The 57,671-nt window shown below is 49.8% G+C and carries 56 protein-coding genes and 1 other RNA gene (2 of these 57 cut by a window edge); 37 read left to right on the top strand and 20 right to left on the bottom strand.

What is annotated here, in order from left to right; translation table 11 throughout:
* The 9 genes from Q0852_RS14795 to tldD all read left to right on the top strand — a co-directional run.
* Nucleotides 1-3,196 carry the 3' portion of a DUF6701 domain-containing protein gene (locus Q0852_RS14795; RefSeq protein ID WP_299019228.1) on the top strand. 302 nt of this gene lie to the left of the window's left edge, so the window shows 3,196 of its 3,498 coding nt (coding positions 303-3,498); the start codon falls outside the window, past its left edge; the stop codon is at nt 3,194-3,196.
* A gap of 125 nt (nt 3,197-3,321) precedes the next feature.
* A complete protein-coding gene (gene mreB / locus Q0852_RS14790) occupies nt 3,322-4,365 on the top strand; it encodes a rod shape-determining protein MreB (protein WP_299019226.1) in 1,044 nt (347 codons plus the stop codon).
* 40 nt (nt 4,366-4,405) lie between these two features.
* Nucleotides 4,406-5,266 carry a rod shape-determining protein MreC gene (gene mreC, locus Q0852_RS14785; protein WP_299019224.1) on the top strand — a complete coding sequence of 287 codons (861 nt, stop codon included), beginning with the start codon at nt 4,406-4,408 and terminating at the stop codon, nt 5,264-5,266.
* A complete protein-coding gene (gene mreD, locus Q0852_RS14780) occupies nt 5,256-5,744 on the top strand; it encodes a rod shape-determining protein MreD (RefSeq protein WP_299019222.1) in 489 nt (162 codons plus the stop codon). The genes mreC and mreD overlap by 11 nt, the downstream gene beginning before the upstream one ends.
* A 98-nt stretch (nt 5,745-5,842) precedes the next feature.
* A complete protein-coding gene (locus Q0852_RS14775) occupies nt 5,843-6,415 on the top strand; it encodes a nucleoside triphosphate pyrophosphatase (protein ID WP_299019220.1) in 573 nt (190 codons plus the stop codon).
* A 14-nt stretch (nt 6,416-6,429) separates the two neighbouring features.
* Nucleotides 6,430-7,899, top strand: coding sequence for a ribonuclease G (gene rng, locus Q0852_RS14770; protein ID WP_299019218.1), 1,470 nt, complete (start codon nt 6,430-6,432; stop codon nt 7,897-7,899).
* Nucleotides 7,900-7,920: 21 nt separating this feature from the next.
* The gene (locus Q0852_RS14765; protein WP_299019216.1) at nt 7,921-11,811 is read left to right on the top strand and encodes a YhdP family protein; all 3,891 of its coding nucleotides are present in this window, start codon (nt 7,921-7,923) and stop codon (nt 11,809-11,811) included.
* A gap of 63 nt (nt 11,812-11,874) precedes the next feature.
* A complete protein-coding gene (locus Q0852_RS14760; protein ID WP_299019215.1) occupies nt 11,875-12,693 on the top strand; it encodes a carbon-nitrogen hydrolase family protein in 819 nt (272 codons plus the stop codon).
* A gap of 22 nt (nt 12,694-12,715) precedes the next feature.
* Nucleotides 12,716-14,161, top strand: a complete 1,446-nt coding sequence (tldD, locus tag Q0852_RS14755; protein WP_299019213.1) for a metalloprotease TldD — start codon at nt 12,716-12,718, stop codon at nt 14,159-14,161.
* A gap of 118 nt (nt 14,162-14,279) precedes the next feature.
* Here the strand turns inward: tldD and yjgA are convergent, their stop codons facing one another.
* Nucleotides 14,280-14,804 carry a ribosome biogenesis factor YjgA gene (gene yjgA, locus Q0852_RS14750; RefSeq protein WP_299019211.1) on the bottom strand — a complete coding sequence of 175 codons (525 nt, stop codon included), beginning with the start codon at nt 14,802-14,804 and terminating at the stop codon, nt 14,280-14,282.
* 230 nt (nt 14,805-15,034) lie between these two features.
* Here yjgA and pmbA point away from each other — a divergent pair, with 230 nt between their 5' ends.
* A complete protein-coding gene (gene pmbA, locus Q0852_RS14745) occupies nt 15,035-16,378 on the top strand; it encodes a metalloprotease PmbA (protein WP_299019209.1) in 1,344 nt (447 codons plus the stop codon).
* Nucleotides 16,379-16,458: 80 nt separating this feature from the next.
* Here pmbA and mgtE read toward each other — a convergent pair whose 3' ends face one another.
* The 12 genes from mgtE to Q0852_RS14685 all read right to left on the bottom strand — a co-directional run bounded on the left by mgtE (nt 16,459) and on the right by Q0852_RS14685 (nt 25,945).
* On the bottom strand, nt 16,459-17,817 hold the full coding sequence (gene mgtE / locus Q0852_RS14740) for a magnesium transporter (RefSeq protein ID WP_299019207.1): 1,359 nt from the start codon (nt 17,815-17,817) through the stop codon (nt 16,459-16,461).
* A gap of 321 nt (nt 17,818-18,138) precedes the next feature.
* Complete coding sequence (locus tag Q0852_RS14735; protein ID WP_299019205.1) at nt 18,139-18,414, bottom strand: HPr family phosphocarrier protein; 276 nt, start codon at nt 18,412-18,414, stop codon at nt 18,139-18,141.
* Nucleotides 18,411-19,262, bottom strand: a complete 852-nt coding sequence (rapZ, locus tag Q0852_RS14730; protein ID WP_299019203.1) for an RNase adapter RapZ — start codon at nt 19,260-19,262, stop codon at nt 18,411-18,413. The genes Q0852_RS14735 and rapZ overlap by 4 nt, the downstream gene beginning before the upstream one ends.
* Nucleotides 19,263-19,302: 40 nt before the next feature.
* Nucleotides 19,303-19,752, bottom strand: coding sequence for a PTS IIA-like nitrogen regulatory protein PtsN (gene ptsN / locus Q0852_RS14725; RefSeq protein ID WP_299019200.1), 450 nt, complete (start codon nt 19,750-19,752; stop codon nt 19,303-19,305).
* A gap of 2 nt (nt 19,753-19,754) precedes the next feature.
* Nucleotides 19,755-20,042: a ribosome hibernation promoting factor gene (gene hpf / locus Q0852_RS14720; RefSeq protein WP_299019198.1), complete on the bottom strand. Its 288-nt coding sequence runs from the start codon at nt 20,040-20,042 to the stop codon at nt 19,755-19,757.
* A gap of 27 nt (nt 20,043-20,069) precedes the next feature.
* Nucleotides 20,070-21,557, bottom strand: coding sequence for an RNA polymerase factor sigma-54 (locus tag Q0852_RS14715; protein WP_299019196.1), 1,488 nt, complete (start codon nt 21,555-21,557; stop codon nt 20,070-20,072).
* A 106-nt stretch (nt 21,558-21,663) separates the two neighbouring features.
* A complete protein-coding gene (lptB, locus tag Q0852_RS14710) occupies nt 21,664-22,389 on the bottom strand; it encodes an LPS export ABC transporter ATP-binding protein (RefSeq protein WP_299019194.1) in 726 nt (241 codons plus the stop codon).
* Nucleotides 22,390-22,398: 9 nt separating this feature from the next.
* Entirely contained in the window at nt 22,399-22,902 is a 504-nt protein-coding gene (gene lptA / locus Q0852_RS14705) for a lipopolysaccharide transport periplasmic protein LptA (protein WP_299019192.1), read from the bottom strand.
* Nucleotides 22,883-23,446, bottom strand: coding sequence for an LPS export ABC transporter periplasmic protein LptC (gene lptC / locus Q0852_RS14700; protein ID WP_299019190.1), 564 nt, complete (start codon nt 23,444-23,446; stop codon nt 22,883-22,885). Before lptC ends, lptA begins: the two co-directional genes overlap by 20 nt.
* Nucleotides 23,443-23,994 carry a 3-deoxy-manno-octulosonate-8-phosphatase KdsC gene (kdsC, locus tag Q0852_RS14695; protein ID WP_299019188.1) on the bottom strand — a complete coding sequence of 184 codons (552 nt, stop codon included), beginning with the start codon at nt 23,992-23,994 and terminating at the stop codon, nt 23,443-23,445. Before kdsC ends, lptC begins: the two co-directional genes overlap by 4 nt.
* A complete protein-coding gene (kdsD, locus tag Q0852_RS14690) occupies nt 23,994-24,965 on the bottom strand; it encodes an arabinose-5-phosphate isomerase KdsD (protein WP_299019186.1) in 972 nt (323 codons plus the stop codon). The genes kdsC and kdsD overlap by 1 nt, the downstream gene beginning before the upstream one ends.
* Nucleotides 24,966-24,979: 14 nt before the next feature.
* Nucleotides 24,980-25,945 carry a calcium/sodium antiporter gene (locus Q0852_RS14685; protein ID WP_299019184.1) on the bottom strand — a complete coding sequence of 322 codons (966 nt, stop codon included), beginning with the start codon at nt 25,943-25,945 and terminating at the stop codon, nt 24,980-24,982.
* Nucleotides 25,946-26,362: 417 nt separating this feature from the next.
* Between Q0852_RS14685 and mlaF the strand changes: the two genes are divergently transcribed.
* The 7 genes from mlaF (at nt 26,363) to murA (ending at nt 31,070) form a co-directional block, all read left to right on the top strand.
* Entirely contained in the window at nt 26,363-27,178 is an 816-nt protein-coding gene (gene mlaF / locus Q0852_RS14680) for a phospholipid ABC transporter ATP-binding protein MlaF (protein WP_299019182.1), read from the top strand.
* 86 nt (nt 27,179-27,264) lie between these two features.
* Nucleotides 27,265-28,047: a lipid asymmetry maintenance ABC transporter permease subunit MlaE gene (mlaE, locus tag Q0852_RS14675; RefSeq protein WP_299019180.1), complete on the top strand. Its 783-nt coding sequence runs from the start codon at nt 27,265-27,267 to the stop codon at nt 28,045-28,047.
* Nucleotides 28,048-28,087: 40 nt separating this feature from the next.
* Nucleotides 28,088-28,567, top strand: coding sequence for an outer membrane lipid asymmetry maintenance protein MlaD (gene mlaD, locus Q0852_RS14670; protein WP_299019178.1), 480 nt, complete (start codon nt 28,088-28,090; stop codon nt 28,565-28,567).
* 9 nt (nt 28,568-28,576) lie between these two features.
* Nucleotides 28,577-29,221, top strand: a complete 645-nt coding sequence (mlaC, locus tag Q0852_RS14665) for a phospholipid-binding protein MlaC (RefSeq protein WP_299019275.1) — start codon at nt 28,577-28,579, stop codon at nt 29,219-29,221.
* On the top strand, nt 29,214-29,525 hold the full coding sequence (locus Q0852_RS14660; protein ID WP_299019176.1) for an STAS domain-containing protein: 312 nt from the start codon (nt 29,214-29,216) through the stop codon (nt 29,523-29,525). The genes mlaC and Q0852_RS14660 overlap by 8 nt, the downstream gene beginning before the upstream one ends.
* A 20-nt stretch (nt 29,526-29,545) precedes the next feature.
* Nucleotides 29,546-29,803: a BolA family iron metabolism protein IbaG gene (ibaG, locus tag Q0852_RS14655; protein ID WP_299019174.1), complete on the top strand. Its 258-nt coding sequence runs from the start codon at nt 29,546-29,548 to the stop codon at nt 29,801-29,803.
* 10 nt (nt 29,804-29,813) lie between these two features.
* Entirely contained in the window at nt 29,814-31,070 is a 1,257-nt protein-coding gene (murA, locus tag Q0852_RS14650) for a UDP-N-acetylglucosamine 1-carboxyvinyltransferase (RefSeq protein WP_299019273.1), read from the top strand.
* A gap of 64 nt (nt 31,071-31,134) precedes the next feature.
* Here the strand turns inward: murA and degS are convergent, their stop codons facing one another.
* The 3 genes from degS to zapG all read right to left on the bottom strand — a co-directional run bounded on the left by degS (nt 31,135) and on the right by zapG (nt 34,419).
* Nucleotides 31,135-32,202 (bottom strand): outer membrane-stress sensor serine endopeptidase DegS, encoded by a 1,068-nt coding sequence (gene degS, locus Q0852_RS14645; protein WP_299019172.1) that lies wholly within the window; start codon nt 32,200-32,202, stop codon nt 31,135-31,137.
* A 289-nt stretch (nt 32,203-32,491) separates the two neighbouring features.
* The gene (locus Q0852_RS14640; RefSeq protein ID WP_299019170.1) at nt 32,492-33,859 is read right to left on the bottom strand and encodes a Do family serine endopeptidase; all 1,368 of its coding nucleotides are present in this window, start codon (nt 33,857-33,859) and stop codon (nt 32,492-32,494) included.
* A gap of 137 nt (nt 33,860-33,996) precedes the next feature.
* Nucleotides 33,997-34,419: a Z-ring associated protein ZapG gene (zapG, locus tag Q0852_RS14635; protein WP_299019168.1), complete on the bottom strand. Its 423-nt coding sequence runs from the start codon at nt 34,417-34,419 to the stop codon at nt 33,997-33,999.
* 217 nt (nt 34,420-34,636) lie between these two features.
* On the opposite strand from zapG, the gene zapE reads away from it, so the two are divergent.
* From zapE to sspB, 8 genes are all read left to right on the top strand, one after another.
* Nucleotides 34,637-35,743: a cell division protein ZapE gene (zapE, locus tag Q0852_RS14630; protein ID WP_299019166.1), complete on the top strand. Its 1,107-nt coding sequence runs from the start codon at nt 34,637-34,639 to the stop codon at nt 35,741-35,743.
* Between the two features lie 291 nt (nt 35,744-36,034).
* Nucleotides 36,035-36,463, top strand: coding sequence for a 50S ribosomal protein L13 (rplM, locus tag Q0852_RS14625; protein ID WP_075762377.1), 429 nt, complete (start codon nt 36,035-36,037; stop codon nt 36,461-36,463).
* Nucleotides 36,464-36,478: 15 nt separating this feature from the next.
* Nucleotides 36,479-36,871, top strand: a complete 393-nt coding sequence (rpsI, locus tag Q0852_RS14620) for a 30S ribosomal protein S9 (RefSeq protein WP_299019161.1) — start codon at nt 36,479-36,481, stop codon at nt 36,869-36,871.
* Between the two features lie 355 nt (nt 36,872-37,226).
* Nucleotides 37,227-37,817, top strand: a complete 591-nt coding sequence (gene petA, locus Q0852_RS14615) for a ubiquinol-cytochrome c reductase iron-sulfur subunit (RefSeq protein ID WP_299019159.1) — start codon at nt 37,227-37,229, stop codon at nt 37,815-37,817.
* Nucleotides 37,817-39,082 (top strand): cytochrome bc complex cytochrome b subunit, encoded by a 1,266-nt coding sequence (locus tag Q0852_RS14610; protein ID WP_299019158.1) that lies wholly within the window; start codon nt 37,817-37,819, stop codon nt 39,080-39,082. Before petA ends, Q0852_RS14610 begins: the two co-directional genes overlap by 1 nt.
* Complete coding sequence (locus tag Q0852_RS14605) at nt 39,079-39,816, top strand: cytochrome c1 (RefSeq protein WP_299019156.1); 738 nt, start codon at nt 39,079-39,081, stop codon at nt 39,814-39,816. The genes Q0852_RS14610 and Q0852_RS14605 overlap by 4 nt, the downstream gene beginning before the upstream one ends.
* Before the next feature lie 85 nt (nt 39,817-39,901).
* On the top strand, nt 39,902-40,540 hold the full coding sequence (gene sspA / locus Q0852_RS14600) for a stringent starvation protein SspA (RefSeq protein WP_299019155.1): 639 nt from the start codon (nt 39,902-39,904) through the stop codon (nt 40,538-40,540).
* A gap of 2 nt (nt 40,541-40,542) precedes the next feature.
* The gene (gene sspB, locus Q0852_RS14595; protein ID WP_299019154.1) at nt 40,543-41,052 is read left to right on the top strand and encodes a ClpXP protease specificity-enhancing factor; all 510 of its coding nucleotides are present in this window, start codon (nt 40,543-40,545) and stop codon (nt 41,050-41,052) included.
* A gap of 79 nt (nt 41,053-41,131) precedes the next feature.
* Here the strand turns inward: sspB and Q0852_RS14590 are convergent, their stop codons facing one another.
* The 4 genes from Q0852_RS14590 to Q0852_RS14575 are packed head-to-tail and all read right to left on the bottom strand — an operon-like array spanning nt 41,132 to nt 44,443.
* Complete coding sequence (locus Q0852_RS14590; RefSeq protein ID WP_299019152.1) at nt 41,132-41,668, bottom strand: BON domain-containing protein; 537 nt, start codon at nt 41,666-41,668, stop codon at nt 41,132-41,134.
* A 2-nt stretch (nt 41,669-41,670) separates the two neighbouring features.
* Nucleotides 41,671-42,261 carry a phosphoheptose isomerase gene (locus Q0852_RS14585; RefSeq protein ID WP_299019150.1) on the bottom strand — a complete coding sequence of 197 codons (591 nt, stop codon included), beginning with the start codon at nt 42,259-42,261 and terminating at the stop codon, nt 41,671-41,673.
* A gap of 3 nt (nt 42,262-42,264) precedes the next feature.
* Nucleotides 42,265-42,639, bottom strand: a complete 375-nt coding sequence (locus Q0852_RS14580) for a YraN family protein (protein WP_299019148.1) — start codon at nt 42,637-42,639, stop codon at nt 42,265-42,267.
* A complete protein-coding gene (locus Q0852_RS14575) occupies nt 42,617-44,443 on the bottom strand; it encodes a penicillin-binding protein activator (RefSeq protein WP_299019147.1) in 1,827 nt (608 codons plus the stop codon). Before Q0852_RS14575 ends, Q0852_RS14580 begins: the two co-directional genes overlap by 23 nt.
* Before the next feature lie 61 nt (nt 44,444-44,504).
* Between Q0852_RS14575 and rsmI the strand changes: the two genes are divergently transcribed.
* From rsmI to murC, 12 genes are all read left to right on the top strand, one after another.
* A complete protein-coding gene (gene rsmI, locus Q0852_RS14570; protein ID WP_299019145.1) occupies nt 44,505-45,365 on the top strand; it encodes a 16S rRNA (cytidine(1402)-2'-O)-methyltransferase in 861 nt (286 codons plus the stop codon).
* Nucleotides 45,366-45,453: 88 nt separating this feature from the next.
* An RNA gene (gene rnpB, locus Q0852_RS14565) (RNase P RNA component class A) lies at nt 45,454-45,831 on the top strand.
* 366 nt (nt 45,832-46,197) lie between these two features.
* Nucleotides 46,198-47,145 carry a 16S rRNA (cytosine(1402)-N(4))-methyltransferase RsmH gene (gene rsmH, locus Q0852_RS14560; RefSeq protein ID WP_299019143.1) on the top strand — a complete coding sequence of 316 codons (948 nt, stop codon included), beginning with the start codon at nt 46,198-46,200 and terminating at the stop codon, nt 47,143-47,145.
* Nucleotides 47,142-47,462, top strand: a complete 321-nt coding sequence (gene ftsL / locus Q0852_RS14555; protein WP_299019141.1) for a cell division protein FtsL — start codon at nt 47,142-47,144, stop codon at nt 47,460-47,462. The genes rsmH and ftsL overlap by 4 nt, the downstream gene beginning before the upstream one ends.
* 8 nt (nt 47,463-47,470) lie before the next feature.
* The gene (locus Q0852_RS14550) at nt 47,471-49,240 is read left to right on the top strand and encodes a penicillin-binding transpeptidase domain-containing protein (RefSeq protein ID WP_299019140.1); all 1,770 of its coding nucleotides are present in this window, start codon (nt 47,471-47,473) and stop codon (nt 49,238-49,240) included.
* Nucleotides 49,227-50,744 carry a UDP-N-acetylmuramoyl-L-alanyl-D-glutamate--2,6-diaminopimelate ligase gene (gene murE / locus Q0852_RS14545; protein ID WP_299019138.1) on the top strand — a complete coding sequence of 506 codons (1,518 nt, stop codon included), beginning with the start codon at nt 49,227-49,229 and terminating at the stop codon, nt 50,742-50,744. The genes Q0852_RS14550 and murE overlap by 14 nt, the downstream gene beginning before the upstream one ends.
* Entirely contained in the window at nt 50,741-52,132 is a 1,392-nt protein-coding gene (gene murF, locus Q0852_RS14540) for a UDP-N-acetylmuramoyl-tripeptide--D-alanyl-D-alanine ligase (protein WP_299019136.1), read from the top strand. Before murE ends, murF begins: the two co-directional genes overlap by 4 nt.
* Nucleotides 52,129-53,211, top strand: coding sequence for a phospho-N-acetylmuramoyl-pentapeptide-transferase (gene mraY, locus Q0852_RS14535; protein ID WP_299019135.1), 1,083 nt, complete (start codon nt 52,129-52,131; stop codon nt 53,209-53,211). Before murF ends, mraY begins: the two co-directional genes overlap by 4 nt.
* Nucleotides 53,212-54,549 (top strand): UDP-N-acetylmuramoyl-L-alanine--D-glutamate ligase, encoded by a 1,338-nt coding sequence (gene murD / locus Q0852_RS14530; protein ID WP_299019133.1) that lies wholly within the window; start codon nt 53,212-53,214, stop codon nt 54,547-54,549.
* A complete protein-coding gene (ftsW, locus tag Q0852_RS14525; RefSeq protein ID WP_299019131.1) occupies nt 54,549-55,730 on the top strand; it encodes a cell division protein FtsW in 1,182 nt (393 codons plus the stop codon). The genes murD and ftsW overlap by 1 nt, the downstream gene beginning before the upstream one ends.
* Nucleotides 55,731-55,743: 13 nt before the next feature.
* Nucleotides 55,744-56,808, top strand: a complete 1,065-nt coding sequence (gene murG / locus Q0852_RS14520) for an undecaprenyldiphospho-muramoylpentapeptide beta-N-acetylglucosaminyltransferase (protein ID WP_299019129.1) — start codon at nt 55,744-55,746, stop codon at nt 56,806-56,808.
* Nucleotides 56,809-56,822: 14 nt separating this feature from the next.
* Nucleotides 56,823-57,671: the 5' portion of a UDP-N-acetylmuramate--L-alanine ligase gene (murC, locus tag Q0852_RS14515; protein WP_299019127.1), read on the top strand. Its footprint extends 618 nt past the window's final position; only the first 849 of its 1,467 coding nucleotides appear in the window; it begins with the start codon at nt 56,823-56,825; its stop codon lies off the right edge, out of view.

Raw genomic sequence — 57,671 nt, 5'->3', positions numbered from 1 at the left:
TTTGGAATATTACTTTTATCGCTGGGATTTAACTCCCCAAAGGTGGGGGCGCGCGATGGTAAAAAATCCGGCATATATTTTCGGTTTGAGTAACAATGTTTATGTGTCCGGACAGAATACTGAAATCTTAAACTGTAATGGTACGATTGAACCATTACCTGAACCCAAACATTGTGATTTGTTTCCTGGCCCAGTTCAGACTTGGAAAGGGAACGCTAATAACCTGATTACGATGGATAAAGGGACTCAAATTAATAACACCGATGAATATAAGATTGGTTTCTCAAATCAGATTGTAAACCGATATACCTCTGGTGAGTATAAACCGCCCGAACAGCTTCAAGGGGCGTTGTGTGATGGCAAGCCTTGTGAACTCAATGGTAAGGAAGCCCTAAAGAAAATATTGAACTGGAATAGTTCCGGGGCATCGCAGTCTTTGGATAATATTGTGATTAAGGATGAACGACAGGCGATTCCTGGTACGTATTTTTATGCCGCTCGCGGTTGGACATTTGGTTTAACTGTTGAACCTGGCGGCAATTTAATACTGCCCTCCGGTGAGTACTGGGTCGATGCCGCTGATATTCGAGGGAAGCTGACTATCAAGGGGCAAGTTACCCTTCATATTCTTGATACTTTGAGTATTGGAGGGGCTGTCAATACTTCAAGCCCTGCTGATAACCTGACTGTTTTTGCCTATAATTCCGGCAATGCGTGCCCGCTTCCTGCCAATTATCCTGCTGGGCCTCCGCAGGTTGCGACGAATTATTCCGTTGATCTTAATGTCTCTGGGCAGTTCAATGGCCGGATTTACTCACAAGGTCCAGTCACTTTATCTAATTCTACCACTTTAGTCGGGGCGGTAACCGCTTGTCAGCTCCAGCTAAGCAATACGGCTAAAATTATCGGCGACAGTGAGTGTTTTACTCCTCAGCCTAAAGATGTTCTGGATATTATGCCTCAGCAAGCTTTTGGCTTAACCTGCGAGCGGATGCCCGTATCTTTTTCGGTTCGAAAGAAAGACGGAACTTTAAATAGTGATTACTCAGGTACATTGAATGCTTCTGTTACCTCGGATAACCCAGCCAAAAGTTGCTGGGCGTTATCAAAAGATGCGACGCGTTGTACTTCTGAAGCAATAGCTTCTCCTCTTTCAGGAGGGCAGCGGACGTTATGGCTGGAAAGCAAGAAGGTCGGCGATATCATGATTGAGGGCTCTATTAACGATCTGTCTGATTCTGCCGGGCCTTATCGATTCTCGCCTTATGGCTTTAGGATAAATAGAGGAAATCCTGTTTCACTGGTGGCGGGTAAACCAGACCGAGTACTGGTCGAGGTTGTCGCGGATACTGGCAAGGGGTGTGAAACTATTAAAGATTATAGTGAGGAAGCACCAGGTGCATTGAAAAAGCTGAGCTTTCAATCACTCAGTTATGTACGGCCGACCACCAGAAACCATGGTGTTGAAATTGATAATATGACGTTATCGGCTGGCGAAAAACAAGAGCATGACCTTACTTTTATAAATGGCTGGGCATGGTTACCAGTGAAATATCACGATGCCGGTGAGATTTCATTTGAGTTGGTTGATAAAGCTTGGCAGCCAAAAGAGTGTGATAACAGTATTGTCGACTGCGAAGATTTCGAAAGGGACTGGCAAGGGCTGGCTGGGAAGGCTGTTATCCATTCGAGGCCCTATACTTTTGCCATGTGTAATATCCAATCCAAAAGTGGTAATGCGGACTTCTTCGGTACTGCAACCGCTGGTAATGCTTTTACCAAGGCGGGGGAAGCGTTTAGTGTGACGTTTAAGCCAGTGATTTGGTCATCGGTACTGGCGAGGCGTTCGGCTGATTTCAGCGGAGACAATAATGCCGATATCATCACAACAGACTCCGTATGGTGCAGGGAGGAGCAGTCAACCCCAAATTATTATTCAGTGGCTGATGAAATTACCGCCCCAATGGTGTTGAGCCATAAGCTGGCGACGCCAGTTGGTGGTGAGCAAGGCCTGTTACAAGGGAGTGGTACGTATCATTTTGCGAATACTCAGGAGGCTCGTGACGGCCTGACACTCAATAATTTGAACTGGAGTGAAGTAGGCAGCTTGTGGTTGCAGGCTGATGCCACCTACTTAGGGATGGATGTGGAGCAAGGTGTTGGGGGAGTAGGTCGATTTTATCCTCATCATTTTGCTTTATTGAGTAGTCAGCTCAAGAATGCTGTTGCAGATAAGTTTACTTATATGGATCAGGCTTTTTCAGCCAGTTTTAAAGTTGAGGCCCGAAATAAGGACGAAATCGCGACCTTAAACTATAGTGGGTTTGCATCTGGGTTTCTGGAGGCGTTGGATTTAGTGGCAGCCGATGCCAATGTTACCGGTACGGCAAAGAATGAATTAACACCTAGGCTGGATAAGACTGGGCTATTTTCTGGCTGGGATAAGGCGACGTTGGAAGTCAGTAATCGTGCAGTAGGTTTTAAGCGCGATGTGACCAAGGCAACCCCGAAAACGACAATACCGGATGGCCCTTATGATGTGGCGCTCGGATTAATCGTCAGCAGGGGGCCATCAGGTAATTGTCGTGACCTGGGGTGTACTGATTTTGCTGTAAAAGATCTTGATGTTCGCACTAGCGCAGGAAAGGATCCTATAGCTGCTAAAGTTTTGGCCGGAAATATTCATGCCCGTTATGGTAGGTTGAAATTGGAAGATGTGAATACCCAGTTTGATAAGCCGGTAAATATACCGCTGCGGGCAGAATATTGGGATTCAGTGGTACAAGCTTTTGTATTGAATACCGATGATGCTATTAGCCATTTTAATGGTAATAGCTATTGTAAACAGATTATATGGCCTACCAGCTTGGATGAATCAGCTAAATCAAAATCATACACCCAAGGAAATGGTAGCGTAAAAAGTGGTGAAAGTTATATGCTTGAAGCAACACCGGATCGTACTGACTATTTTCGTGAGCAGGTGCGTTTCTGGCAACGATTAACCGCGAGTCAGCCAATTAAGAAAAATAATAGCGATAGCACTATTAATTGTTTTGGTATGTATTCTAATCAGCCATGGCTGACTTATAATTGGCGGGGTAAAGGCGATGAAGATCCTTCTGCGGTAGTAACTTTCGGTGTTTATCGTGGAAATGACCGGATTATTTATCGAGGAGAGAAGGGGATTAATAAGTGACTTCATTAAATAAAATGCGGATCTGTGGCAGGTTTGACAAAGCTTACCTTGTCTCGATCCTTGCCCCTTGGTACATTTAGCCCAATTTAACGAATTTTGTGAGCTTGCAGGATTAGCCGAAGACTATGTTTAAAAAACTTCGTGGCATGTTTTCTAATGACCTGTCTATTGACTTGGGTACTGCCAACACCCTTATTTATGTCAAAGGACAGGGCATCGTTCTAGATGAACCATCAGTAGTTGCGATTCGTCAAGATCGCGCGGGTGCGACTAAAAGTGTTGCTGCCGTCGGTCATGACGCAAAACAGATGCTAGGCCGTACGCCGGGCAATATCGCAGCGATCCGTCCGATGAAAGATGGCGTAATTGCCGATTTCTACGTGACAGAAAAAATGCTTCAGCATTTTATCAAGCAGGTGCATGACAACAGCATCCTGCGTCCTAGCCCTCGAGTTCTAGTCGCGGTACCTTGCGGCTCTACCCAGGTAGAACGTCGAGCGATCCGTGAATCGGCTCAAGGTGCCGGTGCTCGGGAAGTGTATTTGATTGATGAGCCGATGGCGGCTGCAATCGGTGCGGGTATGCCTGTATCTGAAGCGACCGGTTCAATGGTGATCGATATCGGTGGTGGTACGACAGAAGTTGCCGTAATCTCGCTAAACGGTGTGGTCTATTCATCCTCTGTTCGCATTGGTGGTGACCGTTTCGATGAAGCGATCATTAACTATGTTCGCCGTAACTACGGCAGCCTGATCGGTGAAGCAACAGCCGAGCGAATCAAGCATGAAATCGGTTCTGCTTACCCTGGCGACGAAGTTCGTGAAATTGAAGTACGTGGCCGTAACTTGGCTGAAGGTGTGCCTCGTAGCTTTACTCTTAACTCAAATGAAATTCTTGAAGCACTGCAGGAGCCTCTGACAGGCATCGTGTCTGCCGTAATGGTTGCTCTTGAACAGTGTCCGCCTGAACTTGCTTCTGATATCTCAGAGCGCGGTATGGTGCTAACCGGTGGTGGTGCACTGCTGCGTGACCTGGATCGTTTGCTGACGGAAGAAACAGGTATTCCAGTGGTTGTTGCCGAAGATCCGCTAACGTGTGTAGCTCGTGGTGGTGGTAAGGCTCTGGAAATGATTGATATGCACGGTGGCGATCTATTCAGCGACGAATAATGCCAGTCCTGGCAATAGACTAAACAGGTTATAGCGTTAGATGAAACCTATATTTGGCAGAGGTCCTTCTCTGCAACTACGCCTGTGTCTTGCCCTATTACTGTCGGCTAGTTTGATGCTGGCCGACAGCCGCCTAGATGCCTTCGCCAATGTACGTTATCTGCTGAACTCAGCGATAGCCCCGCTTCAGTATGCGGCAAACTTGCCACGAGATTTATTAGATGGTGTGTCTGGGCAGTTGAGCTCCCATCAGCGTTTATTGGCAGAAAATAAAGCACTTAAGCGAGAGTTATTGGTCAAGCAGAGCGATGTACTGTTGCTCGACCAGCTGAAGCAGGAAAACCAGCGTTTGCGGGAGCTGTTGGGCTCACCGTTTGTTCGTGATGAGAAAAAGCTGATCGCAGAAGTGATGGCCGTGGACTCAGACCCGTACAGTCACCAGGTGATGATTGATAAGGGACGAGTCGATGGCGTTTATGAAGGCCAGCCGGTGATCAATGAAAAAGGGATCGTTGGCCAGGTATCTTATGTCGGGGCGCATAACAGCCGGGTGCTGTTGCTGATCGACTCGACTCACGCAATCCCTGTTCAGGTGGTGCGTAATGACATCCGGGTGATAGCCTCGGGTAGTGGTCAGATCGACCAGATCCAGCTTGAGCATGTTCCAAGCAGTACTGATATTCTGGTTGGGGATCTGCTGGTGACTTCTGGCTTGGGCGGCCGTTTCCCTGAAGGGTATCCGGTTGGGCATGTCACTGAGTTTTCGTTTGATAACAAACGACCTTTTGCACAAATAAAAGCCAGACCGACAGTACAGTTTGATCGCTTGCGTTACTTGTTGTTGGTATGGCCGGCACCGCGGGAAACGTTAATCGCAGGGGAGATCAACAGTGGCGAATAGTCGACCGAATGGCCGCTTATTGATCTGGCTGTCTTTTATTGTGGCATTGATCCTCCAGGCGGCTCCGTGGCCGGGTGAGCTGGAACTGTTCAGGCCATCATGGGTGTTGCTGGTTACCTTCTATTGGGTACTGGCATTGCCTCACCGGGTGAATGTCGGCACGGCATTGCTGCTGGGCTTGCTATGGGATCTGATGTTAGGTTCAACCCTTGGTGTTCGAGGCATGATGATGTCGCTGTTGTGTTATATCGTGGCGCTGAATTTTCAGGTATTGCGGAACCTGTCGTTGTGGCAGCAGGCAATGTTAGTGGCCTTGTTGTCGTTAGCTGGCAAGCTGATTGAGTTCTGGGCTGAGTATCTGGTATCGGTGATCACGTTTGAACCGCAGCGGCTGTGGGCGGTTTTGCTTAACTTCCTGCTTTGGCCGTGGCTGTTTTTATTACTGCGGCGAATGCGCCGTAAGTTCTCAATTCGTTAAATAACTTTTCAAACAAGGTCCGTTCGGTGTTAGGTTGTGATTAACAACGTCCATTGCATCGAGTGGATCTTCTTGATATCTAAATAAATGGTACCATCATGTCTGTAGTTCAGCTTTATCTGGCATCGGGCTCCCCCCGTCGTAAGGAGCTTTTAGCCCAGCTCGGCTATACCTTCGAACGGGTTGTTGTCGATGTCGAAGAGTGCCATCAGCCCGGTGAGACACCGGCGGATTATGTGCAGCGCTTATCACAGGATAAGGCGTTGGCCGGAGTGAAAGAAACCGATGGCCAGACACCGGTACTGGGTTCAGATACTATTGTTGTAGTAGATGATGAAATTTTAGAGAAGCCGAAAAACTTTGCAGATGCGCAGCGAATGCTGATGCTGCTGTCAGGACGCCAACATCAGGTGATGACAGCGGTGACACTGGCAACTGCGGAGCGTCATGAAACCAAGCTTGTTGTAACAAATGTCTGGTTCAAGGCTTTGTCCGAAAAAGAAATAGAATCATATTGGCAAAGTGGTGAGCCGCAGGATAAAGCGGGCAGTTATGGTATTCAGGGGATTGGCGGCAAGTTTATCGAGCGTATCGATGGCAGTTATTACGCTGTGGTGGGGTTACCGTTAGTGGAAACCGACATCATGGTTCAAGACTTTTTAAGTTTGTAAATTTAGAGGCAACCATGAGCACAGAGCTGCTGATTAATGTGACGCCTAGTGAAACACGCGTTGCAATGATTGAAGGAGGGAACCTTCAGGAAGTACATATAGAACGAGAATCCAAACGCGGTATTGTCGGTAATATTTATAAGGGTCGAGTGAGCCGGGTATTGCCTGGTATGCAAGCTGCCTTTGTTGATATTGGCCTAGATAAAGCAGCTTTCCTTCACGCTTCCGATATTGTTCCCCACACAGAGTGCGTGGCTGAAAACGAGAAACAGCAGTTTCAGGTTCGGGACATTTCTGAGCTGGTACGCCAGGGCCAGGATCTGGTCGTTCAGGTGGTTAAGGATCCTTTGGGTACCAAAGGTGCGCGTTTGACGACGGATGTCACTTTACCATCGCGTTATTTAGTCTTTATGCCGGGAGCTGGTCACGTCGGTGTATCTCAGCGGATTGAAAGCGAAGATGAGCGCGAGCGCCTGAAGAAGGTCGTGAACAAATATTGTGACGAGCTTGGTGGCTTTATTATCCGTACGGCAGCCGAAGGGGCGACGTCGGAAGAGATGGCTCAAGATGCGGCATTTTTGAAGCATTTATGGCGTAAGGTATTGGAGCGTAAGTCGAAGTATAAGCCGAAGTCGATGCTTTACGGTGAGCTTGGCTTGGCACAACGGATTTTGCGTGATTTTGTTGGTACTGAATTGGATTGCATTCAGGTGGACTCCCGCCTTGGTTTTGAAAATCTGAAAGAGTTTACCGATGAGTTCGTGCCGGAGCTGAGTGATAAGCTGCTCTATTATGCTGGTGAGCAGCCGATTTTTGACCTGTACGATACCGAAAGTGAGATCCAACGTTCGCTGGACCGTAAGGTTGAGCTGAAGTCCGGTGGGTATTTGATTATCGATCAGACAGAAGCCATGACGACGGTGGATATCAATACCGGGGCTTTTGTTGGTCGCCGCAACTTGGAAGAGACGATCTTCAACACCAATATCGAGGCGACGAAGGCTATTGCCCGTCAGCTTCGCCTGCGTAATTTGGGTGGGATCATCATTATCGACTTTATCGATATGGCTCAGGAAGATCACCGCCGCCGAGTCTTGCTGGCATTGGAGCAGGCGCTGTCATATGACCGGGTTAAGACCAATATCAATGGCTTTACCCAGCTGGGACTGGTGGAAATGACCCGTAAGCGGACTCGTGAAAGTATCGAGCACGTCTTGTGTGGTACTTGCCCTACTTGTGAAGGTCGCGGAACGGTAAAAACCGTGGAAAGTGTTTGTTACGAGATCCTGCGTGAAATTACCCGCGTTAACCGGGCCTATGATGCTGACCGCTTTGTTGTGTACGTTGCCCCGGCTGTCGGTGAAGCATTAGCGGGCGATGAGTATCATGCCCTGGCTGAGCTGGAAGTGTTTATCGGTAAACAGGTGAAAATCAAGGCTGAGCCTTTATACAGTCAAGAGCAGTTTGACGTTGTAATGATGTAATAACCGATGCGAGGCTATTGAGTGACAACAGTTCCAGTTCGTCTGGTGCGTGGATTAATGTGGCTGGTACTGACGATGTTGGTACTGGCCGCTATTGCTATTAGTGGTCTGCGTTTTTTCCTTCCCCAGCTAAACGAATATCGAGAACCTATCCGCCAGTGGGCATCGGAACAGGCTGAAATGCGCCTGGAGATCGCCCATGTTGAAGGCCACTGGCGAAACCTTGGACCTTCCCTGCTTTTGCAGGGAGTGAGTGTTGCGGCGAGCGATGACCCGGATTCGATTGTCCGGGTTGGGGATGTCGAGATGCAGTTCGACATGCTGCGTTCTGCGCTTGAAATGCGTCCCGTTTTCAAAGATATCCGTATTGATCGGTTGAGTCTGGATTTGACCCGGTTACCTGGCTCGGTGTTTAGCCAGAGCTCGGCTCCGGTTACCAAAGGTAATAGCCAGGCTTCGACTATTTCCCGGCTTGAAGAACTGATCTTTGTTCAGTTGGGCAAATTTTCGTTAAGAAATTCTGATATCACCCTGATCTCGCCGGCAGGTAATAAGCAGCGCATCGACATTAATGAACTGAAGTGGGACGGTACTGGCGGTCAGCACCTTGCTGAAGGGGTGGTAAGCGTTGCCGATACTCATTTCAGCCAGATGCGAGTGATTGCTAACTTATCGGCTAAGCGCTCTTTGCCAGAGATGTCGGGAAGTATTTATGTCCAGACTCAGAATCTATCTATTACCCCGTGGCTGAACAAGCAAATGCTGGGTGAGGCCGATGTCACAGGCAGTAATATTAATGCTGAAGTTTGGCTCAATCTGAAAAGTGGCCGGGTAGTTAATAGTCTGGCTCGGTTGGATGATAGCTATTTACGCTGGCACTGGGGAAACGAAAAGCATGAATTCCGGATCCGTCAGGGGCTGGTGGGGCTGACGCCTTTACTGTTAGCTGACGGTAAAAACGGATGGCGAATTGACAGCGATCAGTTGAACCTGCAAACCGACAAAGTGCAGTGGCCTGCATTTGATGTCACCGCGCAGTGGGAGCCAGAGCGTTGGCAGTTAGCATTGAGTCAATTGTCGTTGGAGCACCTGCTTCCTTTTGTAAGCTTTTTACCTAAAGACAGTACGGCAGCTGACATTTTGTATGCCTTACAGCCGTCAGGCCAGATGCAGGATATCCGTGTGTCAGCTCATAGCGGCCAATCACCGCGCTTTTCTGCGGAGCTGAAGCAATTTGGTATGAAGCAGTGGGAGTTGTTGCCTGAAATCCATAAACTGGATGCGCAGGTGTCCGGTAACTTGAATGGTGGAAAGGCGGTGCTGCATCTGGCTGATGATATGTTGCCTTACGGCAATGTGTTCCAGGCACCACTGCCGATATCCAAAGGCGAAGTAACTGCTTACTGGCAGGTTGGTAATGATGGCTGGCGGCTGTGGAGTGATCAGCTGTCGGTATTGACCCCACATTTGAAAGCAGACGGCCAGTTTCGGCTGGATTTCCCATCTGACTCTCCGGCCTGGCTGTCATTTTATGGTGAGGTTTTAGCCAGCAATGTCGGTGAAACCTGGCGTTATTTGCCTGCATTGGCATTGGGGGAAAAGTTGACCGACTATCTGTCTGCAGCGATTCGCGGCGGTAAAGCCGAACGAGCTCAGCTGCTGTGGTACGGTGAACTGGCTGATTTCCCGTACGCTAATCATGAGGGTGTTTTCCAAGCTTACGTACCGCTGCGTGAGGGGCGTTTTAGTTTTGATACCGCCTGGCCAGAGCTAACAGACTTGAAGCTAAATTTGCATTTTGAAAATGACCTTATGTCTCTTAATGCCAGTCATGCCAAAACCATGGGGGCAACGGCGTCTCAGGTTACGGGAGAGGCTGAGTTGAGGGAAGGCGGTCATTTGAAGTTGTCACTTGAGGTCGGCGCTGAAGGCGAGCAGATCCGCGATTACATGCTGGCGACCCCGTTGGTAGATTCGGTCGGGGCTGCAATGACGACGGTACAGGTCAGTGGGCCGGTGAACACTCGCTTCAAACTGGATATTCCTTTTGATGGTAGTGAAGTCAGGGCTTGGGGCTCGGCGAAGCTACAGGATAACCAGTTGGTAATGGAAACGCCGCAGCTCAAGATCAGTCAAGTTACTGGTAGCCTGAGTTTTGATAACGATGTGATTAAGGCCGAAGGGCTGGATGGTGTGTTGCTGGCTCAGCCTGTAACTTTCGGATTTGCCGGAAACAGCGTTGATACGGGTTATCAGGTTGATATTAATGTGGCTGGAGACTGGCAGGTCGTAATATTGCAGCAGCAGCTCGATGATCCGTTGCTAGCGCATGTCTCTGGTCGCAGCCCATGGCAGGCCGGTATTGGTGTCAGCTTGCATGATACCGGCTTTAATTATGATGTTGAGCTGACCGCTGATCTTTCCGCTGTTGATAGTCAGCTACCTTACCCGCTACAGATGCCTTTGGGTACTCAAGCGCAAGCTCGTGTTAATGCGACAGGGAATGCTGAATCACTGACCGGGAAAGTCGTCGTGCCGGATGCAACCTATCAGGCGATTATCAATCTGGTTCCTGAGCGCTTGGAAATTGATGCCAGTGAATTGCTGGTGGGAAGCGGCAAGCCACGTACGCTTTCTCGTGACAGCCATGTGTTGCGGATTAACACGGCAGCGTTGGATGCTGATCGTTGGCTAGACCTGGCTGGTGAAATAAATGAAAAGGCAACCCAGATGGCGAACAGTGGAAAGCCGGCTGTGATGCCAGCATTGCCTTTGCCAACTCGGGTTAATGGCCAGATTGAGACGTTGCAGCTTGCTTCGCTGAGCTGGAATGATGTTGATTTGGCTGTCCGTCGACAACCGGGACAGTGGCATATGCTCCTGGGGAGCAGGGAGATGAAAGGGGAAGCTTTCTGGCCTGATGGTTCGCCGCTAAGGCTTTCGCTGGAAAATATGCACCTGAACTTGCCGGGTGTGGATCTCGAGAAGGTGGATGACCCATCGTCTCGCGAAAAATACGTGCCGCAAAGCAATATTCCACCGGCCACTGATTTTGACCGTAATATGATGGCGAATATGCCGGAAATTGATTTTCAGTTGGAGGACGCGTGGTTGCAGGGGTATCGTCTTGGAAAGATGTCGGGCAAGTTGCGCCGTGAAGGAACGACACTGGAGCTGCGTAACTTCATGATAGATTCCGGTACGACGACGCTGAGCCTGGATGGACACTGGACACTGGACAGTGAGCAGAATGAAACTCAAATAGCTTTTGATATTGAAGGCGAGAACAGTTCGGATCTGATGGGGCGGTTTGGTGTCTCTGGGGGAATTCAGGGAGCGAAGTTTAGCAGCTATGCCTCAATCCAGTGGCAGGGCGCGCCTTGGCGTATGCACCGCGAGACCTTGACGGGGGAGCTGAAAACCGAAACCGGTAAAGGGGTGGTCAGCGAAGTCGGTGGTGCAGGGCGCTTGCTTGGATTATTCAGTATCGACTCAATTGTGCGAAAAATGCAGCTCGATTTTTCAGGTATCTTTGATGATGGTCTGGCGTTTAATTACATCAAAGGTTCGGGGCGGATTGAAAATGGCTTGTTTGAAACCGATGATATTGAAATGCAAGCCTTGGCCGGTGATATGTTTATTCAGGGAAGTGCTAACCTTGTAAATGAAACCGTGGATGCTAACGTGAAGTTTATTCCTGACTTGACGTCCGGCATTCCGGTTCTGACTGCCTTTGCCGTGGCGCCACATACCGCGATTTATGTTTTTGCGATATCAACGGCGCTCTCGCCGGTGTTGGATGTATTTACTCAGGTCAACTATGCAGTGAAAGGGCCGATTGACTCTCCGGTAGTGACTGAAAAATCTCGCTTTACCGGTGAGTATACTGTGCCAGAAAAGCTGAGAAAGTAAGAAAAACGACATTTAATACAGACATAATGGATTGGCATGAAGCGTTAAAAAAGGAATTGAAAGATGGCAAAAGTAGGTGTCGTACAGATGAATTCAGGTGCCGATCCTGAAGTGAATTTACGAAAGCTGAAGAAGAAACTCAAGGGCTTGCAATTACAGGGAGCTAAATTGGTTGTCACGCCAGAAAACTGTCTGGTGTTTGGTTCTCGAGCGGACTACCATCGCCATGCCGAGCCCTTAGGAAATGGCCCGTTGCAAGCTGAGCTATCCGCCCAGAGTAAACAGCTCGGGATCTGGCTGCTGGTTGGCTCGATGCCTATCCGTCAGCCAGATGATGCGATCACCACAACGGCGCTATTGTTTGATGATCAGGGACAGTGCCAGGCGCATTATGACAAAATGCATATGTTCGATGTTGAGGTTGAAGATCAGTACCAGAGCTACCGGGAATCCGATACGTTTCAGCCGGGGCGAGAAGTGAAAGTGGTGCCGACTCCCTTTGGTAACATCGGATTATCAATCTGTTATGATATTCGGTTCCCTCAACTGTATGCCGCATTGAGAGAGCAGGGCGCTGATATAATTGTGGTGCCGGCAGCATTTACCAAAGTTACCGGGAAGGCTCATTGGGATGTTTTGCTTCGGGCAAGAGCCGTAGAGACCCAGTGCTGGATTGTGGCTGCGGCCCAGTGGGGGGAACATAATGAGGGCCGTGAAACATGGGGGCACTCGATGATTATCGACCCTTGGGGACAAGTGGTTACCTGTCAAAAAGAGGGAACCGGTGTCCTGACGGCTGATCTGGATTTGAATTTAAGCCAGGCTATCAGAACAAATATGCCGTTGGTGAAACATGCGCGATTAGGCGTTCATCAGCGATAGATACCTTACAAGAGCAAAGTGAATGACTCTGGAAACTGTAGAAAATACCATGTTGGCCCAGTCTGGGCTGGGGCGCGACGAATTAAGTCAAATTCTGGGGCTGATTGCTGCTCGGGATGTGGATTATGCCGATATTTATTTTCAGTCTTGCTGGCATGAATCCTTGGTTCTGGAAGACAGTATTATCAAGGATGGCTCGTTCAATATCGACCGAGGTGTCGGTGTTCGCGCGGTATCTGGTGAAAAGACGGGATTTGCCTATTCCGATCAAATTAACCAGTTAGCACTGACTCAGAGTGCCAAAGCGGCCCGTGGTATTGTTCGTGGTGGCGGCCAGGGTAAGGTTCAGGCATTTAGTCCTGTTTCTCCTGCGGGAATCTATGCTCCGGTGGATCCGCTGGGCAGTTTTGACAAACATCAGAAGATTGCCTTGCTTGAGGAAATTGACCGCTATATCCGTACCAAAGAGCCGCTGGTCAAGGAAGTCTCTGTCAGTATTAATGGTGTTTATGAGCAGGTACTGGTAGCTGCTCTGGATGGCACTTACGCTGCTGATATCCGCCCGTTGGTACGTTTGTCTGTCAGTGTGTTGATTGAAAAAGGCGACAAGCGTGAGCACGGCAGTGCCGGTGGTGGTGGCCGTTACGGTTATGAGTATTTCCTGAATGAGGAAAACGGTAAATCGATCGCCTTGAATTATGCAGACGAGGCACTTCGTCAGGCACTGATCAATATTGATGCAGATGCTGCGCCTGCCGGAACGATGCCGGTCGTACTGGGTGCCGGCTGGCCGGGAGTGCTACTGCATGAAGCGGTAGGTCACGGTTTGGAAGGTGACTTTAACCGCAAAGGTTCGTCGATGTTTGCTGGTCATATGGGTGAACAAGTCACTTCACCATTGTGCACCATTGTCGATGACGGCACCTTGGTCAATCGTCGCGGCTCGATTAATATCGATGATGAGGGGACACCGGGACAATACAATGTGCTGGTTGAAGGCGGTAAGCTCAAAGGCTATATGCAGGATAAGCTTAATGCACGTTTGATGGGCGTTAATCCAACCGGTAATGGTCGCCGTGAGTCTTATGCTCACCTACCTATGCCGCGTATGACTAATACTTATATGTTGCCGGGTGAGCACACTCCGGAAGAGATCATCGGCAGCGTGAAGCAGGGGATCTATGCCCCTAACTTTGGTGGTGGCCAGGTTGATATCACTTCGGGTAAGTTTGTTTTCTCTGCGTCGGAAGCCTACCTGATTGAAAACGGTAAGATCACCCGCCCGATCAAAGGGGCAACCTTGATTGGCAGTGGTATTGAGGCGATGCAAAAAGTGTCGATGGTAGGTAATGATCTGGATATCGACCGTGGCGTTGGCGTATGTGGCAAGGCCGGTCAGAGCGTGCCAGTAGGTGTTGGTCAGCCAACCCTGAAAATTGACTCAATGACTGTCGGTGGGACGCAGTAACCGCGTGTAACACCCAACTGTTAGACAATAAAATGCCAGCAACGATGCTGGCATTTTTTATATGGCTATTTTTAGTATGACTACAGTGTCGTTGCTAACAGCTGGATTGCCTTGGCGGTTAGTCTTCCAGGTATAGCTCTTTCAGGTACTGGAAGATTTCACGGTAGGCTTTAGCCGGTTTGCTTTGTGCTTTTTCTTTGTTCGCCTGGCGAACAAGCTGGCGCAGGCGCTGACGGTCAGCTTCCGGGTGATCAACCATGATGGCATTGATCATGCTGTCACCATTTTCGATCAGCTTGTCACGTTTTTGTTCCAGCTTGCGCAGGGCAACTGTCGCCTGTGAGTGTTTGTTTCGCAGCATGTCCAGAGCGTTCTGGATTGGCTCGACCTCAACTTGGCGCATTAGCTTGCCAATTCGTTGTAACTGACGGCGGCGGGCTTCGTTTTTAAAGCGCTGTGCATCGCGGATAGCATCCAGTAGATCTTCATCCAGCGGAATCTTTGCCAGTGCATTAGGCTTAAGCTCAACCAGCTCTTCACCAATTTTTTGTAGGGCTTCCATGTCGCGCTTCATCTCGGACTTACTTACCCAGATGATTTCTTCTTCCTCTTCCCAAGGGGCTTTCTGGTTTTTACGGCTCATAACAGGCTCACTAAAGAAGTTAATGGCTCTATTTTATCAGTTTAATCGTGATTTGGGGCGCAAATTCCTGTCTCACGGTGTTATCCTATAGGTAATACTAAATAAAGCGCCTATCAGCGTCGGTTGAAGCGGTGCTAGTCATTATCATGATCCCCGTCTCAGTAAATTACCTGTCAGACAGTCAGTTAACTTATTGAAAGTGTTTATCATCCCTCTGAGAAAGTGAAGGTATGGACGTAAGAGAACAGGTCGCACAGCAGCGCGTAGAGCTGGAAGCTGCAGTTGCAAGAGCATTGGAGCTGGCAGGTAAGCAGGCAGACGCAGCTGAAGTTGCTATTAACAAAACCACAGGTATCAGCGTGTCCACGCGTATGTGTGACGTTGAGAATGTGGAATTTAATAGTGACGGTGCGCTCGGTATCACCGTCTATCGCGGCCAACGTAAAGGGAGTGCCTCTACATCGGATCTGAGTGAGAATGCGATTGCCCAGACTGTTGCAGCCGCTTTGGATATTGCCCGTTATACCTCAGAAGACCCTTATGCCGGTCCTGGCCCTGCTGAGCTGATGGCTAGGGATATCCCAGATTTGGACCTTTTCCATCCGGATGAGCCAGAACCGGAGCGCGCGGCATCAATTGCAGTCCGGGCAGAGCAGGCAGCACTGGATTCAGACTCTCGTATAAAGCAGAGCGATGGTGCCAGCTATGATAGCCATTATGGTATTCGTGTTTACGGTAATAGCCACGGTATGTTGGCCAGTTATGCTTCCAGCCGTCACAGCACCAGCTGCTGCGTGATTGCCGAAGGCAAAAATGGTGAGATGGAGCGTGATTACAGCTACACCACTGCGCGCCGTGCTTGCGATCTCTGGACTCCAGAAAAAGTCGGCCAGCATGCGGCAGAGCGTACAGTCGGCCGTATTGACCCGCAGAAGCTGACCACACGCGAAGCTCCAATTATGTTTGCTGCTGATATTGCTACCGGCTTGTTTGGTCACTTGGTGATGGGGATCAGTGGCTCTAACCTGTATCGTAAATCGTCATTCTTGCTGGATAAGCTGGGTGAGCAGATCTTCCCTGAATGGCTGGATATCAGCGAGCGTCCGCATGTATTGCGTGGTATGGCGAGTACGCCGTTTGATAGTGAGGGGCTGGCAACTCACGATCGTGAGATTATTCAGTCTGGCGTACTGCAGACCTACCTGATGACCAGCTATGCGGCACGTAAACTTGGGCGTCAGCCAACCGGTCATGCTGGTGGTATTCACAACTGGCAGGTCAAGTCGACTGGTGAGAGCTTTGAGCAGATGCTGAAGAAGATGGATCGCGGCTTGTTGGTAACTGAGCTGATGGGACAGGGCGTTAATATCGTGACCGGCGATTATTCCCGTGGTGCGGCTGGTTTCTGGGTTGAGAACGGTGAAATTCAGTTCCCTGTCAGCGAAGTGACGATTGCGGGTAACCTTACTGACATGATGCAGAATATCGTTGCGATTGGTACCGATACTGAAACTCGCAGCCAGATCCAGACAGGTTCTATCTTGTTGGATACGATGAAGATTGCTGGTGAGTAATAACAATTACTGAATGCATTAAAAAAGCGAGGGCCAAGTGGCTCTCGCTTTTTTTTTTTGCTTCATAGTTTGTGTGGCTGCTATATCAGGAATATTGTCGCCATTCCAAGGAAGACTGACAGGCCGACAATATCGGTGATGGTCGTCAGCGCCATGCCTCCGGCCAGTGCGGGGTCGATATTGAGCTTTTTGAGCAGAACAGGGATACAGACCCCGGCAACTCCGGCCACCAGTAAATTGGTCATCATTGCCCCGGCGATAATGGCACCGAGCAACAGATTTTGTTTCCATACCGTGACCACCCCACCGATGATCGCAGCCCATAGAATGCCGTTAATTAATCCTACCCGGGCTTCTTTGCTGAGCAACCAGCGGGTGTTTGTATCACCGATATGGCCGACAGCCAGGCCTCGGATCACCAGAGCGACAGTCTGGTTACCGGCAACCCCGCCCATTGACGGGACAATGGTCATCAAAATTGCAATTGCCGCCATTTGATCCAGGGTTTCTTCAAACATGTTGGATACTGATGCTGCTGCCAACGCGGCCAGAACATTGACTCCCAGCCAGATACTTCGGCGACGGGCTGATTTCAGGACTGGGGCAAAGGTATCTTCGTCATCGTCCATACCAGCCATACTCATCATGGAGTGTTCTGCATCTTCACGGATGATATCAACGACGTCATCGATGGTGATACGGCCGACCAAGTGGTTATCCGGATCGACGACCGGTGCCGACAGCCAGTTGCGGCGCTCGAACAGATTAGCGACTTCACTGTCATCCATATCAACAGCGATGGCTTCGTCGGCATCGTCCATGACTTCCTGGATGTCGGTATCTGGTTGGGTGGTGATAAGGGTCGATAGTGACAGGTGGCCAATCAGCTTTTCGTTTTGATCCAATACGTACAGGGCATCGGTGGCTTCCGGCAACTCGCCTTTCATACGCAAGTAACGCAATACTACATCGGCCGTGACATCCCCCCGGATGGTGATGAAGTCGGTACTCATCATACCGCCGGCCGTTTCTTCCGGGTAGGCCAGGGCCTTTTCGACGCGGTGTCGATCGGTAGCATCCATCTGCGCCAGCACTTCCCGGTATTTCTCGTCGGGCAGGCTTCTCAGGACGTAGGCGACATCATCGGTTTCCATCCCTTCGGTGACGGCTGCCAGTTTGTCCGGTGCCATCTGTAAGACGATACCGTCTTTTACATCTTCCGACAGTTCATCAAGGATTTCACCTTGTTCTTCCGGATCAGTTAGCTGCCATAATACCTGACGCTCCTTGGGCGGAGAGGCTTCCAGCAGGTGCGCAATATCTTCCGGCTCCATATCTTGAAGCATTCGGCGGACATGGACAAACATGCCGTTTTCAAGCGCTTGGTTGACTTCTTGCAGCGTCTGATGCGTCTGATCTTGTTCTAGTACATCCGCCATTGGTTGTGATACCCCAAATTACCTTGATGCCAGCCGCGATACCTTTAACGGAAGATAGAAGTGAACAGGTGAAATGCCAATGAAGCATTGCTGGCTGTTGTACTGGGTGTGCTCTGTTAGGTATGGCGGCGCAATAATCTGAATTCTAACGCAATACTAAGGTGATTGTCTCACCAGATCTGAGAGGAAATAAAGATTTAATCTTTGTGAGGAATCGGCGGAGGGTGAGAAAGGAATGATGACGAGCGAGTTAAGTTCAATTTCGCTTTTGATCATTCCTGTTATCTGCCTGATTGGCGATGTTTGCTCTTTAACGGGAAGTTAGTTTTCTTCGTCAAATCCAGCTTCGATTAGCTCCGACACCGCGGATAGTGCGGCTTCGGCATCTCGGCCTTCAGCGCTGACACACACTTGTTGCCCCTGAGCAGATTCCAGCATCAGTAGCCCCATCACACTATCAGCCGTTGCACTTTTTTCGTCGTTACTGATAGTAACGGTCGCTTCGAAGCTTTGCGCCAGTTCAACCAGTTTGATAGCTGCCCGGGCATGTAGTCCCAGGCGGTTATTGATGAAAAGTTGTCGGCTTAGGACACTCATGCGCTGGCTTCCAGGGTCCGGTGGCGTACCTGGATTTGATGACCTTCATTGCGAAAATGATCGGCAAGCTGTTGGGCGACGTAGACTGAGCGATGTTGGCCGCCAGTACAACCAATGGCGACAGTGACATAGCTACGGTTGTTTTTCTCCAGCATCGGAAGCCAAGTTTCAATGAAATTGCGGATCTGGTAGATCAGCTGGTTGACTTCGGAATGGCCGGAAAGGTACTCCTTGACGCCCTGATCCAGCCCAGTAAGCGGCTTGAGTTCCGGGATCCAGTGCGGGTTCGGCAGAAAGCGAACATCAAAGACATAGTCAGCATCAGTTGGCAATCCGTGCTTGAAGCCAAAAGATTCGAAGACCATAACCAGTTCGCGGGTACTTCGCCCAAGTACGCGGCTGCGTACTGTTTCGCTTAGATCGTGGATCGATTTGCTGGTGGTATCGATAACAAGGTCGGCATGTTCTTTCAGTTCAGAGAGACGGGCACTCTCAGACTGGATGGCTTGCTCCAGGCTCATGTTATTTCGTGACAGTGGGTGCAGGCGGCGAGTTTCGCTGTAGCGTTTGACCAGTTCTTTGTCGTCGGCATCAAGGAACAGTACGTTGACATCCAGCTTTTGGCTCAATGCCCCCAGAGTCAGGCGGATCTCTTCGGGCCTGTCTGGCATATTGCGGACATCGATACTGACCGCGATATCTTGCTGGTTGCCCTCAACTGTAGTGACAAACTGGGGTAGCAGGTTAACTGGCAGGTTATCAACGCAGTAGTAACCCAGATCTTCCAATACACGCAAGGCTATGGATTTACCAGAGCCTGAGCGTCCGCTTACGACCATTAACTTCATGGTTAGCATACCTTAACTAACGGGATGGTGGAGATGCTCATTATGAATCACAGGTGAGGATTTGATAAAGCTCTTCATCGCTTTTTGCGGTACGTAGCTGTTTGCAGATTTGCTTGTTGCTGAGCTTTTCAGCCATACAGGAGAGAGTTTTCAAGTGTTCCTGGCATTGTTCATCGGGAACGAGCAGGGCAAACAAGAGGTCGACAGGTTGATTGTCGATGGCATCGAACTGGATTGGGTTCTGGCATTGGATCAGCACGGCGATGGCTTGCTCGCTGTTGTGGATGCGCCCATGGGGGATTGCGATGCCATTACCTATACCTGTACTCCCCATTTTCTCACGGCTCAGCATACACTCGAACAGTGGTTGGGGGTTTTGGTCCAGGTGCTCAGCAGCAATTTCGCTGATGATTTCAAGGGCTCGTTTTTTGCTGGAGCAGTGGACTGCACTTTTAGTGCAGTCCAGGCTCAGTACATTACTCAGTTGCATGATTAGTGGCTATTGAGCTTGTCTTTGTGTTTGTTGAGTTGACGAACCAGTTTATCAGTTAACGCGTCAATTGCTGCATACATATTTTCAGAATCCGCCTTAGCGTGGATTTCCCCTGCGTTAATGTGCAGGGTGGCCTCCGCGACCTGCTGTAATTTTTCAACATTCAGGATCACATGGACATTATTAATCTTATCAAAAAAGCGTTCCAGCTTATCAAATTTGGTCGTTACGTAATCACGTAGAGACGGGGTAATTTCGATGTGGTGCCCTGTGAGATTAATTTGCATAGACATCTTCCTTCTGTTTTCGCCTGACTAGAGCAGACGTTTTCGCTGATTAGAAGGCGGAATGCCCAGCGATTCACGGTACTTGGCGATTGTACGCCGTGCCACCATGATGCCTTGTTCCGCCAGTAATGTAGCAATTTTACTGTCACTTAGTGGCTTCGCTTGATTTTCAGCGGCAACCAGTTTCTTCACTAGTGCCCGGATGGCCGTTGACGAGCATTCGCCACCATTATCCGTACTAACGTGACTCGAGAAGAAGTATTTCAATTCAAAGATACCACGTGGGGTGTGCATGTATTTTTGCGTTGTTACACGTGAAATCGTTGACTCATGCATGTCCACTGCCAGTGCAATATCATTGAGTACCATTGGTTTCATGGCTTCTTCACCGTATTCGAAGAAGTCCTGTTGGTGCTCAACGATGCAGCGGGCGACTTTCAGCAGCGTTTCATTGCGGCTTTCCAGACTTTTGATTAGCCACTTAGCATCCTGAAGGTGGGTGCGGATAAATTGGCTGTCTGCACTGTTGCGGGTGTTTTTGCTTAACGCGGCGTACTGCTGGTTAACACGGATCCGAGGCACACTATCGGGATTGATAGTCACTACCCATTTGCCGTGATCCTTAAATACAGAGACATCCGGTATTACATATTCGGTTTCGGAGGAGACGACCCGGTTGCCCGGACGCGGTTCCAGGTTGTGGATCAGCTGCATTACCGCTTTTAGTTCCGGTTCTTTCAGCTTGGTTTCCCGCATTAGTTGGCGGTAATCCCGGTTGGCAAGTAAATTGATATATTGGTTTAGTAAGGTTTTTGCCTCGCTAAGCCAAGGGGTGTCTTCCGGGTAAGTTGCCAGCTGGAGCAGCAGACATTCCTGCAGATTGCGGGAGGCCACGCCCAGCGGATCGAACTGCTGGATGCGCTTGAGTACGGCTTCGACCTCATCCAGTTCGACTTCGTTATTGCCGATACTTTCCAGGATCTCGTCGGTTGAGCAGGTTAGGTAGCCTTTGTCGTCAATGGCGTCAATAATTGCTGTTGCGATGGTCAGGTCGATTTCGCTAAACGGGGTCAGCTGAACCTGCCACATTAGGTAGTCCTGCAAGCTCTCAGTTGTTTCACCTTGATATACTGGCATGTCATCGTCGATAGCTATGCCAGTGCTGCCAGTACCTGCACTGTAGAAATCGTCCCAGGTAGTGTCGACTGGCAGCTCTTCCGGCATTTCGCGCTGTTCGATGGCATCTGAGGTATCGAATGGTTCCGGTTCACTCGCGGCATCATGCTCTGCAGCTGATAGTTCACTGTTGTCCTGGCCATCAGTTTTGCCGTCGTCATTATCTGAGGCGGTTTCATTGAGGTTTTCGTCCAGCTCCAATAGCGGATTGGCATCCAGTGCTTCTTGAATTTCTTGTTGAAGATCCAAGGTTGACAATTGCAACAGACGAATTGCTTGCTGCAACTGTGGCGTCATTGCCAGTTGTTGACCTATTTTGAGCTGGAGCGAGGTTTTCATATATGTGTATGTACCTTGTTGTTATATTTGTGTTAATCGCGAAGCACGTTATAAACATCATTGTTGTTGAGTAGGTGCTTGGTGATTGGTACGTCCTTACCTATAACTATAGACGGAACTGGTCGCCCAGATAGACTCGTTTTACATGCTCATCATTGAGGACATCGCTTGGGCTGCCGTGTGCAATAAGGTGCCCCTGGCTTACGATATAAGCATGTTCACAAACATCTAGGGTCTCCCTGACATTGTGATCGGTGATTAACACACCTAGCCCGCGATCGCGCAAATGTTCAATGATTTTCTTGATATCGATGACCGAAATTGGATCAACCCCGGCAAACGGCTCATCAAGCAAAATAAATTTCGGGTTTGCAGCTAGGGCGCGGGCGATTTCCACTCGGCGGCGCTCACCCCCTGATAATGCCATGCCTAAACTGTTACGAATGTGCTGAATGTTGAATTCATCCAATAATTCTTCCAGTTTATCCTGGCGTTCAGCCTTGTTCAGCTCTTTTCGGGTTTGCAACACAGCCATCAAGTTATCGTAAACCGTCAGGCGGCGGAAAATCGATGCTTCCTGCGGCAGGTAACCAATACCCATGCGCGAACGGTTATGCATCGGTTGGAGGCTGATATCGGTGCCATCTATGGTGATCTTGCCTTCATCACGGGCCACCAGGCCAACGATCATGTAGAAGGATGTCGTTTTACCTGCACCGTTGGGACCTAGCAAACCGACGATTTTGCCTGATTCTACCTTCAGGCTTACGTCCGAAACGACTTTGCGGCCGTTATAGCTTTTTGCCAGGTGTTCTGCTTTTAACGTTGCCATAATTGCCGCTTATTTCTGGTTACTGTTAAGCTGATTTGGCTGCAGAATTGTTGTGACACGCTTTTTCTTGCCACTTTCTGCGACCAGTTTTTGTTCATCAATCTTGTAGCTGATAACCCGGCCCTGGATCTCACTTCCTTCCTGGATCAGGATTGCTTCATCGGTCATCTTCAGGAACTCGGAGGCGGTTTCGTAACGCATTTTGCGTGCGGCACCGTCGATTGGTTTCCCGTTGTCCATAATTTGGTGGAAGGTTGCCGGGTTGCCGTAGGCATCAATGGTTTCCTTGCCGTCAGCGCCGGACTGGCGCGAGACCACGAGCTTGTCGGCACGGATATCTATGCTGCCCTGGCGCAGAACGACATTACCGGTAAACGTGACGACATTCTTTTGAATGTCCAGCTCCTGGCTGTCAGAGTTAATATAAATCGCCTGCTCTGTATCGTTACTTAATGCCCAACTAGACGCACTGATACAAAGGCATAGCAGGGTACTAATTTTGGTAAGCTTCATATCTACCTTTTACATTTTTTAATAAGGTCGCCACGCTGCGCTCCATATTTCCTTTCATACCGGTACCTTCGTTCTGGAAGGCACTGCCGGTAATAAGTACCTGATCCGGGGTATCAAAATCTTTATTGATCAGGTCAAGTCGCAGGCTGTCAGTCTGGATCACTTTGATTGCAGACTCGGGCAATAGGTTAAAAATACGGACATTGCCGTTCATTTGCAGTACCTGGTTTTTATCCAGCCTGGCGGCGCTGGAGCTGATACGCCACTCTGTTTCTGACCCGTTTTTGTAAACCCATAGAACGGGCTCGATAAAATCGGTATCACCAGTTTTACTGAAATGTTCCAGGTAGTCCGAATCTATCTGGTAGCTGCGTAAACCGGATTCGTTATACGACGTATTGATTATCGCATTGCCAGTAAATAACGGCTTTTCCGCATCCGGTTCAATCTGAATATCATCCTGCCAGTATTTGTCCAGTAGGTAGTAGCCTGTCCATGCACAAACGACTAGCAGTAATGCATAGAGTAGCCGTTGTAAGGTCATATACTTAAGCCTTTATGTTTATCTAATTCGCCTTTTGCTTCAAGGATCAGGTCGCACACTTCTCGTACCGCACCGTGTCCGCCCTGAATTCGGGTAACAAAGTCAGCACGGCGTGCCAGCAGCGGGTGGCCATCGGCAACGCAGACTGACAGTCCGATTTTTTCCATCACCGGCCAGTCAATCAGGTCATCACCGATGTAGCTGGTATGCTCGGGCGCAATCCCCAGGTTGTTGGCGATCTCGGCGTACGCGGCTAGTTTGTTATCCTGGCCCTGATAGACATGTTTAATGCCGAGAGCGGACATACGGTTTTCGACGATAGCTGATTTGCGGCCGGTAATGATGGCGATCTCGACACCGGCAGACATTAGTGACTTGATGCCGTAGCCGTCACGGGTATGGAAGGTTTTTAGTTCTTCGCCGTCATTGCCCATGTAGATCCGGCCGTCGGAGAATACACCGTCGATATCGCAGATTAGCAGCTTGATCGCTTTCGCGCTGTTGTATACGGTTTGACAGACAGGGCCGTAAATAGTTTCGACTTGCATTACATTACCCCAGCTTTCAATAGATCATGCATATTCAGAGCTCCAACCAGCTGTTGGCCTTCGGTGACTAGCAGTCCGTTAATCTTACGATCTTCCATCTGTTTGAGTCCTTCGGCTGCCAGTAGCTGTGGTTCGATGATTGCCGGGTTACGGGTCATTACCTCACCGATAGACGTTGTGTGGATATCGGTACGGTTATCCAGCAGACGACGCAGGTCGCCATCGGTGAAGATCCCGCTGAGCTTTTGCTCGGCGTCGACAATCGCAGTCATGCCCAGCCCTTTGCGGGAAACTTCCAGCAGGGCATCTTTGATGGTTGCATCTTCAGTGACAATCGGCAGCATGTCGCCGGTGTGCATTACGTCAGCAATGCGGAGCAGCAGTTTACGTCCCAGTGCACCACCAGGATGGGACAGTGCGAAATCATCGGCAGTAAAGCCACGGGCTTGCATTAGTGCAATCGCCAGAGCATCACCCATGGCCAATGTGGCTGTGGTACTGGATGTCGGAGCCAGATTTAGCGGACAGGCTTCTTGTGCAACGGTGATCTGAAGGTGGATTTGTGCAAGTTTTGCCATGCTTGACTCGGGTTTGCCCGTCATGCTGATTAGCGGGATGCCCAGACGTTTGATTACCGGAAGCAGGGTCAGAATTTCTGAGGCTTCGCCGGAGTTAGAAATTGCCAGGACGACATCGCCTTTTTTGATCATACCCAAATCGCCATGGCTGGCTTCACCTGGGTGAACAAAGAAAGACGGGGTGCCGGTGCTAGCCAGGGTCGCGGCAATTTTATTGCCGATATGGCCAGATTTACCCATTCCCATCACAATAACTTTACCGGTACAGCTTGCTATCTGGTGACAAGCTTCATTGAAACTGCCGTTAATGTACTGAGTAAGTTTCTGTAGTGCTTCTGCTTCAATTTCAATAACTTTGCGACCGTAATCGCAATAATCAAACGTGTCTGACATGGTGTTGGCCTCCGTTAAGCCGCTAGATTATAAAACAGATAACCTTGATAGGCGATAAAGCAGCAAACGAGAAGTGAACCTTCTACACGATTGATTTGGCGACGCTTTCCTAGTGCCATGATCAGTAGCAAAATGGAAACGCCTAACATTACATAGAAGTCACGGCCCATCGCCAGCGGGCTGAGCACGGACGGGTTGAGCAGGCCAGGAATCCCCATAACGGCCAGGATATTGAATACGTTGGAGCCGATAATGTTACCGACGGCCATATCATCTTCATTTTTATAGATACTGGCAATTGATGCCGCCAGTTCTGGCAAGCTAGTACCAATAGCAATGATGGTCAGGCCGATCACCAAATCGCTCATACCAAAGAACTTGGCGATAGTAACTGCCGAGTCAACCAGCATATTCGCTGCGTACGGCAGTAGGATAAGGCCAATTACAACCCAAACCGAAGCGGCCATATTGCTGACCCCGTCAGGGATTTCTGATTCTTGCTCTTCAGCCAGGATATCGCCGGACGCTTTCTCCTGGCGGCTGATTTTGAGCATGGTAAGCAGGAAGATAACAAACAGCGCAACAAGCAGGATTCCCTCTTGGAAGCCCAGGTAGTTATCCCATAGCAGGAAGCCTGCGACCAAGGTTACCCCCAGCATAATCGGCAGTTCGCGGCGGATTATCGCAGAGCTGATTGCCAGCGGTTTTATCAGGGCTGTCAGACCGAGGATAAGCGCAATATTGGCAATATTCGAACCAAGTACGTTACCGACGGCGGTGTCTGTTTTACCGCTCAGGGCTGCGGTGGCAGAAACCATCATCTCGGGAGCTGAAGAGCCCATAGCCAAAATAGTCATACCAATGACCAATGGCGTTACGCCCAGGTTTTTCGCCAGCGCGGCTGCGCCAAAAACAAGTCGGTCCGCACTCCATACCAGTAAGGCTAAACCGATACAGAGCAACACAATGGCTTCGAGCATTCTTATCCCTTTTGTCGTAAATCTTTAGTAAAGAAGTTAAGAGGACAATTTTGACGGTTCATTGACTAAAAAGAAAGAAAAAGCAGAGACAATTTAATCGAAGTGGGCTGTTCCTGTTGCAAGTGGTCATCATCAACAAAGCTTAGTTCATGCATCATGATGGATTTTAGCCCATTGTGACTCATTAACGGCTTGGTCTACTCGCTGAGTAGAATTTTCACACGAGGTGCGTTTGACGCAGGTTACAGGCCGGAAATTACAGAGTTCTTACAGTGTTTGTCTTGAGTTGGCTGCGTAATGTACTTATGATCGATTTTTTAGTGGTTAACAGACCAGACTAATTATCTTCATGATATCGGCCTTCTTGTATTGGAGGCGCCGAAAATAACAGAAGGCTGAGCGGCCGACAGGATGGCTATGGAACCGACTGAAGCGCTAGTTTCAATCAAAAACATGACGTTTTCGCGGGGCGACCGCAAGATTTTTGATGATGTATCATTGGATGTGCCCAAGGGAAAGGTCACGGCCATTATGGGCCCCTCAGGGATCGGAAAGACAACTTTGCTACGGTTAATTGGCGGTCAGATCCTGCCAGATAGTGGTGAAGTATGGTTTGAGCACTGGAATATTCCGTCGCTGAAACGAAGCGAGCTGTATCAGGCTCGTAACAGGATGAGTATGTTGTTCCAGTCCGGTGCATTGTTTACGGACATGACTGTGTTTGACAATGTTGCGTTCCCGCTTCGGGAGCACACAGATCTGCCGGAAGAACTGCTGCGTACTTTGGTGTTGCTTAAACTGGAGGCTGTGGGATTGCGCGGTGCGGCACAGTTGATGCCTAATGAGCTGTCTGGTGGCATGGCACGGCGAGCAGCTTTGGCTAGAGCGATAGCCCTGGATCCCGATATGATTATGTACGATGAGCCTTTCGTCGGTCAGGATCCGATCACCATGGGTGTTTTGGTGACACTGATCCGAAGCCTTAATCAGGCTCTGGGAATCACATCGGTGATTGTTTCGCATGATGTTCCAGAGGTGATGAGTATTGCCGATCATGTCTACCTGTTGTCCGGTGGCAAGGTCATCGGACAGGGGACGCCTGACGAGCTCAGGGCAGATCCAGATCCGCAGATCCGCCAGTTTTTGGATGGGGCGGCTGATGGCCCGGTTCCTTTTAAGTTTCCGGCCTGTGGTATTTCAGAGGACCTGTTCGGCACCGCCGAGACGGAGTGAACAGCCACACAATAGCGTTACCGGGGAGGTAGCGCACATAAAGTTGCCGAGCAGGCATACACTAGTTAATAGGGTTATTGACAATAATGATTGCGGATTTTATTGCGCGACAGGGACGCCGGGGGATCGATAAGTGCCAGACGGTAGGTCGCGCAAGTTTATTGCTTTACGGGGCGTTGGTTAGCAAGCCACAGCCGAAGAAAATGTTTCCGCTGCTGATCAGGCAGCTTTACTCGGTCGGTGTACTCTCGATTGCCATTATTTTGGTATCTGGGCTATTTATCGGCATGGTATTAAGCCTGCAGGGCTATATCGTCCTGATTGATTTTGGTGCGGAAACCAGTTTGGGACAGATGGTGGCATTGTCGCTTTTGCGTGAACTGGGGCCGGTAGTGACTGCTTTGCTGTTTGCTGGCCGGGCAGGTTCGGCGCTGACTGCGGAGATCGGGTTGATGAAGGCGACCGAGCAGCTGTCGAGCATGGAAATGATGGCGGTAGATCCGCTGCGCCGGGTCATTGCCCCTCGTTTTTGGGCCGGGGTAATTTCTATGCCTTTGCTGTCTTTGCTGTTCTGTGCCGTCGGGATTTGGGGCGGTCAGCTGGTCGGGGTCGACTGGAAAGGGATCGATCATGGCAGTTTTTGGTCGGTGATGCAGTCATCGGTTGAACTGGGTTATGACGTTATCAACAGTATTATCAAGTCAGTCGTGTTTGCCATTACGGTAACCTGGATTGCGGTGTTTAACGGTTATGATGCGGTTCCGACTTCGGAAGGGATCAGCCGGGCGACAACCAATACGGTGGTGAACTCGTCCTTGGCAGTTTTGGGATTGGATTTTGTGCTGACAGCTTTGATGTTCGGCAATTAACAAGCGGTAACACACGAACGGAACGTTGGGATATTAACGGATGCAACAGATTAAGAAATTAGAATTGTGGGTTGGCAGCTTTGTTATTGCTGGTTTTGCTGCCTTGTTGGTACTGGTCTTTAAAGTCGCTGATGTGCAAAGCATCGGAGGAAATGACTCTTATATCCTTCAAGCGCACTTCGATAATATCGGCGGGCTGAAAGTACGTTCGCCAATTAAGGTTGGTGGCGTTACAGTAGGTAAAATTACTGCAATTAATTTGGATACGGAGAGCTATACGCCGGTTGTGACACTCGCAATCGATAAGAAATATGGCTACTTCCCGGAAACCAGTTCGGCAGCGATCCTGACATCGGGCTTGCTGGGTGAGCAGTACCTGGGTATTCGGCCGGGTTTCATCGATGAGGATATTGAAATGCTGGGTGATGGTGATCTGATTGAGGACACTAAGTCGGCCTTGGTACTGGAAGATATGATTGGTCAGGTGCTGTATAGCATCGGCGGTGATAGTGAAAAATAGGGGGATATGATGAAACTCGTTCGATTTGTACTGTTGATGCTATTGTCGTTACCGCTGTTTGCTCAGGCGGCCAGTATCGATAAAACTGACCCTTACCTGATGATGCAAGAGGTGTCTCAATTGACTTTCGCGCGCCTGAAGTCAGAGCAGCCCCAGATTCAGCAAAATCCGGAACTGCTGCGTGACGTTGTGAAGCAGGAACTGCTTCCTTATATCAATGCACGCTATGCGGCATACAAGGTGTTGGGCCCTCAGCTGAAGAAAACGACTAAGGGGCAGCGTAATGATTTTGTTGCGGCTTTTACGGATTACCTGGTGGCGTCTTACGCTCAGGTACTGACTCAGTATACGGGGCAAGATATTAAGATTGAGTCACCGAAGTCGGTGCCGGCCAACCGCTCTATTGTGTCGGTTCGGGTGGACATTCTGGATACCAAGCGCCCGCCGATTCGTCTGGATTTCAAGCTTCGCAAGAACAAGAAGACCAATGAATGGCAGGGCTTCGATATGGTGGCGGAAGGGGTTAGCATGATCTCGACCAAGCAGAGTGAGTGGAGCGGCCAGTTGCGTACCGACGGTGTTGAGGCGGTGACGGTGAACTTGAAAGAACTTGCGGCGAAACCGATTCGCCGTGAGGAAAAAAACAATGACTAAGCCAAAGATTGAGTGGCGAGTTCAGGAAAATGGCTATTATTGCTTGTCAGGGGAACTGGAACGTGACACAGTTCCAGCCTTTTGGCAGCAACGACATGAATGGATGCCACGGGATGCCAAGGTAACGCTCGATCTATCTGCTTTAGCTCGGGTAGATTCTGCGGGCATGGTGATGTTGCTTCATGTATATCAACAGCTGCGTAGTAAAGGCTGTGAGTTGGTGTTATTGAATGTGCCGGAACAGCTTAAAACGTTGCTACGCCTGAGCCATGTAGAATCAATGTTAGCGGCTTGTATTGATTGAGCTGCGAAAGAGGATAGCTTGTGGAAATCTCCGACATTAAACAAATTTTGGGAAATGCCTTAGAACTTGATGAAATCATTGTTAAAGGCGATGGCAGCCACTACGAAGTGATTGCCGTTGGTGCCATTTTCGAAGGTATGAGCCGAGTGAAGAAGCAGCAGACTATTTACGGTCCGTTGATGGCTAAGATTGCGGCAAACGACATTCATGCGTTAAGTATTAAAACATTCACTCCTGAAGAGTGGGCTCGTGATAAAAAGTTAATGTCACTGTCCTAAGAGGTTGATGATGCAAAAGTTTCGAATCCAGGGCGGTGGCCCATTGTGTGGCGAAGTCTCCATTTCTGGTGCCAAGAATGCTGCATTACCAATTTTGTTTGCATCTTTGCTTGCAGAAGAGCCGGTTGAAGTAGCCAATGTACCTAAGCTGCGTGACATTGATACCACAATGGAGCTGCTGGGACGTCTGGGGGCCAAAGTTAGCCGTAATGGCTCGGTACATGTTGACGCCAGTGGTGTAAACGAATTCTGTGCCCCGTATGAACTGGTTAAGACAATGCGAGCTTCCATCTGGGCGCTTGGTCCGTTGGTGGCTCGTTTCGGCGAAGGGCAGGTATCCTTGCCTGGTGGTTGTGCTATCGGCGCACGTCCGGTTGACCTGCATATTCACGGTCTGGAGCAGTTGGGTGCACAGATTGTTCTTGAAGAAGGTTACGTCAAAGCAACGGTTGACGGTCGCCTGAAAGCTGCCCATATCGTGATGGATAAGGTCAGCGTGGGTGCCACGGTGACAATCATGTCGGCGGCAACTCTGGCAGAAGGTACGACGGTGATTGAAAATGCGGCTCGTGAGCCGGAAATTGTCGACACCGCAAATTTCCTTAATACTCTTGGAGCCAAAATTTCAGGTGCCGGTACCGATACCATCACTATTGAAGGTGTAGAGCGTTTAGGTGGTGGTTACCATGAAGTGGTTGCTGATCGTATTGAAACCGGTACTTTCCTGGTTGCGGCTGCGGTATCCGGCGGTAAGATTATCTGTCGTAATACCAAGCCTTCTTTGCTGGAAGCGGCGTTAGCCAAGCTGGAAGACGCTGGAGCTAAGATTGAAACCGGTGATGATTGGATCAGGCTGGATATGACAGACCGCGAGCTGCAAGCGGTGAACATCCGTACAGCTCCGCACCCAGGTTTCCCTACGGATATGCAGGCGCAGTTTTCGCTGTTGAACCTAGTGGCTAAAGGCACTGGGATCATCACTGAGACGATTTTTGAAAACCGTTTTATGCATATCCCGGAATTGATCCGCATGGGGGCCCATGCAGAGATCGAAGGTAATACCGTGATTTGTGGTGATACTGATGGCCTGAGCGGCGCAGAAGTGATGGCTACAGACTTGCGTGCATCTGCAAGCCTTGTGATTGCTGGTAGTATTGCCAAGGGTGAAACTGTTGTTGATCGTATCTACCATATCGACCGCGGTTACGAGCATATCGAAGATAAGTTTAGTGCCTTGGGTATGAAGATAGAACGCATCGATGATTAATGCATCATAAAAAAAACCAGCCTGCGGGCTGGTTTTTTTGTATCTGAAGCAAGGTTGTTTTAGCTTAGTAGCGCTTTGGTTCGTCAGCTATTAGTACGGACAGCGTCACGGGCAGGCCGTTTCTCAAGACTTTCATATTGATATAGTTACCAGGGCGTAGCTCGGTAACTATATCCAGTACATTGCGACGGTCGGTCACTGGTTGGCCGTCGATTTCAATCAAAATATCCTGAACCTGGAACCCTGCTTTAGCTGCTGGGCCATTCGGATCCATCCCCATCACGATGATTCCGCTGATCTGATCGGCATCATACAATCGTGCCATTACCGGGTTGATATCTCTTGCCTCGATCCCGATGTAGCCGCGGATCACTCGTCCATCGGCAATCAGCTTGTTCATGATCTTTTGGGTTAACTCGTAGGGGATCGCAAAGGAAATCCCGTACGTTTCGATATCGGTCGCTTGCTGGAAGGAGGCGGTATTGATCCCGACCAGCTCACCGCGGGTGTTAACCAAGGCTCCCCCGGAATTACCGTCGTTGATTGCCGCATCGGTTTGCAGAAAATCCTGACGGCCATAGAAACTCATGCCGGATCTGCCTGTCGCCGAAATGATGCCGTAGGTTGTTGTTTGACCAAGGTTGTAAGGGTTACCGATCGCCAGAACAACATCACCGACAGCGGCTTTATAATCAGGATTTAGGGGAATAACCGGCAGGTTTTCAGCCTGGATTTTTAACACGGCAATATCGGTGCGCTGATCTTTACCAATAAGCTGGGCGGTAAAAATCCGGCCATCTTGTAGCGCGGCGATAACCTGGTCGGCTTCTGCCACAACGTGGTAGTTGGTAACAATGTAGCCTTTATCGCTCATGATTACGCCGGAGCCCAGCCCCTGGGTGCTTAGCTTGAGGCGGTCCTCGGCATTATAGCGGCGGTTATAAATGTTAACGACTGCTGGCGAAGCACGGCGAACTGCATAGTTAAAGGAAAGCTGGGTTTGGTTGGTTTCAACCGGCGCCAATGTTACTGGAGGCTTGATCATTTGGGTACGAAGTTCTGGAAAAATCGCAAGCAAAGCTACAGCAGTGACGACGCCAAGTAGAATGGATCGACTAATAAAAGCCAGCATGCCTGTACCCCTGAAACAAAATTGCGCGAGTTCGCTTTAGTTTTTCTAAAGATAATCTAAACGAGGATATCATTTCAGCGCTTGGATACCAAACAGAACAAGGTACTTAGGAGGTGGTGCTCGTGTGGGGCAAATTGGTATCGCCAATCTGTCGGGGGAGGTTTTTAGAGGGAGATAGGGAAGCTTACACAGTTAGAGGCTATATCCGTTTAGAAGCATGTCTGTTTAGAAGTAATGTCCGTTGCAAGGTAATGCGGGCCCTTGCAGGCCCGATTTACTGATTGGTAGATTAGCGAATAATCAGATAAAGAATATTGTTGCCGCGTTTGATTTCGAGGGCCAGAACGTTTGGTTGCTGATCCAGCGCCTTACGCAGTTCACCAAGGTTGCGAATTGGCTGACGGTTAAGGCCAAGAATAATGTCACCTTTTTGCAGGCCATAGCGGGCTGCCATGGATTTCTCATCAAGGCCTGTTACTTTGACTCCTTGTGCATCGTCTTCAGTGGTTGTGTTTGCAAACTCAGCACCGGTCAAACCGCGGTGGAGCGTATCGGCTTTGACCTTATTTTGAGTGGCTTCTTGCAGGACGACGTTGACGATTTTCTCATCGCCGTCACGGACAATACCCAGGCTTGCTTTCTTGCCTGCACCTAAGGTGGCAATTTTCGCCCGTAGCTCGCTGAAGGTTCGGATTTGCTTACCGTTAACAGACACGATGATGTCACCGGCTTTCAGGCCTGCTTTTTCTGCCGCAGATCCCGGCATGACCTGATTGATGAAGGCGCCAAGGTTCGTCTCATAGCCGAATGCCTCTGCTAGCTCGGGTGTTAGTTTTCCGCCGAGGACTCCGAGCACGCCGCGTTTGACCTGGCCGTACTCCAGGATCTGCTCGGTGAGGTTTTTCACCATATTGACAGGGATGGCAAAACCGATGCCGACATTGCCGCCGTTCGGACCAAGGATTGCGGTATTAATACCGACTAGTTCTCCGTTGAGGTTGACCAGGGCACCACCTGAGTTTCCGCTGTTGATGGCGGCATCGGTCTGGATGAAGTTCTCAAAGTTTTCGATGTTCAGGCCGCTGCGTCCCAAGGCGGAAATGATCCCTGAGGTGACTGTCTGGCCGAGACCGAACGGATTACCGATTGCGACGGCAAAATCACCGACACGCAGATTATCGGAGTCAGCCAGCTCGATAGCCGTCAGGTTCTTGGTTTTTTCCAATTTTAGCAGGGCGATGTCGGACATCTCGTCACTGCCGATTAGCTCGGCTGCTATTTCGCGGCCATCATGCAGCTGGACCAGAATTTTATCGGCGCCATTAATTACATGGTGGTTGGTAACGATGTAACCTTTTGTTGCATCAACGATAACTCCAGAACCTAACCCGCGGAATGGTCGTTCGCGAAGCTGTTCTGTCGGAAATTCTGGCCCGAAGAAAAAGCGGAAAGTTTCAGGAATACGCTGTGAGGATACCTGCTTGCCTTCTACAGCAATGCTGACAACGGCAGGGGTGACCTGCTCCAACATCGGGGCGAGGCTAGGTAGTTGTTGATTCTTGACAGTAAGCGGAAGTGCGGCAGTAGCAGTGGCTGGGGTAATAACAGAACTGATGCCGAGTGCCAATGCACTAAATACAAGCAAAGTTTTTTTCATTATTACAAAACTCCGGTTTTACAAGTAGTCTATCCATTCCAGGGTGACCATAATCATTTAATAATCAATCACCAACTGAGAGGAAGGGTAATAGCTCTGACTTGAAAACCGGCGTTTAGTTCCTTAAAAAAACGGAATTAGCTTGCTTTGGTTTCTTCTACCTGTTCAGTTTCGTTTTTCAGCAGGCCTGACGCGCCGTTAGCATAGTCGCGAGGCTGCTCCTGAAGCGTTGAACTGCTGCTCTGGACTGTTTCCAGTGTGCTGATGCGACGGGCAAACGGGTTGTCTTGCTCTGGAAGGTTAGGCATCAGTTCAGCAGAGGTTTTTGCCATGTGCTCGTAGAGTTTGCTGTAATCTTTGGCGATGTTATCTAACAGCTCTGAACTGGAAGCAAAATGATCGACCAGCTCTTGGCGAAACTGTTCAAGTTCGTATTTCGACTTATCCAGATCTTTCTTCAGCTCTTTTTGTTGTTTGAGGCTTTGATTGCCAAGGCGAGCAGCAAAGGCGCCGGCGATTGCTCCCGCGACAAAGATAAGAAGCGCATAAACCCAAGTCATGAAAAACTCCTTGTGACTTAATGAATACCAAGTTGTTAGTGTCGGTGGCAGTTAGCATTGCCTGTGTCGACAGATCTTTACTGTTGTATATCAGCGAGATGAATTGGTGCTGAATAATTGCCAATTAATCGGTTGCGTATAGGTACTATACATGCCCAAAGGCTGCCATGATACTATCTGGACCTAAAGACGGAACGATTAGTGTAGGTGAGAAGGAATGACGCCACAGCAAAAATATCAACAAGACCTTGCTCTTCCTGGCTTTGTGGCCGATTTGGCGCAGGCTATTGCCGTGGGGCATTTAGAGGAACTCTATCATCGTATGCTGGCGCCCAAGCCGGATATAAAGGCCAGAGGTTCTTTTTTGTCCCGGCTACTTAACCGCAGTCAAAAGGCGGAGCTGCACCCAGTCAAAGGATTGTATTTTTGGGGTGGGGTAGGCAGAGGTAAGACTTATCTGGTCGATACTTTTTTTGAATGCCTGCCGGTTGAGCGCAAAATGCGAATTCACTTTCACCGCTTTATGCACAGGGTACATCAGGAGCTGCAGCAGCTTTCCTTACAGCAAGATCCATTGGAACAGGTGGCCGACCGCTTTAAGGAAGAAACTGACATTATCTGCTTCGATGAGTTTTTCGTCTCGGATATTACGGATGCCATGATCCTCGGCACCTTGTTTGATGCGCTCTTTCGACGAGGTATTACGCTGGTGGCAACGTCGAATATTCCACCGGATGAGCTGTATCGAAACGGTTTGCAGCGCGCTCGTTTCCTATCGGCAATCGCTTTGATTCACCAGCATTGTGACATTGTTAATGTTGATTCGGGGATTGATTATCGTTTGCGGACCCTGGAACAGGCTGAAATCTACCACTTCCCGCTTGATGCCAAGGCTGAAGCCAACCTTGAACAGTATTTTGTTCAGCTAAGTGTTGAGCCGCGCACCCGAGCCAAAGATATCAATATTAATAACCGGATGTTGCCAACTCAGCATGAGGCAGATGGTGTTGTCCATTTTTCCTTCTACACTTTGTGTCAAACAGCCAGAAGTCAGAATGATTACATGGAAATAGCCCGTATTTATCATACCGTGTTGGTTTCGGGGGTGATCCGGATGGCAGCGAAAGATGATGATGCAGCACGCCGTTTTATTGCGATGGTTGACGAGTTTTATGAGCGCAATGTGAAACTCATCATGTCTGCCGAGTCGGAGCTGGCAGAGCTGTATTATGGTGGCCGATTGGAATTTGAATTCAAACGCTGTTGTTCGCGGCTAATTGAAATGCAAAGCCATGATTATCTGGCTAAGGCACATTTGGCTTAGGCTGTTATAAGGTCGGTTGTTGCAAGGTGATAAAAAGGCCATTATAGGGCTTCGATAGACATGAAAAACCATCACTTATGGGGTAAATGACGATCAAGATAAAAAATCTCAATTTTTTTTGAAAAAAAGGTGATTTTTTCCCCACCCTTCCCTATAATCTTGCGACCCACCGTACCTGTGACGGCGAAAGCCGGGAGCACCAACCGCTCGAAGGGGTGATGACTGGGCTCTTAACAGACGGAACGCAAGTTCCATAAGTGAATCAATTTTTAATTTTGGGTAAGAATTAGCATGAAAACTTTCGTTGCTAAACCAGAAACTGTAAAACGTGACTGGTACGTTGTTGACGCTGAAGGTAAAACTCTTGGTCGTCTAGCAACTGAAATCGCATCTCGTCTACGTGGTAAGCACAAGCCGGAGTACACTCCGCACGTTGACACTGGTGACTACATCGTAGTTATCAACGCAGAAAAAGTTGCTGTAACTGGCGCTAAGAAGACTGACAAAATGTACCACCACCACACTGGTTACATCGGTGGTCTGAAGTCAATCAGCTTCGAGAAGCTTATCGATAAGAAGCCAGAAATGGTTATCGAAACTGCTGTTAAAGGCATGCTTCCTAAAGGTCCTCTAGGCCGTGCTATGTACCGTAAGCTTAAAGTTTACGCAGGTACAGAGCACAACCACGCTGCACAGCAGCCTAAAGTTCTAGACATCTAATTGGGGAAGATGACAATGGCAGAGAATCAATACTACGGCACTGGTCGCCGCAAAAGCTCAGCTGCTCGCGTTTTCATTAAACCGGGTACTGGCAACATCGTAATCAACAAGCGCAGCATCGAAGAATACTTCGGTCGCGAAACAGCTCGCATGGTTGTTCGTCAGCCTCTAGAGCTAGTTGAAATGGCTGAGAAGCTTGATCTATACATCACTGTTAAAGGTGGTGGTATCACTGGTCAGTCAGGTGCTATCCGTCACGGTATCACTCGCGCTCTAATGGAGTACGATGAAACTCTACGTCCTGCTCTACGTGCAGCTGGCTACGTTACTCGTGACGCACGTCGCGTTGAACGTAAGAAAGTTGGTCTACGTAAAGCACGTCGTCGTCCACAGTTCTCTAAGCGTTAATTTTCGCTTCCAGAATTTATTCTGGTTACTGTGTGCAGAAAAGCTCAACCTTCGGGTTGGGCTTTTTTTTTTTGTCTCTATCATGTCTCATTACTGCCTCCAGCCCCTCTTCGTTTTTGCTTTGCATAATAGTGACTCAAAGTTGAAACAAAAAGAACATACCTCTCACATTTGTTACGAAAAAGTAGCTTTATCTTGTCAAAATGTAGGGTTTTATTTATCATTTGGCGCGATGAACAGCAGTTTTTCAATGACCTAAACTGTTGTTTCTTTCGTTGAAAGTTAGCCGCAAGCTCCAGGGACGCCAAGGGACATAATAATAATTCCAGAGCGGGAGCACATGGGAGAATGTTGGATGAGCAATGCGCCAGTAAGTAATGGCCGACGCCGCTTCCTGACTGCCACGACTTCGGTTGTTGGAGGCTTGGGTGCAGTCGCTGTGGCCGTGCCTTTTATCAAATCATGGAATCCGAGCGCCAAAGCAAAAGCCGCCGGTGCGCCTGTCGAAGTTGATATTAGCAAGTTGGAAGATGGCCAGATGATTCGCGTCGAATGGCGTGGTAAGCCTGTTTGGGTCGTGCGTCGTAGTGATGCCATTTTAAACCAATTGAGTGGCCACGATGGCCAGCTGCGAGATCCTGCCTCAGAAGAACCGCAGCAGCCGGAATATGCCCAGAATCAGTTTCGTTCAGTTAAACCTGAAATCTTTTTAGCCGTGGGGATCTGTACCCACCTCGGCTGTTCCCCGACGTATTTGCCAGACAGCTTCAGCGAACAGGTGAGCGGTATTACTGCCGGTTTTTTCTGTCCGTGTCATGGTTCCAAGTTTGACATGGCTGGCCGTGTCTTTGCTGGGGTTCCCGCGCCACTGAATCTGGTGGTTCCACCTCACACGTTCCTGGATGACAACACCATTCTGGTCGGTGTCGATGAGGAGACAGCCTAATGGAAGCTTTACTCGGTTGGATTGAAAAACGTCTTCCGATGATGAATGCCTACAAAAAGCATTTGTCTGAGTACCCGATGCCGAAAAACTTCAATTTTTGGTACCTGTTCGGTTCTTTGGCCATGTTGGTTTTGGTTAATCAGCTCCTTACTGGGATCTGGCTGACCATGAACTATATACCATCCGGTGAGGGGGCTTTTGCCTCGGTTGAATACATCATGCGTGATGTTGAATACGGCTGGTTACTGCGTTATATGCACTCGACCGGTGCGTCGGCATTTTTTGTCGTGGTATATCTGCATATGTTCCGAGGTTTGATTTACGGTTCGTACCAAAAGCCGCGTGAGTTGCTGTGGTTGTTTGGTATGTTGATCTTCCTCGTGCTGATGGCAGAGGCCTTTATGGGGTATTTGCTGCCATGGGGACAGATGTCTTACTGGGGAGCTCAGGTAATTATTTCCCTGTTTGGTGCGATTCCAGTGATCGGTGATGATCTGACGCTCTGGATCCGTGGTGACTATGTGATCTCCGGTGCGACACTGAACCGTTTCTTTGCCCTGCATGTGATTGCCTTACCTATAGTACTATTGTTGCTGGTGATGCTACATGTCCTGGCTTTGCATGAGGTTGGTTCGAACAACCCGGATGGTATTGAAACCAAATTGCCAAAAGGTACGAAGGGCGAGGGTTACAAAACTCAGTTCCCGTTTCATGAGTACTACAGCAAGAAATACGACATTATCGACTCTATTCCGTTCCACCCCTACGGAACGGTAAAAGATATGGTCGGTGTGGCTGTCTTCCTGTTCTTCTTCTGTTATGTGCTGTTCTTTAATCCGGAGATGGGCGGTTACTTCCTTGAGCCACCTAACTTTGAAGCGGCGAACCCGCTGAAGACTCCTGAGCATATTGCACCGGTATGGTACTTCACTCCGTTCTACGCCATCTTGCGTGCGGTGCCGGATAAGCTGCTTGGCGTTGTTGCGATGGGCGCCTCGATTGTGATGCTATTCCTGCTGCCTTGGCTGGATCGCTGTAAGGTGCGCTCTTACCGCTACCGCAGCAAAGTTCACCTGTTCAATATTATCCAGTTCACAGTCAGCTTTATTGCGCTGGGTATCCTCGGAGCGTTGCCGGCAACACCGACTTATACCTTGCTGGCGCAGATTTTCAGTCTGGGTTATTTCATGTTCTTTGTCTTGCTGTATTTCTATAGCAAGAACGAAGCAACCAAACCGCTACCAGAGAGGGTGACATTCAAATGAAGAAATTGATTGTAATGCTACTGGCTCTGTTACCTTCTTTGGTTATGGCGGCTGGTGCAAAAGTGCCGCTAGACGCTGCCAATAATGATTTGTCTGATAAAGCCTCGCTGCAGCGGGGTGCTAAGACGTTCATGAACTACTGCTTTGGCTGTCATGCCACTCAGTACCAACGTTATGAGCGCGTCGCGACCGATATTGGTATCCCCACAGAGCTGATGAAAGAGCACTTGATCTTTGATCCCAATGCCAAGATCGGTGATCTGATGACCAATGCGATTCCGACCGAATATGCTGCCGTGTCATTCGGTGCTCCGGCTCCGGATCTGACCTTGGTGGCCCGCGTGCGCGGTACCGACTGGCTCTATACCTACTTGCGTGCTTTCTATGCCGATCCTAGCCGTCCGTTCGGTGTGAATAACGTGGTATTCCCGAGTGTCGGGATGCCGCATGTTCTGGAGGAGCTGCAGGGTGTGCCGACTAAAGTGTATGAAACCCGCTTGGTTGATGGGGTTGAAGTGCAGGAATATGTGGGGATTGAATCGGACGGAACTGGTGAGCTGAACGCTGAAGAGTATGATGAGGTAGTTCGTGATCTGGTTAACTTCTTGGAGTATTCGGCCGAGCCGGTAAAACTAGAGCGTCAGCGCCTGGGTTTATGGGTAATGGGCTTTATCGCAGTATTCTTTGTACTAACCTTATTGTTGAAGAAAGAATATTGGCGTGATGTCCACTGATCGGGTAATCTAGTGGGTTAGTATCTCGCAATGGGGGCCCGAGCCTCCGTTGTTTTTTGTGTATTTAAGTATACTGGAGGGGTTAATGGCTGTTGCTGCCAATAAACGCTCTGTGATGACTCTGTATTCTGATGCTTCGGACATCTACAGCCATCAGGTGCGTATCGTACTAGCAGAAAAGGGTGTTAGTGTTGAAATCGAGCTGGTTGAACCAAACAACCTGCCGGAAGATCTAATGGACCTAAACCCGTACCACTCTGTTCCAACCCTGGTTGATCGTGAGCTTGCTCTTTACCAGGCTGGCATCATTATGGAGTATCTGGATGAGCGTTTCCCTCACCCGCCTCTGATGCCTGTTTACCCTGTTGCACGTGGTAACAGTCGTCTGATGATGTACCGTGTTGAGCGTAACTGGTACACACTGGCCGATAAAATTAACAAAGGCACAGCCGAAGAAGCAGATAAGGCACGTAAGCAATTGCGTGAAGAACTGCTTGCCCTAGCTCCTGTGTTTGCTGAGTTCCCATACTTCATGAGCGAAGAATTCAGCTTGGTTGATTGCTACCTGGCGCCGCTATTATGGCGTTTGCCTGCAATGGGCATTGAGCTGACTGGTGCGGGTTCAAAAGAAGTGAAAGCATACATGACTCGCGTATTTGAGCGTGACTCATTCCTTGCTTCACTGACTGAAGCTGAGCGTGAAATGCGCCTGGCTGGCCAATAAGAATGGATATGGAAAAAATGACGCCGCGCCGCCCGTACTTGGTGCGCGCATTTTATGACTGGTTAGTCGACAATGATCTGACACCTCATCTGGTTGTGGATGCAACCTTACCGAGTGTGAAGGTGCCTATGGAGTTTGTCAGCGACGGCCAGATCGTTCTGAATATTGCTCCGCGTGCGGTAGGTAACCTGGAATTGGGCAATGAAGCAATTAGCTTCAATGCTCGTTTCAGTGGCCGTCCACATTCTGTGATTGTACCTTTATATGCGGTCTTGGCTATCTATGCCCGTGAAAACGGTGCAGGAACCATGTTTGAGCCGGAACCGGCTTATGCTGCAGATATGGCGGAAGGTGATATTGTTGACGAAGATGAGCACCATGGTGCGATCATGGAAGTTGCCGAAGAGAGTTTGTCTCCAGTAGCAGAAGTGGTTGACTCTGATGATGATAATGACCCCGATGATGAGCCTCCTCGTCCTCGCGGTCGACCAAGTCTTCGCGTCGTTAAGTAAAAAAACGCAGCCACAAGGCTGCGTTTTTTCTTTTTACTAAGCTGGTTACGCTGTACTTATATCATCTCGTTGTTCGTCATTATTGAGGGTATTCGAATACCTTGACGACTTTCTTCACCCCGGAGACGTTACGTGCGATCTCTGCGGCAATATTACCTTGCTCGCGGGTCACATAGCCAAGCAGGAATACTTCCTGACTTTCAGTGATCACCTTGATTGAGACATCTTTCAGTTTTTTACTGCCAATCATCTGTGATTTGACTTTGGTTGTGAGCCAGCTGTCTGTACTAACCTCACCCAGTTGGGGCAGAGGTCGTATCTGGATCTGATTGTACACCGTCTTGACATTAGTCAGGGAGCGGACTTTGTCTGCCAACTGTTGGCGGGTTGCCTGATCGACAGCCTGGCCGACAAGCAGCACTTTTCCTTCCATTGCGATTGCGTTGATACGTACCTGCTGTTGGAAGGGAGGCTTATTGACCATTCCACCCACTTCCATTTCTATTTGCTGATCAAACCACTGTTGTTTGGCCGAGCGGGGATCTGAGGGGGCGATCATAGAGCACCCCTGAATGGTTAGCAGCAGAGCAACGAGCAGAACTCGGTACGTTTTCATAATTATCCTTCGTGCTGTGGGAACAGAACTTTGTCGATAAGATCACACAGGCAGTGGACGGTTAGCAGGTGGCCTTCCTGGATACGGGCTGTGCGCTGCGATGGAATGCGGATTTCGACATCTTGTACACCTAGCAGGCCAGCCATTTCGCCGCCGTCTTTGCCGGTCAGGGCAATGATCGTCATGTCACGGGTCAGGGCCGCTTCCATCGCTTTGATGATATTTTTGCTGTTACCACTCGTAGATAGGACAAAAAGAATGTCACCTTTTTGTCCAAGTGCTCGGACTTGTTTAGAGAAGATCTCGTCATGACTATAGTCATTGGCAACGGCTGTCAGCGTGGCGGTATCTGCCGTTAGGGCTAGTGCCGGTAGGCTTGGGCGCTCGGTTTCAAAACGGTTTATCAGGCAGGAGGCAAAGTGCTGGGAATTAGCCGCTGAGCCGCCGTTGCCGCAACATAAGATTTTGTTGCCGTTTAGCAAGCTCTGCACCATGATCTGGGCAGCCTGGGAAATCGCATCCGGCAGGGCTTCAGCGGCTGCGATTTGGGTTTGAATACTTTCAGTAAAGCTTTCTTTAATGCTCTCAAGCATGGATCAACCTTCAACTAGGATGTTGGTAAACCACTCAATCTGGTGCTCGTGACCTTCAATGGTAACGACATCAAACCTAAATTCAGTGTGTTCGGCCGAAAGGCCTTTTTGTTGTAGCCAAAACAGGGCGGCCCGTTTCAACTTTTGCTGTTTTCGCCAGTTTACCGCTTCGGCGGCAGAACCGTAATGGTTGCGTTGACGGAATTTAACTTCGACAAAGACCCAGCAGGTGCCATCTCGCATGATCACATCGATTTCACCGCTGCGGCACTGGAAGTTGCGGCACTCCGACACTAAGCCATGGCGGCGCAGATATTGCTCCGCCATGGCTTCGTAGGCTTTGCCTTGTCGGCGTTTATTGAACGGGGTCAATGCCATTGCCAGAGAATATAGCCCAGCTGAGCTGGCGCTGGATAACGCATTGGTCGTTAATACTCAGCTGGCCTGTTTTGCCTGGGGTGGTGTAATTATCGACCACGCGCATTTGCGGTAACTCGGCAATCATCTTGTAGGCATCCATTCCGAAGGCATGCAGGCGGATGTCGGTGTTTTTGGTATTGGGCCACAGCTCATTATAACGAGCCATGAAGTTGTGGTTGGCATTAACCAGTAGCGGGATGTCGCTGAATTCGATGCCGCGCAGTTCGTTCAGGTTGTTGCTGTCAGGGTAACTGCGGGAGCTGGCATACAGCTTTGGTGGCTTGATATCCGGGTTGATCGCGACTTCGATAAAGGGTTTAAGCAGGGTCAGCTCGTTTTTATTGGCAACCAGGTAGACGGCATCGGTGTCACGGCGGCTACGAGGCTGGGCTTCAAGTTCTATGTCTAGTACTTGCTGCATCTGGTTGATCCGTGACTGACTTTCTGTCAGGCCGAAGACTGACGCAATTTGCTGCTGGATCTGCTTACGGGAGCTGAAGCTGCTGGTTGCTGGCGATTTGCCTGTCAGTTGCTGCCATTGTTCAATGAAAGCATTGCTGACGCGTTGGCCAAAGTCATTGCCCGGAGCCAGAACCATCGGGTATTGGTGGCCTTTGGTAAACAGGTGCTGGGCGGCTTGCTCGGCTTCTTGCTCTGGCGAGAGCGAGAAATAGCAAGCATTGGATTGAGTCATTGATAGCTGTTCAGGCTCATTAAGAGCCAGCATGGCAATACTGTCGTTATTGCTGCGTTGGAACTCTGCTATCTTATTTTTACGTAGTGGGCCAATAACCAGTTCAATGCCGTCTTGCTTCAGCTTGCTAATGAGTGAGCTGAGAGGTTCGGCTTCAGTATCATAAATTGCCAGTTCGGTATCGGCATCACGGCCGGTATCGTCGAGCATGGCATTGATGAAGCCATCTCTGACGGCTTTGCCTGATTTTTCATAGCGTCCGCTCAGGGGGAGCAGGAGGGCGACATTATTGAGCTGGGTGATTTCCAATTCCATAATTGCCTGCAGCTCGGCCGGTAGATATTGGTTAGCTGGGTGGTACTGGTTTTGGGCGAGCCATTCCTCGACCATGACTTTGAGTTTGGCTGGGCGCTGAGAATAGGTGTTTTTCAGAATGCCCAGTTGCACCCAACCTCGTAAGACGGTTTCATTACCATCCAGAGAGGCTGACTGTAGTTGGTTGTTATTGTACTGAGCAATATCACGCCACAGATTATGCCAGTTTGCGGCTTTTTGTTCGGTCGCCAAGAACTGATCCAGTGCGGTTCGCTCTCGGGCTGCTTCGAAAGAACGTCCTGTCTGGGCAAATAGCTCCGCACGTAATAGGTGGTAACGTTTGTACTGACTATCGGCCAGAGTCCACCATGGCTGGAAGTTCAGGGTATCTAAGGCTGACAGCGGTTGTCCTTGCTGGTAGCGCAGGGTCGCACGAGCCAATTGCCACTCGGCCATTTGGAGCGGATTCATGGTCATTCTCCCCAGACGATTAGCTTGTTGCTCAGCCTGGGCCCAGCGACCTTCCTTGAGCAGAGCCTTTAGGGCAAGAATGTGCCAATCGATACTTTGGGTGCCTTCACTCGATTCGGCTTTGATCAGATAATTTGCTGCGCTGTCGGTTACGGCAGCGGTAATATCGGTGGTCACGGTCTGTTGTTGTGTTGGCGTCGAACATCCCGCCAACATCACTGCGAGGGCTACAGGCGCTAACAGTCGTGATACACTTTTACGCTTATGGGTAAAATTGAGCATTGAATTCATTCAACTGTGACAAATTACTCTCTATATTAATTGCAGATGAGATCTTAGACAAATGAGTGATACCAATTCATGCACGGTAGATGTCGCAACTTTGTACATCGTACCTACACCAATCGGTAATTTAGCGGATATTACGCAACGTGCATTGGATGTATTAGCAAATGTGGATTTAATTGCCGCAGAAGATACACGCCATACATCACGCTTGTTGACACATTTCTCTATCTCAACCCGCACCTTTGCGCTTCATGATCATAATGAGCAGCAAAAAGCTGACTATCTGATCGAGAAGCTGTTGGCGGGAACCAGTATCGCTTTGGTATCCGATGCCGGTACGCCACTTATCAGCGACCCAGGATACCATCTGGTTAACCGCTGCCGTCAAGCTGGCGTTAAAGTTGTTCCTCTTCCAGGCCCTTGCGCTGTGATCACCGCATTGAGTGGGGCAGGCCTCCCATCAGACCGTTTTAGCTTCGAAGGATTCCTGCCGCCGAAAAGCAAAGGACGCAAAGATCGTTTCCAGGAATTGGCAAATGACGAACGCACAATGATCTTCTATGAATCACCACATAGGATCATGGACTCGTTGGCCGATATGCTGGCGGTATTGGGGGCAGAACGCCAGGTTGTTCTGGCTCGAGAGTTGACCAAAACGTATGAAACAATTCACGGCGCGCCGCTGGGGGAGCTGATTGAGTGGTTGGGTGAAGACAGTAACCGTATTCGTGGTGAGATGGTACTGTTGGTGGCTGGTCATAGGGCCAAGAAAGATGATCTACCGGCTGAAGCGCTGCGCACGGTGACTTTGCTGACCAAGGAGCTGCCGCTGAAGAAGGCCTCTGCTCTGGCTGCAGAGATCCACGGTGTGAAGAAGAATGCGTTATACAAGTGGGGATTGGAGAATCTCGACTAAAGCACAATCGCTCTCTTTTCGAGCGTATCGGGGCGTAGTGGTATTTTTCACTGGTAACTGTGACCTAAGTCCTATACAATCCGTCGCCTGAGTTGGCCAGGTAACCGCTGCTTCGTTGATGTCCTTTGGGATACTGACGAAGGGGAGGAAAGTCCGGGCTCCACAGGGCAGGGTGCCAGATAACGTCTGGGGGGCGTAAGCCTACGACCAGTGCAGCAGAGAGTATACCGCCGATGGCCTTCGGGTACAGGTAAGGGTGAAAGGGTGCGGTAAGAGCGCACCGCGCGGCTAGTAATAGTTCGTGGCATGGTAAACTCCACCCGGAGCAAGACCAAATAGGTCCCTAATGGCGTGGCCCGCGTTGGGGACGGGTAGGTTGCTTGAGCCTGTGAGCGATTGCAGGCCTAGAGGAATGGTTACCACCGCGCGAGCGGGACAGAACCCGGCTTATCGGCCAACTCCCCTCTTTTTGAATAAAAGGTGATGTCATGCTCTGGAAACAGGGCGGGCGTCACCTTTTATCGTATATGGGCTTGTTTTTAAATAGAATTAACCCAGTATCTGTTTGGCATCAAAGCCAAATCTTCGCACAGTAATATCATTTGTTTGTTAGAAATCCGGGCTCTCGCTTGACAACTTTTTTGTCTCATACGTACACTTTGCGGTGGGATTTTGCGGGAAAAGCCGTTTGGTTACGATAAACATGTGTGCTTAATTACTAAAAGTCCTTTGTTGGCAGGCAATCTCCTTCTATATACATACTTTTCAAGCTGAGTTCGCCATTGTTTTTTTGGCGTACTTGGCGAGCTACATAACAGCTGAACTTATTTTTATGTCTGAACAATTTGAGCACGTTTCCGTTCTACTCCACGAATCTGTCGATGGTTTGGCTATCAAACCAGACGGTATCTATATCGATGGTACCTTTGGCCGTGGTGGCCACAGCCGCTTGATTTTGTCCCAATTGGGGGAAAACGGTCGCCTTTACAGTATTGATCGCGACCCTCAAGCGATTGCCGAAGCATCGAAAATCGATGATCCTCGCTTTACCATTATCCATGGTCCGTTTTCAGGGATGGACAAGTACATGGAAGAGTTGGATCTCATTGGCCGCGTTGATGGTGTATTGCTGGATTTGGGCGTGTCATCCCCCCAGCTAGATGATGCTGAACGTGGTTTTAGTTTTATGCGCGACGGTCCGCTGGATATGCGCATGGACCCAACGTCGGGAATTTCGGCCGCAGAATGGCTGGCGGAAGCTGATGCCGATGATATTGCCTGGGTACTGAAAGAGTTCGGCGAAGAGCGTTTTGCCAAGCGTATTGCCCGTGGCATCGTTGCTCACCGTGAAAATCCGGAAAAAGAGCCGCTGACCCGTACGACCCAGCTGGCAAGCCTTATTGCTGAAGTCTCACCATTTAGAGACAAGCATAAGCACCCGGCAACCCGTAGTTTCCAGGCTATCCGTATTTACATTAACAGTGAGCTGGAAGAGATTGATACGGCGTTGCATGGCGCGCTCAAGGTGTTAGCACCACAAGGGCGCCTGTCGGTGATTAGCTTCCACTCGCTGGAAGATCGCATGGTGAAACGCTTTATTCGCAAGCAGAGCAAGGGGCCGGAAGTGCCTGCTGGCCTGCCTTTGACTGAAGATCAGATTAAGGCATTGGGTTCAGCTGCACTGAAAACAGTTGGTAAAGCTATCAAGCCGTCAACATCTGAGATTTCAGATAATGCCCGTTCACGTAGCTCAGTATTGCGCCTGGCTGAACGAGTATGAATTCGGCTCCGGAACCAACAGGTAACCTCGCCCGCCTAATCGCACGGGATCTCGTGTCGATTGGACGGGGGCCGTTGATCCTTTTGGTTCTGGTGCTTATTTCTGCATTGGGTGTTGTACTGATCACTCACCATTCGCGACAGCTGGTTGCGCAGCAGGAGCAGTTGCTTATCGACCGGGATCAGCTGGATATCGAATGGCGAAATCAGATCCTGGAAGAAAACTCGCTGGCGGAGCACAGCCGGATAGAACGGCTGGCCGAGAAGGAGCTGGAAATGAAGCGTCCTTCGGTAGACAGTGAAGTCGTCGTACAGTAATAGAGTTGATGAATATATTTAAGCGCCAACAAACGAAGAATCAGCGTCGCCAGAAAGCGCCACCGGTTTTTATCCCGTGGCGCTTTGGTGTTATATGTGGTTGTGTAGCTTTGGCGTTGTTCGCCTTGGTTGGCCGTGCCACTTATATTCAGGTTCTGGAGCCGGGTAAACTGATCCAGGAAGGTGATATGCGCTCCCTGCGTGTGAAAGCCATGCCTTCTGCCCGCGGTATTATTTCTGATCGCAATAACGAACAGTTGGCGGTCAGTGTGCCGGTTCAGGCCGTTTGGGCCGACCCGGTTCAAATCTACAAAAATGGTGGTTTGCAACAGAGAGACAGCTGGTTTGCGCTAGCGGACGTTCTGGGGCTTGACCGCCAGCAGCTGTTATCACGCCTCGAAAAGAACAAGAAACGTCGATTTATTTACCTTCAGCGGCAGGTGAGCCCCGCAATGGCGGCGTATGTCAGTAAGCTGAAGTTGCCGGGGATCGGTCTTAAAGACGAGTCCCGCCGCTTTTATCCTTCCGGAGAAGTCAGTGCCCACCTAATTGGGGTGACGGGGATCGACAGCCATGGCCTCGAAGGTGTTGAGCGTACCTACGATGGCTGGCTTACCGGTGAGCCGGGGCGACGAACGGTCCGAAAAGATCGTTATGGCCGGGTGGTTGAAAATATTTCGTTGAAACAGCGTGAGCCGGGTAAACCGTTGACGCTGAGTATCGACCAGCGCCTGCAAGCAATGGCTTATCGTGCTGTAAAACAGGCAGTTGCTGATTACCGGGCAACCTCAGCCACTATCGTGATGGTGGATGTTCGTACCGGTGAGGTACTGGCAATGGTCAATGCGCCGTCTTATAACTCCAATAACCGTGAGCAACTGCAGAGTTTCCGGATGCGAAACCGTGCAATCACAGATGCGATGGAACCGGGCTCGACCATTAAACCATTTATCGTGCTTGCGGCGATGGAAAACGACGTGGCAGATGAAGATACCATTATTGATACCGGCAACGGCATTATGCAAGTTGGCGGAAGCCGAGTACGGGATGTATCCCGGGTCGGCAAAGCTGACCTTGCCCGAATTCTCCAGAAGTCGAGTAACATCGGGGTGAGCAAGCTGTCGTTGGCGATGCCGATTGATGCGGTGTTGGGGATGTACAGTAGCGTCGGGCTGGGGGATGCCTCCGGGATCAATTTGATTGGTGAAACACAGGGCTTTTTCCCGGACCGCCGTCGTTGGTCTGATTTTGAGCGGGCGACATTAGCTTTTGGTTACGGTATCTCGGTAACACCACTTCAATTGGCCCGGGCCTATGCGACCCTGGGTTCCATGGGGGTTAACCGTCCGCTCTCAATCCTGAAAACAGAGCAAGTGGTACCGGGGCGTCAGGTCGCTTCGAGTGAAAATACCCGCAAATTACTTAACATGCTGGAGATGGTTACCAGCAAAGAAGGCAGTGCCAAGCGCGCCGCGGTTCCGGGTTACCGGGTTGGGGCTAAAACCGGTACAGCGAAGAAAGCTGCTGCGGGTGGTTACAGTGATGAATATATTGCTATGACAGCCGGTTTGGCGCCGATCAGCAATCCGCGCCTGGCGATGGTCGTTGTTGTTAATGAGCCGCAGGGCGACAAATATTATGGCGGTGCCATTGCTGCCCCGATTTTTTCTGAAGTGATGGAAAGCGCACTTCAAATATTGAATGTTCCGCCGGATGCCGGGACACATGAAAAACTAAATGTTGTACATAACAGAGGCAATGCCCATGTCGGTACTTAACCTGAATAATAAAGTGGGAGCCTTGTTGTCTCCATGGATTGCAGCTGCGGCGTTGCCTGCCAAGCTGTCCGCTATCGAGTTGGCTGGCATGACGTTAGACAGCCGCCTGGTGCGCGATGGAGAGATGTTTGTTGCCGTAAAGGGCCATGCCGTAGACGGCCGCCGTTTTATACCGACAGCTATTGAAGCTGGCGCAGCCGTGGTATTGGCTGAGGCCGAAGGCATTGCCGAGCATGGTGAGGTTACCTGCCAAAACGGAACTTATATTGTATATCTGAGTGATCTGGGAACGCTGCTGTCAGCGATTGCCCGTCGTTTTTATGGCTCACCAGACGATCAGCTAAAGCTGGTTGCTGTGACGGGAACTAATGGCAAGACAACGATCAGCCAGCTGCTGGCGCAGTGGGCAGAACTGTTAGGTTACCGTGCAGGTGTGATGGGTACGACTGGAAACGGTTTGTTGCAGCAGCTGAAACCTGCGGTGAATACAACTGGTAGCGCGATTGAAATTTCTCAGGTGCTGTCAGGACTGGTTCATGACGGTGCTGATTTTGCGGCAATGGAAGTATCTTCCCATGGTTTGGTACAGAGCAGGGTTAAGGCACTGAATTTTGCTGCCAGTATTTTTACCAACTTGAGTCGCGATCATCTGGATTACCACGGTGATATGGCGGCCTATGCCGAAGCCAAAAAGGTGTTGTTTACCGAGCACCAGGCTGGCGTTGCGGTAATCAACGCAGATGATCCTGTTGGACGTGACTGGCTCACTACCCTGCCGGACGCAGTGGCCGTCAGCACTGATAAAACGGGTTTAGAGGCGCATCAAGGCCCGGCATTATGGTTGGAGCAGGTTGAATACAGCACCCTGGGGGTCACCGTTTCGTTTGATTCGTCTTGGGGAGCAGGTCAGTTTACGGCACCCTTGGTTGGGTCGTTTAACGTTATGAATCTAATGCTGGCGTTGGCGACGCTGCTTGCGACAGGTCACCCGTTAGCTCGTCTGTTGGAGATGGCTCCGCAGCTTCAGGCTGTCATCGGCCGGATGGAGGTTTTTCAGAAACCTGACAAACCTATGATGGTGGTTGATTATGCTCATACACCAGATGCACTGGAAAAAGCACTTCGTGCCCTGCGGGTGCACTGTAACGGAAAGTTGTGGTGTATTTTCGGTTGTGGGGGTGACCGCGACAGCGGTAAGCGCCCGATGATGGCGGAAATTGCTGAGCGCCTGGCTGATCAGATCATCTTGACCGATGATAATCCACGCAGCGAATCCCCAGCACTGATTGTGGCTGATATGCTGGCAGGCCTTAAGCAGCCTGAGCAGGCAAAGGTACTGCATGAACGTCACAAAGCGTGTCAGTGGGCACTAACTCAAGCTGGCGCAGATGATATTGTATTGGTTGCTGGCAAAGGGCATGAGGATTATCAGATTCTGGCTGATCGCACGATTCATTATTCAGATCGTGAAACTGTACAGGCATTACTGGAGAATAACGCATGATTGAGGTTCAGCTTTCACAACTGGCTGAGGTTTTAGGAGCTGAGTTAGTTGGCGCTGATAAAGTAATTGGCAATGTCTCGACAGATACCCGAAAGATAGCTGATAAAACGTTATTTATTGCGCTAAAGGGCGAGCGCTTTGATGCCCATGACTTTTGTCTGAATGCCATGGAAAATGGGGCTGATGCTCTGCTGGTAAGCCGGCACTTATCTGTTGAGCTGCCACAGTTGGTAGTTAAGGATACTCGTTTGGCTCTGGGGAACTTGGGCGCCTGGTTGAAGCAGCAGATGGAGCTGCAATACGGTCTGAAAACCTTGGCCCTGACCGGGAGTTGCGGCAAAACGACGGTTAAGGAAATGGCGGCGGCGATTTTGGGCCAGAAAGGTAAGGTGCTGGCGACTGCTGGTAACTTCAACAATGATATCGGTGTTCCGCTGACCCTGCTGCGCCTGACACCAGAGTATGAATTTGCGGTGGTTGAGCTGGGAGCTAATCATCAGAATGAGATTTCCTACACGACGAATTTGGTCAAGCCTCAGGTGGCACTGATCAATAATCTGGCTGCTGCACACCTTGAGGGCTTTGGTTCCCTCAAAGGCGTAGCTAAGGCAAAAGGTGAAATCTTTGAAGGCCTTACTCCGTTTTTCCAGGAGAGCGGAACTCGGGCGACAGCGATTCTCAATCTTGATTCTAACGATCAGGTATTATGGCAGCCATTGCTGGCTGGTCATCAGGTGGTGACTTTTTCCAGCAGTCAGTCTGCGGCTGACTTCTCAGCTAGTGACATAATTATTAACAGTCAAGGGCGCGCTTGTTTTACAATGCATACCCCTTGCGGCGATACATCAGTGACCCTGACGTTGCCAGGTGCCCATAATGTGGCAAATGCGCTGGCGGCTGCAGCAATGAGTATGGCGATGGGCGTATCACTGGAGCAGGTTAAAAGCGGTCTGGAGCAGGTCGAAAATGTGAAAGGACGGGTAGATGTTACACAGCCGCGCGAAGGCCTGCGTCTGATTGACGATACCTACAATGCCAGTGTGGCATCTGTTAAGGCGGCAATTGATTTGTTGGCAACCTTTTCTGGCCAGCGTTGGTTTGTCCTTGGTGACATGGCTGAGCTGGGCGACGACAGTGCAGCTTTACACCGTGAGGTTGCTGAGTATGCGATGGATAAATCGCTCGACTGCGTACTGACATACGGAAAAGCTAGTGCGGTGGTGAGTGAACTAAACCGCGGCCAACATTTTGACGATAAGTCAGCGTTGATCCAACTGCTGACAGAACAACTAAATTCACAAAAAACAGAGGTTACAGTGCTGGCAAAGGGAGCGCGTAGTTCCCGGATGGAAGAAGTCATTGCCGCACTGCAGGAAAACACACAATGATCTACTGGTTATCTGACGTACTACAGTCTACGTTCCCTTTTTTCCGCTTGTTTGAGTACCTGACGTTTCGCGCGATTATCAGTGTCCTGACAGCTTTGCTACTTTCGCTGTGGATGGGACCTCGCTTGATTGCCCGTTTGCAGATGCTACAGATTGGTCAGGTGGTACGTGACGAAGGGCCTGAGTCTCACTTTAGTAAGCGAGGCACCCCGACGATGGGGGGGCTCATGATCCTGGCTGCAATCTCTATTACTGTGTTGCTTTGGTGTGATTTGTCCAACCCGTATGTTTGGGCGGTACTGACAGTCATGCTTGGCTATGGCGCGGTCGGTTTTGTGGATGACTACCGTAAAGTTGTGCGCAAGAACACTGATGGCTTGATTGCGCGCTGGAAGTATTTCTGGCAGTCAGTTATTGCTTTCGGTGTTGCATTTGCTCTGTATATCCACGGTCAAGATACTGCAGCAACCCAGCTGGTGGTACCGTTCTTCAAGGATGTTATGCCGCAGCTTGGTCTGTTTTATATCGTATTTACCTATTTTGTGATTGTTGGTACCAGTAATGCTGTCAATCTGACTGATGGCCTTGATGGTTTGGCGATTATGCCGACGGTGATGGTTGCCGCGGGGATGGCATTTATTGCCTGGGCGACCGGTAATGTGAACTTTGCTAACTACCTACATATTCCGCATCTGAAAGATGCCAGCGAGTTGGTGGTGGTGTGTACCGCGATTGTCGGTGCTGGTTTGGGCTTCTTGTGGTTTAACACCTATCCGGCACAGGTCTTTATGGGCGATGTTGGTTCATTGGCTCTGGGCGGTGCGCTAGGTACGATTGCTGTGCTGGTACGCCAGGAGCTGTTGCTGGTCGTGATGGGCGGTGTTTTCGTGATGGAAACTGTATCAGTGATCCTGCAGGTGGGCTCATACAAGTTGCGTGGCCAACGTATTTTCCGTATGGCGCCGATCCATCACCACTATGAGCTAAAAGGCTGGCCGGAGCCTCGTGTAATTGTCCGTTTCTGGATCATTACTCTGATGCTGGTTTTGATTGCTTTGGCAACATTGAAGGTACGTTAAATGAAAGGGTTGGACGGTGTGAAAAACGTTGTTGTTATCGGTCTGGGAATGACAGGCCTGTCAGTGGTGAACCATTTACTGCGTTTGCCGCAATCACTTGAGGTAAAAGTGATCGACACCCGCAACGCACCGCCCGGCCAGGATCAGTTACCAGCATCTGTCATGTTATGTCGCGGCCATTGGAATATGGACTGGCTGCTGGCAGCCGATATGATTGTTGCAAGCCCAGGGGTCGCATTAGCGACCCCTGAGCTGGTTCAGGCGGCCGAAGCCGGTATTGAGATTATCGGTGATATCGAACTGTTTGCCCGTGCCGTAACTAAGCCGGTCGTGGCTATTACAGGATCTAACGGTAAGAGTACGGTAACCGGCTTGGTTGGCGAAATGGCTAAAGAGGCAGGCATTAATGTGGGGGTTGGCGGCAACATTGGTTTTGCTGCTCTTGATATGCTGGCGCAGGATCATGATCTTTATGTCCTTGAGCTATCCAGTTTTCAGCTGGAAACGACGGCATCCTTGCAGCTCAAGGCTGCGGTTTACCTGAACCTGTCCGAAGATCATATGGATCGTTATAACGGTTTGAATGATTACAGCCAAGCCAAAATGCGTATTTTTCAGCATGCTGAGCTGGCGGTATTTAATCGTGATGATCTGGCAACACGGCCGGTATCATTTAACGGTTCTATGACAAGTTTTGGTTTTGATTCAGATGCCTATGGGCTGGTGGTTGTTGACGGGGAAGAGTTCCTTGCCGTTGAACAGCAACCTGTGATGGCGACACGCGATATTGCTCTGGTTGGTCGTCATAATGTAGCTAATAGTCTGGCCGCTCTGGCATTGGCCGATGCTGCCGGAATTGAGCGTGAAGCTGCTTGTCGGGCGCTTCGCTGCTATAATGGTTTGGCTCATCGCTGCCAGTTGATAGCCAGTTATCAGGATGTGCGTTGGGTTAATGACTCGAAGGCGACTAACCTTGCCAGTACTTTAGCTGCCTTAAAGGGACTTGAGCTAAAGGGCAAGCTACACCTGTTGGTGGGCGGTGATGGCAAAGGGGCTGATTTTTCAGAACTGAAGCCGGTTTTAGCTAACTTAAATGTCCAGCTTTATTGTTATGGCCGGGATGGCCATCACTTTGCTTCCCTTGTTGAAGCGCCGTTATCAGTCGACACCATGGAGCAGGCAATGATAATAGCGGCAGACACTGCACAGGCTGGAGATATGGTATTGCTATCGCCAGCTTGTGCCAGCTTTGATCAGTACCCCAATTTTATGGCTCGGGGTGATGCTTTTGTCGCACTGGCGACCGAGTTGCAGTATAACGTCGCCGGAGCGAAGTGATGCTGGAGCAGGTCAAGGAGAGTTTTTCTTCAGCCGGTGACTGGTTAACCCGCCCCGCAGCGCCATGTCTGTACGACCGTCAGCTGGTGTGGATTTCGCTGGCTCTGATGGTGACCGGGTTGGTGATGGTTACATCGGCCTCGGTGCCGGTGGCTACCCGTCTGACCGATATGCCATTTTATTTTGCTTTGCGCCATGGGGTTTTTCTGCTCTGCTCGTTGGTGATCGCCAGCGTCATGGTGCAAATCCCGTTGGCTCGCTGGCGTCAGCTTAGCGTGCCGATGCTGCTGGTTTCAATATTGCTGCTGGTTGCCGTTTTGGCTATTGGGCATTCGGTTAATGGTGCTGCTCGCTGGATCCCGCTGGGAATTTTCAACTTGCAGCCGGCCGAGGTGGCCAAACTATCGCTGTTTATTTTTCTGGCTGGGTATTTGGTTCGTCAGTACGATCAGGTTCGCGAGAGCTTGTTTGGCTTCATCAAGCCGCTGGCGGTATTGGCAATTCTTGCCGTACTCTTGCTGCAGCAGCCGGATCTGGGCTCCTTTGTCGTGATGTTCGTTACCACTGTCGCCATGTTGTTTATTGCCGGGGCCAAGCTGTGGCAATTTCTGGCCATGCTGGCGATGGCGGTGCTGGGGATCATTCTGTTGATTGTCGTTGAACCGTACCGTATGCGCCGGGTGACTTCTTTTATGGATCCATGGGAAGACCCGTTTGGCAGTGGTTATCAGCTCACTCAGTCACTAATGGCATTTGGTCGAGGTGACTGGTTTGGCCAAGGACTCGGTAACTCGATCCAGAAGTTAGAATACCTACCAGAAGCGCATACCGACTTTGTATTTGCGGTATTGGCCGAGGAAGTTGGGCTGATTGGTGTCACCATCGTGCTGTTGCTGATATTTTCGCTGGTTTTCAAGGCGCTATTTATTGGTCGCAAATGCCTGCTGTCAGGACAGTTATTTGGTGGGTTCCTGGCATTTGGCTTTGGCTTTTGGTTTGCCTTTCAGACGCTGGTAAATGTCGGTGCTGCAGTAGGGTTAGTGCCGACAAAAGGCCTGACATTGCCACTGATCAGTTACGGTGGATCCAGTTTGTTTATCATGGCGACGGCGGTTTCCATATTGATACGCATTGATCATGAGCAGCGGTTGGCTGCCAAGTATGGCCCTGCGAAAGAATGAGAAGATAACGAGAATGAACAAGAATAAACGCTTGCTGGTCATGGCTGGTGGTACGGGGGGACATGTTTTTCCCGGATTGGCAGTAGCCAAGAAGCTTCAGGAAGAAGGATGGGAAATCCACTGGCTTGGCACGGCTGACCGTATGGAGGCCGAGTTGGTACCCAAGCACGGTATCGACATCGATTTCATTAAAGTTAAAGGCTTACGGGGCCAGGGCATTGTCCGTTTGCTTGTTGCGCCACTCAAAATAGTCGGTGCTATTTTTCAGGCCCGTAAATACATTAAAGCCTGGCAGCCTGACGTGGTGCTGGGGATGGGCGGTTATGTTAGTGGGCCGGGTGGTGTTGCGGCCTGGCTTTCCGGTGTTCCGGTGGTATTGCACGAACAAAATGCCGTTGCCGGGCTGACAAATCAGTGGTTGTCCCGAATTGCCGCGAAGGTTCTCCAGGCATTCCCTGGGGCATTTCCAAATCAGGAGGTGGTCGGAAATCCTGTTCGTCAGGATGTGACTAAGCTGCCGATTCCCAAAGAACGTCTTGCTGAACGTCAGGGACCGATCCGTATTCTTGTGATGGGCGGTAGTCAGGGGGCTAGCATTTTGAATCAGACTATGCCAAAAGTCGCGGGTCTACTTGGTGAGCAAGCGGCTATCTGGCACCAGGCTGGTAAAGGCAGCCAGTTTGAGACTGAGCAGGCGTATGCGGCCAAGACAGATGTCCAGCATAAGGTCACTGAATTTATCGATGATGTTGCAGCGGCTTACGCTTGGGCCGATATTGTGGTTTGCCGTTCAGGTGCGCTGACAGTCTCTGAGCTTTCAGCTGCGGGAGTCGGTGCTATTTTTATTCCGTTTATGCACAAAGATCGTCAACAGGCACTGAATGCCGACCATTTGGTTCAGTGTGGGGCGGCCAAGATGATTGAACAGCCGGATTTGACCGCGGCTGGTTTGGTAGAAGAATTAAAACAGTTAGATCGTGACGCACTTGTCAAAATGGCAATGGCAGCACGAGATGCAGCGATCCTTGATGCTGATGCCAGAGTGGCTGAAGTGATTAAATCGTTGGCAAATAAATAAGACGAGACAGAGTGATGAGTAAACTGGATAACCAGCAATTAGCAAAAATTCGAACCATGGTGCCAGAGATGCGCCGCGTTGAGCGTATTCACTTTGTTGGGATCGGCGGTGCCGGGATGAGCGGTATTGCAGAGGTTTTGATTAATGAGGGTTACTGCATTAGTGGCTCGGATATTACGCCAAATGCGGTCACGGAGCGTCTGACTGCCAAAGGGGCAGAAATTTTCTTTGGCCATGCTGATGATAATGTTCAAGGTGCCAGCGTGGTTGTGGTGTCGACGGCGATTGCTGCCGATAATCCGGAATTGGTTGCTGCACGAGAGCTGAGGATCCCTGTGGTTCGCCGTGCTGAGATGTTGGCGGAATTGATGCGTTATCGTCACGGTATCGCGATTGCTGGTACCCATGGCAAAACGACGACAACGGCATTGATGACCCAGATTTATTCTGAGGCTGGGTTGGATCCGACGTTTGTTAACGGTGGCCTGGTTAAAAGTGCCGGTACTAATGCGCGCCTGGGCTCTAGTCGTTATTTAATTGCGGAAGCTGATGAAAGTGATGCTTCATTTTTGCATTTGCAACCAATGGTGTGTGTGGTCACTAACATCGAAGCAGACCATATGGAAACTTATGGCGGTGACTTCAATGTACTGAAGCAGACATTTATCGACTTTTTGCATAACCTGCCTTTCTATGGGCTGGCAGTGATGTGTATTGATGATCCGGTGGTTCGTGAGTTGCTTCCGCAAATTGGCCGTCAGGTGATTACTTATGGTTTCTCTGAAGATGCTGATGTGCGCTTAGTTGATTATGATCAACGCGGGCAGCAGGGATATTTTTCAATATTGCGTAAAGGTAAGCCT

The sequence above is a fragment of the uncultured Photobacterium sp. genome (assembly GCF_947502415.1).
Classification (GTDB): domain Bacteria; phylum Pseudomonadota; class Gammaproteobacteria; order Enterobacterales; family Vibrionaceae; genus Photobacterium.
Note: the sequence above shows the minus strand (reverse complement) of the source record. Positions and strands in the feature narration are given on the sequence as shown.

Bases quoted from the DNA above. Each gene is read 5' to 3' on its own strand.
- mreB (WP_299019226.1), top strand. From the start codon at position 3,322: ATGTTTAAAAAACTTCGTGGCATGTTTTCTAATGACCTGTCTATTGAC.
- mreC (WP_299019224.1), top strand. From the start codon at position 4,406: ATGAAACCTATATTTGGCAGAGGTCCTTCTCTGCAACTACGCCTGTGT.
- Q0852_RS14775 (WP_299019220.1), top strand. From the start codon at position 5,843: ATGTCTGTAGTTCAGCTTTATCTGGCATCGGGCTCCCCCCGTCGTAAG.
- rng (WP_299019218.1), top strand. From the start codon at position 6,430: ATGAGCACAGAGCTGCTGATTAATGTGACGCCTAGTGAAACACGCGTT.
- Q0852_RS14760 (WP_299019215.1), top strand. From the start codon at position 11,875: ATGGCAAAAGTAGGTGTCGTACAGATGAATTCAGGTGCCGATCCTGAA.
- tldD (WP_299019213.1), top strand. From the start codon at position 12,716: ATGACTCTGGAAACTGTAGAAAATACCATGTTGGCCCAGTCTGGGCTG.
- yjgA (WP_299019211.1), bottom strand. From the start codon at position 14,804: ATGAGCCGTAAAAACCAGAAAGCCCCTTGGGAAGAGGAAGAAGAAATC.
- pmbA (WP_299019209.1), top strand. From the start codon at position 15,035: ATGGACGTAAGAGAACAGGTCGCACAGCAGCGCGTAGAGCTGGAAGCT.
- mgtE (WP_299019207.1), bottom strand. From the start codon at position 17,817: ATGGCGGATGTACTAGAACAAGATCAGACGCATCAGACGCTGCAAGAA.
- Q0852_RS14735 (WP_299019205.1), bottom strand. From the start codon at position 18,414: ATGAGTGTCCTAAGCCGACAACTTTTCATCAATAACCGCCTGGGACTA.
- rapZ (WP_299019203.1), bottom strand. From the start codon at position 19,262: ATGAAGTTAATGGTCGTAAGCGGACGCTCAGGCTCTGGTAAATCCATA.
- ptsN (WP_299019200.1), bottom strand. From the start codon at position 19,752: ATGCAACTGAGTAATGTACTGAGCCTGGACTGCACTAAAAGTGCAGTC.
- hpf (WP_299019198.1), bottom strand. From the start codon at position 20,042: ATGCAAATTAATCTCACAGGGCACCACATCGAAATTACCCCGTCTCTA.
- Q0852_RS14715 (WP_299019196.1), bottom strand. From the start codon at position 21,557: ATGAAAACCTCGCTCCAGCTCAAAATAGGTCAACAACTGGCAATGACG.
- lptB (WP_299019194.1), bottom strand. From the start codon at position 22,389: ATGGCAACGTTAAAAGCAGAACACCTGGCAAAAAGCTATAACGGCCGC.
- lptA (WP_299019192.1), bottom strand. From the start codon at position 22,902: ATGAAGCTTACCAAAATTAGTACCCTGCTATGCCTTTGTATCAGTGCG.
- lptC (WP_299019190.1), bottom strand. From the start codon at position 23,446: ATGACCTTACAACGGCTACTCTATGCATTACTGCTAGTCGTTTGTGCA.
- kdsC (WP_299019188.1), bottom strand. From the start codon at position 23,994: ATGCAAGTCGAAACTATTTACGGCCCTGTCTGTCAAACCGTATACAAC.
- kdsD (WP_299019186.1), bottom strand. From the start codon at position 24,965: ATGTCAGACACGTTTGATTATTGCGATTACGGTCGCAAAGTTATTGAA.
- Q0852_RS14685 (WP_299019184.1), bottom strand. From the start codon at position 25,945: ATGCTCGAAGCCATTGTGTTGCTCTGTATCGGTTTAGCCTTACTGGTA.
- mlaF (WP_299019182.1), top strand. From the start codon at position 26,363: ATGGAACCGACTGAAGCGCTAGTTTCAATCAAAAACATGACGTTTTCG.
- mlaE (WP_299019180.1), top strand. From the start codon at position 27,265: ATGATTGCGGATTTTATTGCGCGACAGGGACGCCGGGGGATCGATAAG.
- mlaD (WP_299019178.1), top strand. From the start codon at position 28,088: ATGCAACAGATTAAGAAATTAGAATTGTGGGTTGGCAGCTTTGTTATT.
- mlaC (WP_299019275.1), top strand. From the start codon at position 28,577: ATGAAACTCGTTCGATTTGTACTGTTGATGCTATTGTCGTTACCGCTG.
- Q0852_RS14660 (WP_299019176.1), top strand. From the start codon at position 29,214: ATGACTAAGCCAAAGATTGAGTGGCGAGTTCAGGAAAATGGCTATTAT.
- murA (WP_299019273.1), top strand. From the start codon at position 29,814: ATGCAAAAGTTTCGAATCCAGGGCGGTGGCCCATTGTGTGGCGAAGTC.
- degS (WP_299019172.1), bottom strand. From the start codon at position 32,202: ATGCTGGCTTTTATTAGTCGATCCATTCTACTTGGCGTCGTCACTGCT.
- Q0852_RS14640 (WP_299019170.1), bottom strand. From the start codon at position 33,859: ATGAAAAAAACTTTGCTTGTATTTAGTGCATTGGCACTCGGCATCAGT.
- zapG (WP_299019168.1), bottom strand. From the start codon at position 34,419: ATGACTTGGGTTTATGCGCTTCTTATCTTTGTCGCGGGAGCAATCGCC.
- zapE (WP_299019166.1), top strand. From the start codon at position 34,637: ATGACGCCACAGCAAAAATATCAACAAGACCTTGCTCTTCCTGGCTTT.
- rplM (WP_075762377.1), top strand. From the start codon at position 36,035: ATGAAAACTTTCGTTGCTAAACCAGAAACTGTAAAACGTGACTGGTAC.
- rpsI (WP_299019161.1), top strand. From the start codon at position 36,479: ATGGCAGAGAATCAATACTACGGCACTGGTCGCCGCAAAAGCTCAGCT.
- petA (WP_299019159.1), top strand. From the start codon at position 37,227: ATGAGCAATGCGCCAGTAAGTAATGGCCGACGCCGCTTCCTGACTGCC.
- Q0852_RS14610 (WP_299019158.1), top strand. From the start codon at position 37,817: ATGGAAGCTTTACTCGGTTGGATTGAAAAACGTCTTCCGATGATGAAT.
- Q0852_RS14605 (WP_299019156.1), top strand. From the start codon at position 39,079: ATGAAGAAATTGATTGTAATGCTACTGGCTCTGTTACCTTCTTTGGTT.
- sspA (WP_299019155.1), top strand. From the start codon at position 39,902: ATGGCTGTTGCTGCCAATAAACGCTCTGTGATGACTCTGTATTCTGAT.
- sspB (WP_299019154.1), top strand. From the start codon at position 40,543: ATGGATATGGAAAAAATGACGCCGCGCCGCCCGTACTTGGTGCGCGCA.
- Q0852_RS14590 (WP_299019152.1), bottom strand. From the start codon at position 41,668: ATGAAAACGTACCGAGTTCTGCTCGTTGCTCTGCTGCTAACCATTCAG.
- Q0852_RS14585 (WP_299019150.1), bottom strand. From the start codon at position 42,261: ATGCTTGAGAGCATTAAAGAAAGCTTTACTGAAAGTATTCAAACCCAA.
- Q0852_RS14580 (WP_299019148.1), bottom strand. From the start codon at position 42,639: ATGGCATTGACCCCGTTCAATAAACGCCGACAAGGCAAAGCCTACGAA.
- Q0852_RS14575 (WP_299019147.1), bottom strand. From the start codon at position 44,443: ATGCTCAATTTTACCCATAAGCGTAAAAGTGTATCACGACTGTTAGCG.
- rsmI (WP_299019145.1), top strand. From the start codon at position 44,505: ATGAGTGATACCAATTCATGCACGGTAGATGTCGCAACTTTGTACATC.
- rsmH (WP_299019143.1), top strand. From the start codon at position 46,198: ATGTCTGAACAATTTGAGCACGTTTCCGTTCTACTCCACGAATCTGTC.
- ftsL (WP_299019141.1), top strand. From the start codon at position 47,142: ATGAATTCGGCTCCGGAACCAACAGGTAACCTCGCCCGCCTAATCGCA.
- Q0852_RS14550 (WP_299019140.1), top strand. From the start codon at position 47,471: ATGAATATATTTAAGCGCCAACAAACGAAGAATCAGCGTCGCCAGAAA.
- murE (WP_299019138.1), top strand. From the start codon at position 49,227: ATGTCGGTACTTAACCTGAATAATAAAGTGGGAGCCTTGTTGTCTCCA.
- murF (WP_299019136.1), top strand. From the start codon at position 50,741: ATGATTGAGGTTCAGCTTTCACAACTGGCTGAGGTTTTAGGAGCTGAG.
- mraY (WP_299019135.1), top strand. From the start codon at position 52,129: ATGATCTACTGGTTATCTGACGTACTACAGTCTACGTTCCCTTTTTTC.
- murD (WP_299019133.1), top strand. From the start codon at position 53,212: ATGAAAGGGTTGGACGGTGTGAAAAACGTTGTTGTTATCGGTCTGGGA.
- ftsW (WP_299019131.1), top strand. From the start codon at position 54,549: ATGCTGGAGCAGGTCAAGGAGAGTTTTTCTTCAGCCGGTGACTGGTTA.
- murG (WP_299019129.1), top strand. From the start codon at position 55,744: ATGAACAAGAATAAACGCTTGCTGGTCATGGCTGGTGGTACGGGGGGA.